This window comes from Paraburkholderia sartisoli (assembly GCF_900107685.1).
Lineage (GTDB): Bacteria > Pseudomonadota > Gammaproteobacteria > Burkholderiales > Burkholderiaceae > Paraburkholderia > Paraburkholderia sartisoli.
The window spans coordinates 1-57,671 of sequence record NZ_FNRQ01000006.1; the positions used below are offsets into that span (position 1 = coordinate 1).

At 64.8% G+C, this 57,671-nt stretch carries 42 protein-coding genes (1 of these 42 running past the window's edge); 22 read left to right on the forward strand and 20 right to left on the reverse strand.

The window, feature by feature from the left end:
* The 4 genes from BLV45_RS17910 to acnA form a co-directional block, all read left to right on the forward strand.
* A partial coding sequence (locus tag BLV45_RS17910) for a citrate/2-methylcitrate synthase (RefSeq protein ID WP_281246320.1) occupies positions 1 to 527 on the forward strand: 527 nt, incomplete at its 5' end.
* Positions 528 to 628: 101 nt separating this feature from the next.
* Positions 629 to 1,126, forward strand: coding sequence for a hypothetical protein (locus tag BLV45_RS17915; RefSeq protein ID WP_090535315.1), 498 nt, complete (start codon positions 629 to 631; stop codon positions 1,124 to 1,126).
* A 22-nt stretch (positions 1,127 to 1,148) separates the two neighbouring features.
* Entirely contained in the window at positions 1,149 to 2,600 is a 1,452-nt protein-coding gene (locus BLV45_RS17920; protein ID WP_090535316.1) for a bifunctional 2-methylcitrate dehydratase/aconitate hydratase, read from the forward strand.
* A 50-nt stretch (positions 2,601 to 2,650) separates the two neighbouring features.
* Positions 2,651 to 5,368: an aconitate hydratase AcnA gene (acnA, locus tag BLV45_RS17925; RefSeq protein ID WP_090535317.1), complete on the forward strand. Its 2,718-nt coding sequence runs from the start codon at positions 2,651 to 2,653 to the stop codon at positions 5,366 to 5,368.
* A 241-nt stretch (positions 5,369 to 5,609) separates the two neighbouring features.
* On the opposite strand, the gene BLV45_RS17930 is transcribed toward acnA, so the two are convergent.
* The 4 genes from BLV45_RS17930 to BLV45_RS17945 form a co-directional block, all read right to left on the reverse strand.
* Complete coding sequence (locus BLV45_RS17930; RefSeq protein WP_090535318.1) at positions 5,610 to 6,383, reverse strand: response regulator; 774 nt, start codon at positions 6,381 to 6,383, stop codon at positions 5,610 to 5,612.
* Positions 6,384 to 6,393: 10 nt separating this feature from the next.
* Positions 6,394 to 7,005, reverse strand: a complete 612-nt coding sequence (locus BLV45_RS17935) for a response regulator transcription factor (RefSeq protein ID WP_090535319.1) — start codon at positions 7,003 to 7,005, stop codon at positions 6,394 to 6,396.
* A 242-nt stretch (positions 7,006 to 7,247) separates the two neighbouring features.
* Positions 7,248 to 8,336: an OmpA family protein gene (locus tag BLV45_RS17940; RefSeq protein ID WP_090535320.1), complete on the reverse strand. Its 1,089-nt coding sequence runs from the start codon at positions 8,334 to 8,336 to the stop codon at positions 7,248 to 7,250.
* A 78-nt stretch (positions 8,337 to 8,414) separates the two neighbouring features.
* Positions 8,415 to 17,774 carry a YadA-like family protein gene (locus tag BLV45_RS17945; RefSeq protein ID WP_090535321.1) on the reverse strand — a complete coding sequence of 3,120 codons (9,360 nt, stop codon included), beginning with the start codon at positions 17,772 to 17,774 and terminating at the stop codon, positions 8,415 to 8,417.
* A gap of 529 nt (positions 17,775 to 18,303) precedes the next feature.
* Between BLV45_RS17945 and BLV45_RS17950 the strand changes: the two genes are divergently transcribed.
* The 13 genes from BLV45_RS17950 (at position 18,304) to BLV45_RS18010 (ending at position 30,084) form a co-directional block, all read left to right on the forward strand.
* The gene (locus BLV45_RS17950; protein WP_090535322.1) at positions 18,304 to 18,591 is read left to right on the forward strand and encodes a Flp family type IVb pilin; all 288 of its coding nucleotides are present in this window, start codon (positions 18,304 to 18,306) and stop codon (positions 18,589 to 18,591) included.
* A 13-nt stretch (positions 18,592 to 18,604) separates the two neighbouring features.
* Complete coding sequence (locus tag BLV45_RS17955) at positions 18,605 to 20,158, forward strand: pilus assembly protein TadG-related protein (RefSeq protein ID WP_090535323.1); 1,554 nt, start codon at positions 18,605 to 18,607, stop codon at positions 20,156 to 20,158.
* Positions 20,155 to 21,021, forward strand: coding sequence for a hypothetical protein (locus tag BLV45_RS17960; protein ID WP_090535324.1), 867 nt, complete (start codon positions 20,155 to 20,157; stop codon positions 21,019 to 21,021). Before BLV45_RS17955 ends, BLV45_RS17960 begins: the two co-directional genes overlap by 4 nt.
* Before the next feature lie 2 nt (positions 21,022 to 21,023).
* Complete coding sequence (locus BLV45_RS17965; protein WP_176954200.1) at positions 21,024 to 21,731, forward strand: hypothetical protein; 708 nt, start codon at positions 21,024 to 21,026, stop codon at positions 21,729 to 21,731.
* Position 21,732: 1 nt separating this feature from the next.
* Positions 21,733 to 21,921 carry a hypothetical protein gene (locus BLV45_RS17970; protein WP_090535326.1) on the forward strand — a complete coding sequence of 63 codons (189 nt, stop codon included), beginning with the start codon at positions 21,733 to 21,735 and terminating at the stop codon, positions 21,919 to 21,921.
* A gap of 23 nt (positions 21,922 to 21,944) precedes the next feature.
* Entirely contained in the window at positions 21,945 to 23,039 is a 1,095-nt protein-coding gene (gene cpaB / locus BLV45_RS17975; RefSeq protein WP_090535327.1) for a Flp pilus assembly protein CpaB, read from the forward strand.
* Between the two features lie 20 nt (positions 23,040 to 23,059).
* Complete coding sequence (locus BLV45_RS17980) at positions 23,060 to 24,610, forward strand: type II and III secretion system protein family protein (protein WP_090535328.1); 1,551 nt, start codon at positions 23,060 to 23,062, stop codon at positions 24,608 to 24,610.
* A gap of 23 nt (positions 24,611 to 24,633) precedes the next feature.
* Complete coding sequence (locus BLV45_RS17985; RefSeq protein WP_090535329.1) at positions 24,634 to 26,484, forward strand: ATPase, T2SS/T4P/T4SS family; 1,851 nt, start codon at positions 24,634 to 24,636, stop codon at positions 26,482 to 26,484.
* A 10-nt stretch (positions 26,485 to 26,494) separates the two neighbouring features.
* Positions 26,495 to 27,343, forward strand: a complete 849-nt coding sequence (locus tag BLV45_RS17990; protein WP_090535330.1) for a type II secretion system F family protein — start codon at positions 26,495 to 26,497, stop codon at positions 27,341 to 27,343.
* 2 nt (positions 27,344 to 27,345) lie between these two features.
* The gene (locus BLV45_RS17995) at positions 27,346 to 28,227 is read left to right on the forward strand and encodes a type II secretion system F family protein (protein ID WP_090535331.1); all 882 of its coding nucleotides are present in this window, start codon (positions 27,346 to 27,348) and stop codon (positions 28,225 to 28,227) included.
* Between the two features lie 32 nt (positions 28,228 to 28,259).
* On the forward strand, positions 28,260 to 28,574 hold the full coding sequence (locus BLV45_RS18000) for a DUF192 domain-containing protein (protein WP_245753405.1): 315 nt from the start codon (positions 28,260 to 28,262) through the stop codon (positions 28,572 to 28,574).
* A 47-nt stretch (positions 28,575 to 28,621) separates the two neighbouring features.
* Positions 28,622 to 29,392: a TadE/TadG family type IV pilus assembly protein gene (locus BLV45_RS18005; RefSeq protein ID WP_245753407.1), complete on the forward strand. Its 771-nt coding sequence runs from the start codon at positions 28,622 to 28,624 to the stop codon at positions 29,390 to 29,392.
* A 128-nt stretch (positions 29,393 to 29,520) separates the two neighbouring features.
* Positions 29,521 to 30,084, forward strand: a complete 564-nt coding sequence (locus tag BLV45_RS18010) for a lytic transglycosylase domain-containing protein (protein ID WP_245753378.1) — start codon at positions 29,521 to 29,523, stop codon at positions 30,082 to 30,084.
* Between the two features lie 12 nt (positions 30,085 to 30,096).
* Here BLV45_RS18010 and BLV45_RS18015 read toward each other — a convergent pair whose 3' ends face one another.
* The 7 genes from BLV45_RS18015 to BLV45_RS18045 all read right to left on the reverse strand — a co-directional run bounded on the left by BLV45_RS18015 (position 30,097) and on the right by BLV45_RS18045 (position 36,758).
* The gene (locus BLV45_RS18015; protein WP_090535333.1) at positions 30,097 to 30,453 is read right to left on the reverse strand and encodes an Hpt domain-containing protein; all 357 of its coding nucleotides are present in this window, start codon (positions 30,451 to 30,453) and stop codon (positions 30,097 to 30,099) included.
* Positions 30,454 to 30,457: 4 nt separating this feature from the next.
* The gene (locus BLV45_RS18020) at positions 30,458 to 31,087 is read right to left on the reverse strand and encodes a response regulator transcription factor (RefSeq protein ID WP_090535334.1); all 630 of its coding nucleotides are present in this window, start codon (positions 31,085 to 31,087) and stop codon (positions 30,458 to 30,460) included.
* A 110-nt stretch (positions 31,088 to 31,197) separates the two neighbouring features.
* Positions 31,198 to 31,956, reverse strand: a complete 759-nt coding sequence (locus tag BLV45_RS18025; protein WP_090535335.1) for a hypothetical protein — start codon at positions 31,954 to 31,956, stop codon at positions 31,198 to 31,200.
* 324 nt (positions 31,957 to 32,280) lie between these two features.
* A complete protein-coding gene (locus BLV45_RS18030) occupies positions 32,281 to 33,117 on the reverse strand; it encodes an ABC transporter permease (RefSeq protein WP_090535336.1) in 837 nt (278 codons plus the stop codon).
* A 19-nt stretch (positions 33,118 to 33,136) separates the two neighbouring features.
* Positions 33,137 to 34,408 carry an ABC transporter permease gene (locus BLV45_RS18035; RefSeq protein WP_090535337.1) on the reverse strand — a complete coding sequence of 424 codons (1,272 nt, stop codon included), beginning with the start codon at positions 34,406 to 34,408 and terminating at the stop codon, positions 33,137 to 33,139.
* A gap of 161 nt (positions 34,409 to 34,569) precedes the next feature.
* Complete coding sequence (locus BLV45_RS18040) at positions 34,570 to 35,619, reverse strand: ABC transporter substrate-binding protein (protein WP_090535338.1); 1,050 nt, start codon at positions 35,617 to 35,619, stop codon at positions 34,570 to 34,572.
* Positions 35,620 to 35,666: 47 nt separating this feature from the next.
* Positions 35,667 to 36,758, reverse strand: a complete 1,092-nt coding sequence (locus BLV45_RS18045) for an ABC transporter ATP-binding protein (protein WP_090535339.1) — start codon at positions 36,756 to 36,758, stop codon at positions 35,667 to 35,669.
* Positions 36,759 to 36,886: 128 nt separating this feature from the next.
* Here BLV45_RS18045 and pdxR point away from each other — a divergent pair, with 128 nt between their 5' ends.
* Positions 36,887 to 38,455 carry a MocR-like pyridoxine biosynthesis transcription factor PdxR gene (gene pdxR, locus BLV45_RS18050; RefSeq protein WP_090535340.1) on the forward strand — a complete coding sequence of 523 codons (1,569 nt, stop codon included), beginning with the start codon at positions 36,887 to 36,889 and terminating at the stop codon, positions 38,453 to 38,455.
* A gap of 58 nt (positions 38,456 to 38,513) precedes the next feature.
* On the opposite strand, the gene BLV45_RS18055 is transcribed toward pdxR, so the two are convergent.
* Both BLV45_RS18055 and BLV45_RS18060 read right to left on the reverse strand, forming a co-directional pair.
* Entirely contained in the window at positions 38,514 to 42,305 is a 3,792-nt protein-coding gene (locus BLV45_RS18055; protein ID WP_090535341.1) for a DUF748 domain-containing protein, read from the reverse strand.
* 231 nt (positions 42,306 to 42,536) lie between these two features.
* On the reverse strand, positions 42,537 to 43,958 hold the full coding sequence (locus BLV45_RS18060) for a DUF1254 domain-containing protein (protein WP_090535342.1): 1,422 nt from the start codon (positions 43,956 to 43,958) through the stop codon (positions 42,537 to 42,539).
* Positions 43,959 to 44,207: 249 nt separating this feature from the next.
* On the opposite strand from BLV45_RS18060, the gene BLV45_RS18065 reads away from it, so the two are divergent.
* The 3 genes from BLV45_RS18065 (at position 44,208) to BLV45_RS18075 (ending at position 49,637) form a co-directional block, all read left to right on the forward strand.
* Complete coding sequence (locus BLV45_RS18065) at positions 44,208 to 44,849, forward strand: FMN-binding negative transcriptional regulator (protein WP_090535343.1); 642 nt, start codon at positions 44,208 to 44,210, stop codon at positions 44,847 to 44,849.
* 225 nt (positions 44,850 to 45,074) lie between these two features.
* On the forward strand, positions 45,075 to 47,531 hold the full coding sequence (locus BLV45_RS18070) for a heavy metal translocating P-type ATPase (protein WP_090535344.1): 2,457 nt from the start codon (positions 45,075 to 45,077) through the stop codon (positions 47,529 to 47,531).
* Positions 47,532 to 47,669: 138 nt separating this feature from the next.
* Entirely contained in the window at positions 47,670 to 49,637 is a 1,968-nt protein-coding gene (locus BLV45_RS18075; RefSeq protein ID WP_090535345.1) for a methyl-accepting chemotaxis protein, read from the forward strand.
* Between the two features lie 138 nt (positions 49,638 to 49,775).
* On the opposite strand, the gene BLV45_RS18080 is transcribed toward BLV45_RS18075, so the two are convergent.
* The 6 genes from BLV45_RS18080 to BLV45_RS18100 form a co-directional block, all read right to left on the reverse strand.
* Positions 49,776 to 50,393 (reverse strand): flavin reductase family protein, encoded by a 618-nt coding sequence (locus BLV45_RS18080; RefSeq protein WP_090535346.1) that lies wholly within the window; start codon positions 50,391 to 50,393, stop codon positions 49,776 to 49,778.
* A gap of 35 nt (positions 50,394 to 50,428) precedes the next feature.
* On the reverse strand, positions 50,429 to 51,304 hold the full coding sequence (locus BLV45_RS18085) for a 3-hydroxyacyl-CoA dehydrogenase family protein (RefSeq protein WP_245753409.1): 876 nt from the start codon (positions 51,302 to 51,304) through the stop codon (positions 50,429 to 50,431).
* 217 nt (positions 51,305 to 51,521) lie between these two features.
* Complete coding sequence (locus tag BLV45_RS18090) at positions 51,522 to 51,824, reverse strand: hypothetical protein (RefSeq protein ID WP_090535348.1); 303 nt, start codon at positions 51,822 to 51,824, stop codon at positions 51,522 to 51,524.
* A gap of 492 nt (positions 51,825 to 52,316) precedes the next feature.
* Positions 52,317 to 52,475: a hypothetical protein gene (locus tag BLV45_RS27610; RefSeq protein ID WP_176954201.1), complete on the reverse strand. Its 159-nt coding sequence runs from the start codon at positions 52,473 to 52,475 to the stop codon at positions 52,317 to 52,319.
* Positions 52,476 to 52,642: 167 nt separating this feature from the next.
* Positions 52,643 to 54,067, reverse strand: a complete 1,425-nt coding sequence (locus BLV45_RS18095; protein WP_245753379.1) for a hypothetical protein — start codon at positions 54,065 to 54,067, stop codon at positions 52,643 to 52,645.
* 188 nt (positions 54,068 to 54,255) lie between these two features.
* Positions 54,256 to 54,939, reverse strand: coding sequence for an MgtC/SapB family protein (locus BLV45_RS18100; protein WP_090535350.1), 684 nt, complete (start codon positions 54,937 to 54,939; stop codon positions 54,256 to 54,258).
* Between the two features lie 174 nt (positions 54,940 to 55,113).
* On the opposite strand from BLV45_RS18100, the gene BLV45_RS18105 reads away from it, so the two are divergent.
* Positions 55,114 to 56,208, forward strand: coding sequence for an AGE family epimerase/isomerase (locus tag BLV45_RS18105; RefSeq protein ID WP_090535351.1), 1,095 nt, complete (start codon positions 55,114 to 55,116; stop codon positions 56,206 to 56,208).
* An 11-nt stretch (positions 56,209 to 56,219) separates the two neighbouring features.
* Here the strand turns inward: BLV45_RS18105 and BLV45_RS18110 are convergent, their stop codons facing one another.
* Positions 56,220 to 57,671: the 3' portion of a methyl-accepting chemotaxis protein gene (locus BLV45_RS18110; protein WP_090535672.1), read on the reverse strand. It continues 102 nt past the right edge of the window; the window shows 1,452 of its 1,554 coding nt (coding positions 103-1,554); its start codon lies off the right edge, out of view; it ends in the stop codon at positions 56,220 to 56,222.

Genomic DNA, 57,671 nt, shown 5'->3' on the forward strand with positions numbered 1-57,671 from the left:
CGGGATCGGACCTCTATTCGGCGATCACCGGCGCGATCGGCGCGCTGCGCGGACCGAAACACGGCGGCGCCAACGAGGTCGCGTTCGAGATCCAGTCGCGCTATCGGTCGCCCGATGAAGCGGAAGCCGACATCCGCCGGCGCGTGGAGAACAAGGAAGTCGTGATCGGTTTCGGCCATCCGGTGTACACGATCTCGGACCCGCGCAACAAGGTGATCAAGGACGTCGCGAAGAAGCTCTCGAAGGAAGCCGGGAACCTGAAGCTTTTCAGCATCGCCGAGCGGCTCGAAACGGTGATGGCCGATGCGAAGAAGATGTTCCCGAATCTCGACTGGTTCAGCGCCGTGTCGTATCACATGATGGGTGTGCCGACGGCGATGTTCACGCCGCTTTTCGTGATCGCGCGAACCGCAGGCTGGAGCGCGCACATCATCGAGCAGCGCATCGACAACAAGATCATTCGACCCAGTGCGAATTACACCGGTCCGGAGAATTTGCCGTTCGTGTCGCTAAATAAGCGAAAATAGCGTCCGCTGTGCGCTCCTGAAGCGCGTGCAGTTCAAACCTGGCGGTTGCGCGGTTCGCGCCGTCCACCGTTTAACTGATATTAGATAGAAAGGTTTCCCCGATGAAAAAGCTGCTGATCGCCACCATCGTTGGCGCACTCTCCACGACGTTGCTGGTCGCCACCCCCGCCGCTTTCGCGCAGACCGCGACGGGTGCCACGAAGGCCAAGCCGAAAGCACCGCAACCGAAACGCCTGATCAAGCGCAAACCGAAGGCCAGCGCAGTGGCAAAGGTCGACCCGGTACCGGAAGGTTCGGAAAAATGGTCGTGCAGCGAAGGGCTGTCGTTCGACATGAAGGGCGACATGAAGCGTGACCAGATCGTCACGGTTCACTGGGGCACGAGGAACTACAATCTGCCGCGTGAAACCACGACGACCGGCGCCGACCGCTTCCACGACGCCGCTACCGGCATGGATCTGGTCGTGATCCCGACCAAGGCCATGCTGTTCTCGGACAAGGACAGCTCGCGTCTCGCCGACGAATGCAAAACCGCTGCGATGCAGCAAGGCGCGCCGGCTCCGACGCAGTCGAACGAGCTGAACAAGAGCAGCAACTAATCCTCTTCACCAGGAAGCCTCGATGTCCGCACCGATCTCCAACATCCGGCCCGAACCGGATCAAGTTCTCGTCGATATCGTCGATTACGTGCTCAACTACACGATCGACAGCACGCTCGCGCTCGAAACGGCGCGTAACTGCCTGATCGACACGCTCGGCTGCGGACTCGAGGCGCTCACCTACCCGGCCTGCACGAAGCTGATGGGACCGATCGTGCCGGGCACGATCGTCCCGAACGGCGCGAAGGTGCCGGGCACCCAATTCCAGCTCGATCCGGTGCAGGCCGCGTTCAACATCGGCGCGATGATCCGCTGGCTCGACTTCAACGACACGTGGCTCGCCGCCGAATGGGGCCACCCGTCGGACAACCTCGGCGGCATTCTCGCGACCGCCGACTGGCTCTCGCGCAACGCCGTCGCCGCCGGCAAAAAGCCGCTGACGATGAAAGACGTGCTCGTCGGCATGATCAAGGCGCACGAAATCCAGGGCTGCATCGCGCTCGAAAACTCGTTCAACAAGGTCGGGCTCGATCACGTGCTGCTCGTGAAGCTGGCTTCGACCGCCGTGGTGGGCCAGCTGATCGGCCTCACGCGCGACGAGCTGATCAACGCGGTGTCGCTCGCGTTCGTCGACGGCCACTCGCTGCGCACCTACCGCCACGCGCCGAACACGGGCTCGCGCAAGTCGTGGGCCGCGGGCGACGCGACCTCGCGCGCCGTGCGTCTCGCGCTGATCGCGAAGACCGGCGAAATGGGCTACCCGTCCGTGCTGAGCGCTAAAACATGGGGCTTTTACGACGTGCTCTTCAAGGGCAACGCGTTCCAGTTCCAGCGTCCGTACGGTTCATACGTGATGGAGAACGTGCTCTTCAAGATCTCGTTTCCGGCTGAATTCCATTCGCAGACCGCCGTGGAAGCCGCGATGACCCTGCACGAACTGCTTCGTGCAAAGGGCAAAAAAATCGAGGACATCAGGAAGATCACGATCCGCACGCACGAAGCGGCGATCCGCATCATCGACAAAAAGGGTCCGCTGAACAATCCGGCCGACCGCGATCACTGCATCCAGTACATGATCGCCGTGCCGCTGATTCACGGCCGCCTGACCGCGGCGGATTACGAAGACTCGATCGCGCAGGACGCGCGCATCGACGCGCTGCGCGACAAGATGGAATGCGTCGAGGACGCGCAGTTCACGAAGGACTATCACGACCCGGAAAAGCGTTCGATCGCGAACGCGCTGACGGTCGAATTCAGTGACGGCTCTACCTTCGACGAAGTCGTCGTCGAATATCCGATCGGCCACAAGCGTCGCCGCACCGACGGCATTCCGCTGCTGGTCGAGAAGTTCAGAACCAACCTCGCCCGACGTTTCCCGGCGAAGCAGCAACAGGCGATTCTCGACGTGTCGCTGGATCAGGCAAGGCTCGAAGCCATGCCGGTCAATGAATACGTCGATCTGTATGTGATCTAGTTAGTAGAAACGTAGCAACGTCATTTCCTCGAAAACCCCAGGAAAAAACCATGGCCCATAATCTCCACAAAACGCTCAAGGAATTCGACAGCGGTTCCGGCAAAGCCAAGTTCTATTCGCTGCCGCAACTTGGTAAGGCACTCAACGTCAAGATCGACCGTCTGCCGGTTTCGATCCGCATCGTGCTGGAATCCGTGCTGCGTAACTACGACGGCAAGAAGATCGCCGAAGAACACATCCAGCAGCTGGTCAACTGGAAGCCGAACGCTGCACGCGTCGACGAAATTCCGTTCGTCGTGTCGCGCGTCGTACTGCAGGACTTTACCGGCGTGCCGCTACTCGCCGACATCGCTGCGATGCGCGGCGTCGCGAAGCGCGTCGGCAAGGATCCGAAGTCGATCGAACCGCTGGTCCCGGTCGATCTGGTTGTCGATCACTCGGTGCAGATCGATCACTTCCGCGAAAAGAACGCGCTCGACCTGAACATGAAACTGGAATTCCAGCGCAACAACGAGCGCTACCAGTTCATGAAGTGGGGCATGCAGGCATTCGACACATTCAAGGTCGTGCCGCCGGGCGTCGGCATCGTTCACCAGGTGAACCTCGAATACCTCGCACGCGGCGTACACAAGAAGACTGACGGCAGCGACACCGTGTATTACCCTGACTCGCTCGTCGGCACCGACAGCCACACCACGATGATCAACGGCATCGGCGTGGTCGGCTGGGGCGTGGGCGGCATCGAAGCGGAAGCCGGCATGCTCGGCCAGCCGGTGTACTTCCTGACGCCGGATGTGGTCGGCGTCGAACTGAAGGGCAAGTTGCGCGAAGGCGTGACGGCCACCGACCTGGTGCTGACCGTCACCGAACTGCTGCGCAAGGAAAAGGTCGTCGGCAAGTTCGTCGAGTTCTTCGGCGAAGGCACGAAGTCGCTGTCGCTGCCGGACCGCGCGACGATCGGCAACATGGCACCGGAATACGGCGCGACGATGGGCTTCTTCCCGGTCGACGAAAAGACGATCGACTACTTCAAGGGCACGGGCCGCACCGACGCCGAAATCTCCGCGTTCGAGAACTACTTCAAGGCGCAAGGCCTGTTCGGTATTCCGAAGGCTGGCCAGATCGACTACACGAAGATCGTCACGCTCGATCTCGGCACAGTTGCACCGTCGCTGGCCGGTCCGAAGCGTCCGCAGGACCGCATCGAAATCGGCAACGTGAAGTCGACGTTCGGCGACCTGTTCTCGAAGCCGGTCGGCGAAAACGGCTTTGCGAAGAAGGCCGCTGACCTCGACGCGCAATACACCACGTCGAACGGCGTGAACGTGAAGAACGGCGACATCCTGATCGCCGCGATCACGTCGTGTACGAACACGTCGAACCCGAGCGTGCTGCTGGCCGCTGGCCTGCTGGCGAAGAAGGCCGTCGAAGCCGGCCTGACCGTAGCGCCGCACATCAAGACGTCGCTGGCGCCGGGATCGCGGATCGTCACCGAATACCTGACGAAAACGGGCCTGCTGCCGTACCTCGACAAGCTGGGCTTCACGCTTGCCGCTTATGGCTGCACGACCTGTATCGGCAACGCGGGCGACCTCACGCCGGAACTGAACGAAGCGATCACGAAGAACGACATCGTCGCGGCGGCCGTGCTGTCCGGCAACCGTAACTTCGAAGCGCGTATTCACCCGAACATCCGCGCGAACTTCCTGGCTTCGCCGCCGCTCGTCGTCGCTTACGCGATCGCCGGCAACATCACGCGCGACCTGATGACGGAACCGGTTGGCAAGGGCAAGGGCGGCAAGGACATCTTCCTCGGCGACATCTGGCCGACGAGCGACGAAGTCAACGCACTGCTCAAGTTCGCACTGGACGCCGACGCGTTCCGCGCCAACTACGCCCATCTGACGAAGAAGGGCGACCTGTGGAGCAAGATCGAGGGCGAGGAAGGTCAGGTCTACGACTGGCCGAAGTCGACGTACATCGCTGAGCCGCCGTTCTTCGGCGACGACTTCTCGATGACGCCGGCGTTGAGCATCGCCGCGGTCAAGGGCGCGCGCGCGCTGGGCATCTTCGGCGACTCGGTCACGACCGACCACATCAGCCCGGCTGGCTCGATCAAGGAAGACTCGCCGGCAGGCACGTGGCTGAAGGCAAACGGCGTGCAGAAGGCCGACTTCAACAGCTACGGCTCGCGCCGTGGCAACCACGACGTGATGATGCGCGGCACGTTCGCGAACGTCCGGATCAAGAACCTGATGATCCCGGCGAAGGCAGACGGCACGCGCGTGGAAGGCGGCCTGACGATTCACCAGCCGTCCGGCGAACAGGCATTCATCTACGACGCCGCGATGAAGTACATCGCCGCCGATACGCCGACCGTGATCTTCGCAGGCGAAGAGTACGGCACGGGTTCGTCGCGTGACTGGGCAGCGAAGGGCACGCAACTGCTGGGCGTGAAGGTTGTGGTCGCGCGCAGCTTCGAGCGGATCCACCGTTCGAACCTGGTCGGCATGGGCGTGCTGCCGTTGCAGTTCAAGGGCTCGGACAGCGTGCAGTCGCTTGGCATCACCGGCGAGGAAACGTACGACATCGAAGGCCTCGGCAGCGACTTCAAGCCGCAACAGGAAGTGACGCTCGTGATCCATCGCAAGGACGGCAAGTCGCAACGCGTGCAGGTTCTGCTGCGTATCGACACGCCGATCGAAGTCGACTACTACAAGCACGGCGGCATTCTGCCGTTCGTTCTGCGCTCGCTGCTCGCAGCGTAAGCGTTGCATTAGCGGAAAGCTTTTGCAGGTGCCGCGGCCCTTCGGGGTTGCGGCAATTTATGAAGCCCGACCTGGTCGGGCTTTTTTTTGACTCTGCGCGAGGGTATGCCCCGCTCTCAACACGGACGCAAAACTGAACGGCGCGCGCGTACTTCTTCGTCCCTGCGGTCTGCTGCGGGTACCCTCAAGCCAGTTCGAACGAACGTTCCCTGAAGCGTCCGAACCCGAGGCGCGTTCAAATTCAACGCCCCTCATCACACCACGCATCGATCTGCGTCTCCATCGCCCTGACCTGCGCGACGATGCCGTCCAGCGCCTGCATCATGAACGCCGGCGAAGCCGCGCCCGCGTTTTCGAGCAGCGCCATTACACCTCGCGCCTTGAACACGCTCGCGGCGTTACCGATGCGATGCAACAGCTTGCGCACCGTTTCCGCATCGTCACACGTCCGCGCGGTGACGAGACGCGTCATATCCTCGTCGAGCACGCGACGCCAGTCACGCACGAGCGCCGGCACGTCGACGCCACGGCTCGCGAGCGCGTCGAGTTCGCTGAAGTCGAAGGTCGATACGGGATCGTCGTCGTGCATGCGCTCAGGTAGCGGCACGGACGGCCCGCGCGCCGCGCGCGGCAGCAATTGCCACAGGCACGCATGGAGCGCATCGAACCGGCTCTCCTTGATGAGCACCGCATCGAACGGGGAAGCAGCGGTTGCCGACGCGTGACGCATGTCCTCGCGCCCCGTCAGCAGCACGAGCGGTATCGACGACACGTTGCGCACGCGTTCGGCCAGTTGCGTGCCACTCATCCCGGGAAGATGCAGGTCGGTCATCAACAGATCGAAATGTTGACGTTGCAGCACACCCAGCGCCTCTTCGGCGCTGGCAACCGCCACGCACGACACACCCCACCGGCCCAGCTGCACCTCGATCGCACGGCGATTGAACGCGTGATCCTCGACAACCAGCACGCGGCCGGAAAGCATTCCGGCCGGCGCCGCGCGGTTCGCGGTCATGCGCGCCTGCTCAGTCGATCAGCTTGTGGAGCGCGGCGAACTCGATCAGCCCCGCGAGCGACGACAATCCGAGTTTTTCCTGCAGACGCGTCTTATATGTACTGACGGTTTTGTCGCTCACGCACAGGCGGTTGGATATTTCCTTATTGCTGATGCCGCGCGCGAGATACTGAAGCACCTCGACTTCACGCGGCGACAGGCTGTCGAGTCCGCTGCCGCCACGCGACGAGCCGCTGGCGTCGGCCGGAAAGCAGTCATAGCCGAACAGCACGGTCTTGACCGCGGTCATCAGTTCGCCGATCTCGCGGCCCTTGCTCACGTAGCCGTTCGCGCCGGCAACGCGCGTGTGAGTGGCCATGACCTGCTCCGGCTTCGCCGACAGCACCAGAATGCGGACTTTCCCGTCCTGCATGCGAATGCGGCGAATCAGCGAAAGCCCGTCGAGCCGCGGCAGATCGAGATCGAGAATCGCCAGATCAGGCGCTTCTTCGAGAATCAGCTTGAGCCCCTCTTCACCGTCGCCCGCTTCGCCCACCAGCTCCAGCTCGCCATCCTCGCGAAGCACGCGGGCCAGTGTCCCCCGAATGATCGGATGGTCGTCAATCACAGCGATTCTTTTCATGGATCTATCTATTTATTTGACTGGCTGCCGTCGGACGTCTCTCACCGTCCTGATCGTGCGTATAACTGAAGATGTAACGCAATCTTAGCGGTCACCCGATTAAGAAATTTCCCAATCGATGTCGGATCATTCTGTTTGCGCGTCCGATTTGCCCTTCATCCGGGTCAGAATCGCGCGAAAACAGGACGCAACCGGATGCGATCGCCGGGCACGACGTGTGTCGGGCGATCGCATGTTCCGGCCTAGTCCTGGGAAACCGGCGCGACCTGCGCAGCCGGTCGGGTGCCGTTGCTGCTGCGCATGAAGTCCAGCTCGACGCGCCGGTTCGGCGCAAGACACGCGATCAGCGCCTGATGATTGCGGTCGTGACAGTCCGCGACCGGATCGTCCTTGCCGAGACCGTGAGCCGTCATCGGCACGGTCACGCCGCCGGTCTGCAGATACTGCTGCACCGTCCGCGCGCGCTTCGTCGACAGCGTGCGGTTGTACGCGTCGCTGCCGAGGCGGTCCGTGTAACCCACGATGTTGATGCCCGTCACGTCACCGGCGAGCTTCAGGTCCTTGACCAGCTGGTCAAGCTTCGCCTTCCCGGCAGGCGACATCCCGGCCAGATCGCTGCGGTCGAAGTTGAACGTCGCGTCGGCCTGCAGCGTCATCTTCTCGGGAATCCGCGCGACAGGCGGAGGCGGCGGTGGCGTGCAGGACTTCAGCGCGGCGACGATGTCCGGCGCCCCTTTCACGACACCATCCGCGAGCCGCTGGCTTTCCTGGAAGTTGCGCGTCCACGCTTCGTGGCCCGCGTGAATCAGCTCGACTTCCGAGCACGCGGTGAGCCGTTGCGCCTCGACACACGACGCAAAATCCGGCGATGCCTTCGCGCCGAGCACCAGCCGCCACAGATCGGGGCGCACCACGGCCGAGGTCCGCAGATCCGGGTTCTCGACCGTGAGGCCGTTGCCCGTTTCCAGCGCCGCCGTCATGCGGCTGGCTTCGTGCAACGCTTCCTCGACGAAGCCCCAGCCGTCATGCTGCCTGCGCTCGTCGAGCGCGGCGTTCAGCCAGCACTGGGCCTTGTAGCCGAAGTAGTTTTCCTTGCGCGCGCCGAGTGCGTTCAGCCGTTTCTGGACGTCGCGCATCATCGGTCCGGCATCGATGCTGCTGTACGTCCCGATCCATTGCGGCGTGACCGCGCCCGAGGCCCGGTCCTGCCCTGCACTGAAGCCGTTCTGCAGAACCGTGGGGTTCTGTATCTGCAGGCTGTCGCGCGTCGCGGACGACGAACAGCCGGCAACCATCGCGGCCAGCGCGATGGCGGTGATTGAATACTTCATGATTGTTTTCCATCAGAGATGGGCCGCACGGAATTGCTCCGTGCGGCCCGTTCCAGCCCGTGTCCTGAACGACTGCGTTCAGTTGCCGAGCACGATGCCGACACCGGCGCGGACGATGGTGCTATTGCCGCCGGCGGTCGATACGCCGAGGTTATAGTTGACCGTCCCCTTCTCGTTCCAGCGCGACACGCCGAGACCCAGCGCCGCCTGGCCACGGTAGCCGGCGACACCGGCATTCAGCGTCGTGCGACCCGGCAGGTACGGCGTGACGATGTTCAGCGCGGAGGCCGATGCAATGCCTCGACGGTTGTCACGATCCATATCCTGCATGGACTTGTAGACGCCGTTCACCGCGGAGTTCATCTGGTCGACGTTGACTGCGTCGGTCGGCGCCGTACCGGCCGCCACGTTGGTGATCTGACGCTCCGCGCCGGCGGAACCCACCGACACCGAGTTGGCCCGATCCGCCACCGAGTTCGCGCCGAGCGCCACCGCGTTGGATGCCGATGCCGTCGAACCCACGCCCAGCGCCACGGACGAATCGCCCGTCGTGCTGGTGTGCGCGCCGATTGCAATCGCCGATGCACCCGATGCCGACGCGCCGTTGCCGATCGCGATCGAATCCGTGCCGGTGGCACTCGCCGGCGTGCCGCCCGACGCATCCCCGCCGCCGTCGATGTTGATGTACGTGTTGCCGCCATCGCCGCCCGACATGTTCGCCACCTTGTTTTCGAGGCTGGAGAACTGCGAGTAGTTGACCGCATCCGTCGCATCCGTGCCGGCCGCGATGTTCGTCAGCTTGACCGGGTCGTGACCCACGCCGCCCAGCGTGACGACGTTCCTGCTGCTGTCGTCGTAGGCCACGGCATTGGCGGTACCGCCGCCACCGCCGCTGTAGTTCGCGACGTACGTCTGCATCTGGCCGAGGTTGACCGCGTCGGTCTGGTCGACACCCGCCGCGATGTTCTTCAGCAGCGTCGCCTTGCCGCCGCTGTTGAACGTGACCACCTGCTTCGACTGATCGTCATACGCGACGAACGCGTTGGTCACGCCACCCGTCGACGGATCGACGACGATGCCGGCTTCCTTCAACTGCCTGAGGTTGACCGCATCGGTATCGGCCGTCGCGTTGGCGACGTTCGTCAGCACCACTTCGCTGTTGCCGCCCATGCCGAGGGTGACCTTGTCGTGGGCGGACGTGTCGTACTTCACGCCATCGGTCGAACCGGTGGCCACCTTCGCGTTCACCGCCTCGATCGCCTGGCCGACGTCGTTGTACGTCGTGCCGTCCAGCGTGTAGCCCGGCTTCGAGACCTTGCCGTCCGCGCCAACCGTCGCGCTGCCGCCGAGCGCGGCCGCCACGCTGCTGGCCGTACCGTAGAGCTGCGCACCGTTGATCGCATCCGTGCTCGACGACGCCACCTTGCCTGCCGCGAGGTTGGTCAGCGCGACGGGAGCCGCCGAACTGCCGCCCAGCGTCAGCCTGTCGTGCGCCGACGTGTCGTACACCACCGCATCCGGCGAACCGCTGCCGCCGGTCGCTGCCGCCGCCTCGATTGCCTTGCCGATGTCGGTGTAGTTCGTGCCGTCGATCGTGTACGTCGGGTTCTTGATCGTGCCGTCCGGGTTGACGGTCGCGCCGCCGCCCATTGCCGCCGTCACACCCTTCAGCTGCGCGACGTTGACCGCATCGGTATCGCTCGTACCCGCTGCCATGTTGACCAGCTGACGCTGTGCCGTGCTGCTGCCGATCGACACCACGTTCGCGCGGTCCGCGACCGAGTTGGCACCGAGCGCAACCGAACCGGCCTGCGTCGCCGACGAATACGCGCCGAGCGCGAGCGCCTGCGTGGCGTCGTCCGACGTGAACGCGTTGTCGCCCATCGCGACGGAGCTGTTGCCGCGCGCCGAAACGTTGGTGCCGAGCGCGAGTGCTTCCGCGCCATAGACCGCGGCCAGGTGGCCGATCGCCACGCCGTCCACCGCGTCCGAGCCCGTCGAGGCGGTATTGCCGACCACCGTCGAGTTCTCCGCGATGGCGGCCGCGCTTGCGCCGACCGCCGTTGCGTTGTCGCGGGCGGCGAACGAACCTGCGCCGACTGCGAGCGACTCCGCACCGATCGCGCTCGACATCGGGCCGACCGCCATGGCGTCGATCTTCGTCGCATCGACGTGCGTGCCCTGGCCGCCTTGCGTGACGATCGGGCTCACGGCGATGTAGTCCGTGACCGGCGTGGTCGTCGCGCCGAGCAGCATCGTCGACTTGACGTTGCTGACCTGGTTCGTCAACTGTTGCTGAAGCGCGCTCAACTGGCCGTAGGTGGCCGCGTCGCTCGCGCTGGTGCCCGAGGCGACGTTGGTAATACGGCGTTCGGCGCCGATGTCGCCGACCGAAACCGTATTCGCCTGGGTTGCCCGCGAATTCGCGCCGAGTGCGAGCGAGTTCATCCCCATGGCCATCGCGCCCGCGCCGATCGCAACCGCCTTGTTGCTGCCGGCGAACGCGCCGCCGCCAATCGCGATCGTGTCAGGCAGCGATGCCTGCGCTTCCGACGCCGTCGACGTCACCTTGATGTACTTCGTCGCCATCGAGATGTCGGTGTTGATCGAGTCGACCGAACCGGACACCGCGCTGATCGCGGAACCCACATCGCTGTAGGTCTTGCCGTCGACGGTGTAGGTCGGCGCCGTCACCGTGCCGTCCGCGCCGACCGACGCCTCGCCGCCCAGCGCCCTGGCCACGCTGTTCGCGGTGTTGAAGAGTTGCGTGCCGTTGATCGCGTCGCGACTGGACGCGTTCACGGCGCCCGCTGCGAGGTTGGTCAGCGTGACCGCCGGTGCGCCCGTGCCCGCGCCGCCCAGCGTCACGAGGTCGTGCGTCGTCGAGTCGTACTTGACGGCGTCAGCGGTGGCGGCTGCCGAGCCGGCCTGCACGGCCGTCTGCAACTGGCTGACGTTCACTGCGTCGGTGAGCGCCGAGCCCGCGGCGACGTTCGTCACGCGACGTTCCGCCCCCGCCGAGCCGACCGACACTTCGCCCACCGGCGTCGCGCCCGCGATCGTACCCGTGCCCGGGTTATAGGCGGCAGCGGAAAGATTCGCGGTGGTCGTCGCGTTCGCGCCGAGCGCGATCGAGTTGTTCGCGGTGGCTTTGGCGTTGCCGCCAATCGCCACGGCGTTCGTGCCCGTCGCCGACGAATCGGCCAGCGTCGAGTTCACGTGGAAGTACTTCACGCCACCGCCGTCGGTGATGTTGTTCACCGTATTGGAGATGTTCGTGACGTTGCCCGCCACGTTCGCCACGTTCTGGTTCGTCGCGAAGAGCTGCGAACCGTTGACCGCGTCCGAACTCGTCGCGCTCAGCGAACCCGCCGACAGACCCGTGATCTTCGTACCTGTCGCGCCCTTCAGCGTGATCGTGCCCAGTGTCGAGTCGTCGTACGAGACGAAGCTGCCCTTCACCTTGCCGTTGCCGTCGATGATCGCGCCCATGTCCTTCAGCTGCGCGACGTTCACCGCGTCCGTGTTGTTGACGCCCGCTGCCAGGTTCGTCAGCGTGACGGCCGGCGCGCTCGAGCCGCCGAGCGTGACCTGCGTATGCGCCGACGTGTCGTACTTCACGGCATCGGCCGCGGCCGCGCCCGAACCCGCCGTCACAGCTGCCTGCAACTGGCTGACGTTGACCGCATCGGTTGCCGCCGAGCCGGCTGCGAGGTTCGTGATGCGGCGCTCCGCGCCCGACGAACCCAGCGACACCTCGCCCGTGGCGGTCGTGCCGGCCAGCGTGCCCGTGCCCGGGTTGTAGGCCGCAGCGGAGAGATTCGCGGTGGTCGTCGCGTTCGCGCCGAGCGCGATCGAGTTGTTCGCGGTGGCCTTCGCGTTGCCGCCGATCGCCACGGCGTTCGTGCCGGTCGCCGACGAATCGGCCAGCGTCGAATTCACGTGGAAATACTTGACGCCCGTGGTGCCGTTCGTGATGTTGTTGACCACGTTGGTCAGGTTCGTCACGTTGCCGGCGACGTTCGCGACGTTCTGGTTCGTGGCAAAGAGCTGCGAACCGTTGACCGCGTCCGTGCTGTTCGCCGCCAGTGTGCCCGCCGCAAGGTTCGTGATCTTCGTGCCGGACGCGCCACCCAGCGTGATACGGTCTTTGGCCGAAGTGTCGTACGCGACGAATGCGTTCGTCACGTTGCCGCCGCCGTCGATCGAAGCGCCCATGTCTTTCAGTTGCTTCACGTTCACCGCGTCGGAGTCCGCCGCACCGGTCGCGACGTTCGTCAGCGTGACGGGCGTGGCCGAACCCTTGCCGCCGAGCGTGACGCTGGTGTGCGACGTGGTGTCGTACGAAACCGCATCGGGCGAGCCGGCGCCTGCCGCGGCGACGAGCGCCGAGCCGACGTCGTTGTACGTCTTGCCGCCGATCGTGTAGCTCGGTTTGAGGATCGAGCCGTCCGTATTGACACCCGCGCCGCCGCCCATCGCGGACGTGACGCCCTTCAGCTGGCTGATGTTGACCGCGTCGGTGTCTTTCGTACCGGCCGCCATGTTGACGACCTGACGTTGCGCCGTGCTGCTGCCGACCGAAATCGTATTGGCGCGATCGGCCACGGAGTTCGCGCCGATCGCGACCGCGTTCGCCACGGAGACGGACGAACCTGCGCCGAGCGCCATCGACTGGGCCGCGCTGCTCGACGTGAACGCGTTACTGCCGATCGACACGGAGCTGTCGCCGAGCGTATTGGCGTTCGAACCGATCGACACGGCGTTGGCCGCCGCCGCGCGGGCCAGCACGCCGATAGCCACGCCGTTGTTGGCGTCGTTCGTGGTCGATGCCTGCGCGCCGATCACGGTGGCGTTCACCGCGCCCGCAGCCGCGATGTAACCGACGGCCGTCGCGCCGTCCTGCGCGGCGAACGAACCTGCGCCGACCGCCAGCGACTCGTTGCCGATCGCGCTCGACACCGGGCCGATCGCCATCGCATCCTGCTTGGTGGTGTCGACGTGCGTGCCGTCACCGCCTGTCGTGACGATCGGGCTGACCGCGATGTAGTCCGTCACCGGCGTGCTGGTCGCGCCGAGCAGCGTCGACGAGCGCAGCAACGTCGACTGCTTCGTGAGCTGCTGTTGCAGCGCGCTCAGCTGGCCGTACGTGGCGGCGTCGCTCGAGGACGTACCGGCCGCGACGTTCGTGATGCGGCGCTCCGCGCCCGCGCTGCCGACCGACAGCGTGTTCGCCTGATTGGCCATCGAATTGGCGCCCAGTGCGACCGAGTTCGCCGCCATGGCGGTTGCCCCGCCGCCGATGGCGACCGCGCCCGACGTACCGGCGAAGGTACCGCCGCCGATGGCGATGGTATTCGCCCCGGATGCCTGCGCCTGTGACGCCGTTGCGGTCACCTTGATGTACTTCGTGGTGTTGGTGATGTCGTCGTTGATCGTGTCGACGGTTGCGCTCATGGCATCGAGTGCGGAGCCGACATCGTGATAGGTCGTCGTGCCGATCGTATAGGCCGGAGCCGAGAGCTTGCCATCCGCGCCTACGGCTGTCGTGCCGCCCAATGCGTCCGCAACGCTGCTTGCCGTGCCATACAGTTGCGCGCCGTTGATCGCGTCCTTGCTGGTTGCCGTGACCTGACCTGATGCGAGGTTGGTCAGCGTGACCGGCGTGGTTGCGCCGGTGCCGCCGAACGTCACCTTGTCATGCGCGGAGGTGTCGTATTTGACGCCGTCTGCCGAACCCGTGGAGGCCTTCGCGTCCACTGCGGAGATCGCCGCACCGACGTCGTTGTATGTGCTGCCGTCGACCGTGTAGGCCGGCTTGCTCAGCTTGCCATCGGCGCCTACGGTGGTCGAACCACCCAGCGCATCCGCAACGCTGTTCGCCGTGCCGTACAGTTGCGCGCCATTGATCGCGTCCTTGCTGCTTGCCGTAACCTGGCCTGCCGCGACGTTGGTCAACATCACGGGTGTGGCTGCGCCCACACCACCGAACGTCACCTTGTCGTGCGCGGAGGTGTCGTATTTGACGCCGTCGGCCGAACCTGTCGATGCCTTGGCGTCGACTGCGGAGATCGCCGCGCCGACGTCGTTGTACGTGCTGCCGTCGACTGTGTAGGCTGGTTTGCTCAGCTTGCCATCGGCGCCTACCGTGGTCGAACCACCAAGCGCATCCGCGACGCTGTTCGCCGTGCCATACAGTTGCGCGCCGTTGATCGCGTCCTTGCTGCTTGCCGTAACCTGACCCGCTGCGAGGTTGGTCAACATCACGGGCGTGGTTGCGCCCACACCACCGAACGTTACCTTGTCGTGTGCCGAGGTGTCGTATTTGACGCCGTCTGCCGAGCCCGTGGAGGCCTTGGCGTCCACTGCGGAAATCGCTGCGCCCACGTCGTTGTACGTGCTGCCGTCGACCGTGTAGGCCGGCTTGCTCAGCTTGCCGTCAGTGCCTACGGTGGTCAAACCACCAAGCGCGTCCGCAACGCTGTTCGCTGTGCCGTACAGTTGCGCGCCGTTGATCGCGTCACGGCTGGACGCGTTCACAGCGCCCGCTGCGAGATTGGCCAACATCACAGGCGTGGTTGCGCCCACGCCGCCGAACGTTACCTTGTCATGCGCCGACGTGTCGTATTTAACGCCGTCTGCAGAGCCCGTGGAGGCCTTGGCGTCGACTGCGGAAATCGCTGCTCCGACGTCGTTGTACGTGCTGCCGTCGACCGTGTAGGCCGGCTTGCTCAGCTTGCCGTCAGTGCCTACCGTGGTCGAACCACCAAGCGCGTCGGCAACGCTGTTCGCCGTACCGTACAGTTGCGCGCCGTTGATCGCGTCACGGCTGGACGCGTTCACAGCGCCCGCTGCGAGATTGGCCAACATCACAGGCGTGGTTGCGCCCACGCCGCCGAACGTTACCTTGTCATGCGCCGACGTATCGTATTTAACGCCGTCTGCCGAACCCGTCGACGCTTTCGCGTCCACTGCCGACAACGCTGTGCCCACGTCGTTGTACGTGTTGCCATCGAGTGTGTAAGCCGGTTTGCTCAGCTTGCCGTCAGCGCCCACCGTGATCGAACCACCAAGCGCATCCGCAACGCTGTTCGCCGCCCCATACAGTTGCGCGCCGTTGATCGCATCCTTGCTGCTTGCCGTAACCTGACCCGCTGCGAGATTGGTCAGCATCACAGGCGTGGTCGAACCCACACCACCAAACGTCACCTTGTCATGTGCGGAGGTGTCGTATTTAACGCCGTCCGCCGAACCCGTCGACGCTTTCGCGTCCACTGCCGACAACGCTGCGCCCACGTCGTTATACGTGTTGCCGTCGAGTGTGTAGGCCGGCTTGCTCAGCTTGCCGTCGGCGCCTACGGTAGTCGTGCCACCCAGCGCGCTCGCGACACTGCTGGCCGTGCCGTACAGTTGCGCACCGTTGATCGCGTCCTTGCTACTTGCCGCGACCTGACCTGCTGCAACGTTGGTCAACATCACGGGCGCGGTCGAACCGACACCGCCGAACGTCACCTTGTCATGCGCCGAGGTGTCGTATTTGACACCATCCACCGGACCCGCCGCAGCCCTCGCATCGACGGCGGTAATCGCCGCGCCGACATCGTTATACGTGCTCCCATCAACCGTATACGACGGTTTCGAAATCTTCCCATCGCTACCGACAGTTGAATTGCCGCCCAGCGCGCTCGCGACGCTGTTCGCCGTGCCGTACAGTTGCGCGCCGTTGATCGCATCCTTGCTGCTTGCCGTGACCTGACCCGCTGCGACGTTGGTCAACATCACAGGCGTGGCCGCACTCACTCCGCCGAAGGTTACCTTGTCGTGCGCGGAGGTGTCGTATTTGACGCCGTCTGCCGAGCCCGTGGAGGCCTTCGCATCCACTGCCGACAACGCTGCGCCCACGTCGTTGTACGTGTTGCCATCGAGTGTGTAGGCCGGTTTGCTCAGCTTGCCGTCAGCGCCTACGGTAGTCGCGCCGCCAAGCGCGCTCGCGACGCTGTTCGCCGTGCCATACAGTTGCGCGCCATTGACCGCATCCTTGCTGCCTGCCGTAACCTGACCCGCTGCGAGATTGGTCAGCATCACAGGCGTGGTTGAACCCACACCACCAAACGTCACCTTGTCATGCGCCGACGTGTCATAACGCACGCCGTCCACCGGACCCGCCGCAGCCTTCGCATCGACTGCGGTGATCGCCGATCCAACATCGTTATACGTGCTACCGCTAACCATATACGACGGCTTCGAAACCTTCCCATCGGTACCGACGGTCGAATTGCCGCCCAGCGCGCTCGCAACGCTGCTGGCCGTGCCGTACAGTTGCGCGCCGTTGACCGCATCCTTGCTGCCCGTCGCGACCTGACCCGCCGCGAGGTTGGTCATCATCACCGGCGCGCCTGAACCCGCGCCGCCCAGCGTGACATGATCGTGTGTCGTCGAATCGTATGTCACGGCATCGGGCGAGCCTCCACCGGACGACCCCGCGATCGCCGCATTCATCTGGTCCAGATTGACCGCGTCCGTGCCGGCCGTGCCCTTCGCCAGGTTGATGATCTGACGCTGCACCGTGCTCGAACCCACCGATACCGCGTTGCCCCGGCTTGCCACCGAACCCGCACCGAGCGCAACCGAGCCGGCACCCACCGCGTTCGCACCCGAACCAAGCGCGACCGACTGATCCAGCACCGCGTTCGAATTCGCGCCCAGCGCAACCGAACCCGCACCCATCGCGCCGGCCCCGCGGCCGACCGCCGTCGAGGTCGCGCCACTCGCGAGCGCCCACGGCCCGGCTGCGACGGAATCGTTGCCCGTCGCGCTGGCATCGCTTTCCGGCGCGTCAGAGATTGAATTTGCCTTGAAGTAGCGCGTGTGTTCGTTCAACTGGCCGTAGTTGACGGCATCCTTTGTGTCGGTGCCATCGGCGACGTCGACGATTTTCGTGCCGCTCATGTCCGCGCCGCCCTGGAATGTGGCGCTACCGGTGGTGGTCGTGTCGCCCCGCAACGTAATGCCGCCCGGCCCGTACAGCGTGATCGCGCCCGCTCCGTTGTAGGCCGTCTGCCCCACGGTGATGTAGGCGGTCGATCCATTTACACCGCCGTTCCCTGAGTTGTATTCGCCGACGACAACACCCGAGCCACCGTCGCACTCACCTTCGCCCTTCAAACCGATCGCGCCGCCCCATGCCTCGCCGTTCCACGCGGAGCCATCCGCCGCGTTCATCCACTGGCTGCTCGCCGCATTCGTTCCATCGCCCGCGCAGTTGACTATCGCCCCGGCAAACGCGGCCGGTGCGGCCGACACCGCGCCCGCACCCAGCACGACCGCCGCAACCCGCGCACGCCGCGAGGACCCCTTCTTCTTCGCCGTGCTCAGTTCGGACGCGGCGACCCACGCGCCGACCGACTCATTCCAGACAGACTTATGTACCTTGTTCATCGCCTATTACAACCTCAAAAATTGCCAATGGATTCTTTTAACTTTTGCAATGCCTGACTCACTTTGCAAAAGCCCTCTTCGGGAACCGGATATGACGATTGTCTAAACGGCTTCTCGCCGCACACAGGGTGGCAATCCTGTTTATCGCGCTGCAACTTTATCGATTGAGTCCATTGGGTTATATCGGGCGGCACTGAATCGATGTAGGAATTTTCGTCAATACAGGTGAATTGAGAAGACAGCGGAACCGGAAACGGGGAAGCGTTTCCGGGCGCGACTCAGAATTGGTAACGCCCGCTCGGGGCGGTGATCAGCCCATATCGCAGGGAATAAAACGGAAGACGGATCCAGCAGAAGATGGGGAAATTTCCGCAACAGGACATCACGCGGGTTTTCTATAATTTCAGCCCGATTCGATTAAATTGGATCGCGGCGGCAAATTAATTATCTGGATTTATTTATTTGCGCCCAACAGTTTTTTAAAGCAGCGACGCATCTTTCCCTAACGTTAATACCCGACATATAAATCATGCAAATTTCCCAGCTTCGCATTAAAAGCCGTCAACGCGGCCAGGGCATGACCGAATACATCATCATCGTCGCGCTGATCGCGGTTTCGGCAATCGGTGTCTATTCGCTTTTCGGCCAGACGATCCGTAACCAGACGTCAGGCCTCGCGCAGGAAATGTCGGGCGGGAATGCGAAGGGCGATATCAGTAACGCCCAGACGAATGCTGGTAACGCCACGACCAACGGCAACAAGAAGAAGGACATGGGCACCTACAACGACAACAACAACGGGGCAATGCAACAGTAAGTTCATAACCACCATGAACCGCTCTGCCCGCCCGGGCAGAGCCAGGGTCGCCGGCGCCAGCGGGCAGGCGCTGGTCTCTGCCCTGATTTTTCTTCTGGTCGGCGGCATTGGCCTCTTTGTCGCCTTCAATTCCTTTCAGATGACAAGCGCCCGCATCAAGCTGCAGAACACCGCCGACGCCGCTGCATACAGCGCCGCCGTGCTGCAGGCGCGCGACTACAACTTCGCCGCGTACACGAATCGCGCGATGGTGGCCAACCAGGTCACCGCCGCCCAGGCCGGCGCGCTGAAATCATGGATCGACGACCTCGAAGCGACATACGGCCCCTCGGGGGTCGACCAGACGATCGAGGCCTACGCCGATCATTCAGTGCTGTGGCAAACGCCCAAGCAGGCTGGCCACGCCGAGATCGCGCCAGTGCGCGCGACGCTCGACGCGCTGCTGCCCGCCGTGGCAAGCGGCATTGGCCGCATCACGCGCGCGCTCAGCGACGCGCAGCTCAACTATCACGCCGCCACGCTCGTCACCGCGCCGCAAACCGCGGACGCCGTCGCGCAGCAGAACCAGCCCGACACGCACGTGACGGCGGGCTACTTCACGAGTGCGCGCAACGCGACGCAACTCGCCGCGTGGACGAACTACACGCAGATCGTGACGCCCGCGGGCGCGTCGGGCGCGGATCATTTCGCCGATGTCGTGACCGATGCCACCACGCTCGACGCCTTCCTGAAGGACCGTTCGGCGACGCGCAGCACAGGCCCGCGATATCAGGAACTCGACGACTCGGGGGCCACGAAATGCCGCTTCAGCCCCAGTACCGCGGTGGTGAGCGTGCGTGCGTATCACAACGGCGGCACGCAGTTGCGTCAGGACAAGAAAGGCTGGGAGGCGATCGATGCGACGATGGCCTCCGTCTACGTCAGCTGCTTCGACATGACGTTTCCCGTTATCGCGGGAACCGGCGGCAGCGTGAACGGCGATGTGCGGGTGCAGGGTGTCGAGAGCTACCTGAAGTCGCCGCCGTTCGTCGCATGGTCCGACTGGCAGGGCTATGGCGGCTACTACAACTTCGGCGACCACACGACGGGCACGCCGGGCCTCGGCGTATCCGACGGCCTCGCGCAAAAAATCGGCGAAGGCCCCGGCACGTCGCTCGATCTTTCGAACGGCGGCCTGCTGGCGTACCAGGACATCAACGGCGCGCCGGTGACGAGCGCGGCGCCGCGCATCACGATCGAAGTCGAGCGCGCAAGCGAGACGCGCGTCAAAACGCAGGGCCTGCAAGGCGGCGGACGGATGGCCGTGACGCCAGCCGACGCGGGCGGCGTGATGCGCGCGCTCGCCAGCGCAAACGCGTATTTCGTGCGCCCCAACCCGGGCGCGCTGAATGCCACGATCAGCGGCGCGCTGCTTCACGCGAAGGACTGGCTGCGCGCGGACGGCAAGACCGAATTCCCCGACACGTTCAGCCCCTACTGGCAAGCCACGCTCGCGCCCACCAGCGACACCGAACGGAACACCGCACGCGCCGCGCAGATTCCGGCGAGCGAGGCGGTGCAGCCATGAAGCGCATGCCCTTTCGAAAACCGTCGCAGCACGGCCAGGCGATGACCGAGTTTCTGGTCGCCACCGCGCTCGTGATGGGCGTGCTGCTTTTCGCCGTCGCGACGCTCGGCAAGTTCAACGACGTGCGCAACAAGACGCTGATGGGCGCACGTTATATCGCGTGGGAGCGCACGGTCTGGGGCAACGGCGCGACGATGGATACCTCGCCGGCAGCATCCGGCGACAACGACTGGTACACCCAGTACGGCTCCGGCACACAGCAACCCGCCAAGAGCGACACCGAACTGCAACGCGAAGTGGTCCAGCGCATGCTCGCGCGAAACGGCGCGCCGATCGCGGGCGGTGACAGGTTGAACAACCGGCTGCCCGCCGTTGCGTCGGCGATGTGGGAAGACCACGGCGGCCACGCGTTTCTCGGCGCGACGGGTGACGTCGTCGTCAGCAGCAGCCGTGACGAGAGCCCCGCGGCGAATCTCGCGCAGTACAGCGCGGACCCGTTCGGCTCGATGTCGACGTCGGACAGCGGCACGTTCAAGGCATCGATGAATCTGGCGACGCGCAATCTGCAGACAGGCACGCTCAGCGTATCGGTCGCGAAAGATAGCGATACGCTCAAGAACATCTGGCCGGGATTCAGCGGCCTGACGTTCAGCGATACGAACGTGGTGCTCGCCAACACGTGGCTCTCCGAAGGCGCGGCGAAGGGCGAGCGTCTCTTCACGGCGGCCACGCCCGCGGCGAACGCGAGCCTCGTCAATCCATCGCTGTACATGGGCCTCAAAAAGTACGCGCCCGAAATCGACACGCTCCAGTTCGGCCGTATCGAACGCGACGTGGTACCTGCCAACCGCCTCTCGCCATGACGATGACCCATCCCGTTCCTCGCGCCGCGGCCCTGGCCTGCGCAGCGCTGCTGGTGCATGCAGGCAGTGCGCGCGCTGCCTGCGACAAACAGCCCGTCAAGGCGGAACGCGTCCAGGCGGTCGGCCTCGACATGCTCGTCAACGGCGTGCCGACCTCGGTTCGCGCGCTGGACTTCGCTGGCTCCGCTGACGATGTGTCGAGCGCATTCCGCGAATTCTGGACGCAGGAGGACGTGCCCGCAAAAGGCGTGCGCGGGCCGAACGGACTCGTGCTGAGCGCGCTCGACGGCGCGTGCCTGTACGTGCTCACGATCCCCGCCACGCAGGATCGCGCGCCCACCAAAGGCGTGCTGAGCGTCGCGCAGATCGGCGAGCGGCAAGCATCGCACGCGATTGACGGTTCAGCGATCCCGTTGCCGGAAGGCACGACGGTGAGCGACATCGAAAGCCGCGATCCTGGCCAGGCTGGACGGACCTGGCTCATCCAGATGTCCGGCAACGCCAGCGACAACGCACGCCGCTACGCGAGCCAGCTCGCTCAGCGAGGCTGGTCGACGGTGGCACAGGCGCCCGCGTTCCAGCTCGACGGATCAAAACGCGTGCTGGGTAGCGCACTCGCGATGCAGCGCGGCAACGACCGGCTCGATGTGGTTTTCACCGCGCGCAACGGACAAACCGAAGCCGTCATCAACGCAACAAGGAATCGCTGACATGAAACACCCCGCGCATCCAGCCCGCTATCAGCGCGGCCAGGCGAGCGTCGAATACGTCGTCGTCACGGCATGCATCGTGTCGGCGCTGCTCGTCGCGGGCGATCTGCCCCTGTCGCCTGTCGACACCCTCACCGCGGCATTCAGGTCGCTGTTCAGCGCCTACAGCTTCGCCCTCTCGCTCCCCTGAACGTCAGGGTTCATTCATTCGCCATGCTCAAAAGAATCAAGATTCGCTCGCTCCTCGGTAACGCGTGGGTGCTTTTTTTCTGTGCCGTGCTGGTCGCGGGCGGCCTCACGTTCGTGCTCTATCGCTATCTGAGCGAGCGCGAAATGCGCATCAAGGCGGAAGCCGCGGGGCATCAGCAGCGCGCCGGCGTCGAAGTCGTCGTGCCGAGCCGCGACGTGCCGGCCGGCACGCCGCTCTCGAGCGGCGATTTCGTCGCGCGTGAAGTCGCAGGGGACCTCGTCTACGACGACATGGTCCGCGTCGAGGACTTCGACACGTACCGGACCTCGCATCTGGTGAAAGCCGTGCGACGCGGACGTCCGCTGCGCGCCGGCGATATCGACGTGCTGCGCGGCCGCGATTTCGCCGACATCCTGCCCGCCGGCCAGCGCGCGTTGACACTCGAGATCGACACGGTGAACTCCACCGCGACGATGATGAGACCCGGCAATCGCGTCGACCTGTACTGGGTCGGCAAGAATCCGGACCCGCAACCCGTCGCCGTTCAATCGGGCCCGTCCGGCACGTCCGGCCAATCCGGCGACGGCAAGGCGATTCGCCTCTTGATGCCGAACGTGCTGATTCTCGCGACCGGTCAGGACATCCGTCCGCGTGACGCGGGCGAAGCGATGGAACGCGCGGGTGATCCGCAGGCCGCCGACAACTACAGCACGGTCACCGTGCAGGTGCCCATCGCGGACGCGCCGCGTATCGTGCTCGCGCAAAAGGTCGGATCGTTGCGCCTGATCCTGAAGAACGCCGACGACGCCACGCCGGACGTCCCCCAGAAGCTCACGGAAGACAAGCTCTTTGCGAATGCCGGCGGTAGCGGCGGTAACGCAGCGCTCGTCGAAATCATCACGGGCGGCGGATCGACCGCGACGACGCTGGTGCCCGGCGGCCCATCGGACGCTACGCCGGCCGCAACGGGCGCATCGCCGCGGGCCCGCGCGCCGGTTGCACCGGCTTCGAACAACGCGCTTTCAGGCACACCTCGACCGGGCGCCTACGAACAGGCGAACGCGATCGCTCAACAACTCCAGAAACTCGATACGCGCACGACGTCGGATCGCAACTGAACGTACACAGCAGGCTCAGAATGAAAGTCCCCCATCGTTCGACGATGTTCCGTCGCCGCGTTATCCCCGCGCTGATTGCCGGCGTCCTCCTGTGCGAAACGGCACCGGTCGCGCTCGCACAGCGCGTCGATACGTCGCCCAGCGGCGACGCGACCCGCGAGAGCGGCGGCACAAGCGTGCTCGAACTCTTTCGCGGTGAAGTACACGTGATGCGCCTGCCCGGCACGATCAAACGCATCGCGATCGGCAACGGCAAGATCGTGAGCGCGAGCGTCGTCGATGGACGGCTCATGCTGCTCGCCGAAGGCGCCGGCGTGACGTCGCTCGTCGTGTGGAATGACAAGGGCATCGCGCTGCAAACCATGGTGCGCGTCGGCAAGGGCGAAGTGAACGCGTCCGTCGAGCAGTTGCGTCGCGTGCTGCAATCTGTTTCCGGCCTGCGCATTCAGGCTGTCGGACCGAACATCGTGCTTTCGGGTGTCGTGCATCGCGACATGGTGCCGGTGATCGGGTCCGCGACCGCCGACCTCAGCAATGTCATCAACACGACCACGGTCGATGAAGGCGACGCGCTGAAAAAGACGATCCACTTCAAGGTGCAGATCATGGAAATGACGCGCACCGGCCAGGAAAGCCTCGGCATCGCGTGGGACAGCCAGTTCAACGGACCGCAGGTGGGCGGTCAGGCGATGTTCGGCACAGGCGGCGCGGCTGCGGCGGCAACGGGCGCGACGAACTTCTTTCTTGCGGGCATCGCGTCGAACATCACGTCGAAGATCAACTTCGCGGTCAACAACGGCGACGCCTACATTCTCGCCGCGCCCGAGCTGAACACGAAAAGCGGCGGCGTCGCGACGTTTCTCGCCGGCGGCGAAGTGCCCGTGCCGAAGGCCGGCGCGCTCGGCACAACCGATGTCGACTACAAGCCGTACGGTATCAAGCTGAACATCAAGCCGGTGGTGGACGCGAACAACATCATTTCAGCGAGCCTCGAAACCGAAATCAGCCAGATCGATCCTTCGGTTTCGTACGGCGGCTTTCCAGGTTTCCTCACGCGCAAGACGACCTCCGACATCTCGCTGCGTGCCGGCGAAACGCTCGCGATCTCCGGGCTCGTCAGCTCGGATGGGCTCGATTCGACGGACGGCATGCCGTTTCTCGGCCAGTTGCCGATCATCGGCAGACTGTTCCGCTCAGACGCCTTCCGTTCGAAGAAGAGCGATCTGGTGATCTTCGTGACGCCGCTGATTTCCGATCCGTCGCTGTCGCCGAATACGGACCTGCTCGCGCGCGCTGATCGCTTCGATCAGCGCTTCCGCGATCGCTACGGCGATCCGAGTCCGCTTGTGCCCGCTCCGGCGGAGGGTGCGCCTCCAGCGGCAAGACAACCGGTTGTGTCTACCCCCGCACTGCCGCCTGCGCCCGTGCGCAGCGTGCCACGACAGGTAGCGCCGCAGGCTTCAACGCCAGCGCCGGTGCCCAACCTCCCGGTCGCCTCGAATCCGGTCGGGCTCGCCGAAGCTATCCGCATGCTCGACGCGCCGCCGGTATCCCAAAGCGCGACGCACTGACCCCTTCACGGACGACGCATCTCATGATTCATCTTCACGTGCAGCCGCGTAACGCACCGGCACAAACTTTTCAGACCGACAGCGGCTGCTCGATCGGCAAGGACCCGGCGTGCGACATCGTCCTCAAGGGCATGCTCGTCGGCAAGCTGCACGCACGCGTGATCAGGGAACACAACGCGTGGTATATCGAGGACCAGGGTGGCATTCTCGCGACGCTCGTCAACGGATCACCCGTCACGCGCTACGGCCCGCTGCTGGATACCGACCAGATCGAAATCGGCACGACGGTGCTTCGAATCGTCACGGCACCCGCTGTATCGTCGGGCGGTCATGTTGCCGTGGCGCCTTCGCCGCTTGCCGCCGCTGCGTTCGAAGAAGCAACGCCACCGCCCTTCGTCGCGCGAACGGAAAACACGGCACCCGTACACGCTATTTACGCCACGCCGGCGGCGACGCCAGCGCATGCCGAACCGTCAACGCGCGTTACCGAACCGCCACGCGCATTCATTTCGCCAGCCAGACCGCAGGAACCTCCGCGCACCCAGTTTTCGCGCACGAAAAAATCCGCCGCACCGCCGCTCGAAGTCTCGCCGATCAACAGCCCGAACGGCATCGAACTGCGAAAGCGCGCGCATATGAAGGTCATCGCGACGCTCGATCTGCGCCGCCTGAACGTCTCGCGCATGGAAGAGGACGAACTGCGCCGCACGGTCAACGCCGCGCTCGACGACATCCTCAGTCACGATACCAGCCTGCGCTCGCCGGACATTCCGCTTGAGGTGCTGAAGAAAAGCGTGTTCGACGAAATCATCGGGCTCGGTCCGCTCGAGGCACTGCTTGCGGACGCAAGCGTTTCGGAAATCATGGTCAACTGCCATGACGAGGTATTCGTCGAGCAGCACGGGCGTCTCACGCGCTCGCCGGTCGTCTTCACCGACGATCGCGCGGTGATCGGCGCCATCGAACGGATCGTCGCGCCGATTGGCCGGCGTATCGACGAAAGCTCGCCGATGGTCGACGCGCGCCTGCCCGACGGCTCGCGCGTGAACGCGGTCATTCCGCCGCTTTCGCTGAAGGGCCCGAGCATCACGATCCGTAAATTCTCGAAGCGCAAGCTCGCCGGCGAGGACCTGATCGAGTACGGCTCGATGTCGCCGGACATGCTGGAGTTTCTGCGGACCGCGGTCGAGCAGCGCGCGAACATCGTGATTTCGGGCGGCACGGGTTCCGGCAAGACGACGCTGCTCAACGTGCTGTCGGGCTACATCCCCGACGACGAACGCATCGTCACCGTCGAAGACGCCGCCGAGCTGCAACTCTCGCAGCCGAATCTCGTGTCGCTCGAAGCACGGCCCGCGAACATGGAAGGCAAAGGCGCGATACCGATTCGCGATCTCGTTAAGAACTGCTTGCGCATGCGTCCCGACCGGATCGTGGTGGGCGAATGCCGTGGCGGCGAGGCGCTCGACATGCTGCAGGCGATGAACACGGGCCACGACGGCTCGCTCACCACGACGCACGCGAACGCGCCGCGCGACTGCATCGCGCGTCTCGAAGTGATGACCCTGATGGCGGGCCTCGACCTGCCTGTGCAGGCGATCCGCGAACAGATCTGCTCGGCCGTCGACATCATCGTCCAGCAAAGCCGCTTTTCGTGCGGCTCGCGGCGCGTCACGCACGTGACCGAGGTGAACGGCATGGAATCCGGCGTGATCCAGCTGCAGGACGTGTTCGTCTTCAAGGAAGAAGGTTTCGGCATCGATGGGCGCATCCAGGGCGAGTTCGTTCCGACCGCCTATATTCCCGACTTCTATCAGGACCTGATTCGCCGCCGCATCCCTGTGAACACCGACATTTTCACGCGCGCTGACTAGCTTTCCGATCATGACCCTCGCACTCATTCTCGCGCTCGTCTTCACCGGCATCCTGGGCGTGATCTGGCTGATCGCGCGCAGCGGTAAAACCGCGCTCGCCGCGCGCTCCCAGCACATGGCGGGCGAACTGGAACAGCAGCTGGCCGATGCGTTCGTGTTCGTGAACCGGCAGAAAGTCGCGACGTGGACCATGGTCGCCATGGTCGCGCTGCCTGTCGTCGCGTTTCTGCTAAGCGGCAACCTGCTGGTCGGCATCGTCACGTTGCCGCTTGCGCTGACGCTGCCGAAAAAGGTCATGGCACGCATGCGCGCAAAGCGCATCGTCGCGCTCGAAAAGCAGTTGCCCGATGCGCTCCTGATGCTGGCGGGCGCGTTGCGCGCCGGCGCGAGTTTTCCGATTGCACTCGAAAGTGTGGTGCATGAATCGACGCCGCCCATCTCCGAGGAATTCGACCTGCTGATGCGCGAAATCCGCCTTGGCATCGATCTCGACGTGGCGATGCACAACGTCGAAAAGCGCATCCCGATTCCCGACTTCATGATGGTGACGGCGGCCATCACGATCGCGCGCGAAGTGGGCGGCAATCTCGCGGAGGCGCTCGAATCGGTCGCGCGCACGCTGCGCGAAAAACTGCAGATGGAAGGCAAGATCCGCGCCCTGACTGCACAGGGGCGCATGCAGGGCATCGTCATGACGTGTCTGCCGCTGCTGCTGATGCTCGTGCTGCGCTTCATGGAGCCCACGGCGATGGCGCCGCTCTTTGGCGAGCCCGTCGGCTGGGCCACGCTCGGCGCGATCGCCGTGATGGAGTTTCTCGGCTACAAGTCCATTTCAGCCATCACCCGTATCGACGTCTAACCATGCTGCTCTTCATTGCATTTCTCGTCAGTTGCGGCGCGGTGATCTTTGCATTCCTCGCCTTTCGTTCTGTATCGGGTCTCACCCAGGTCGTACCCGACGAAGACCGTACATGGCTCGACCCGTTGCCCAGGCCGCTCCGGTTGTTGTGGCCCGTCGTCAATTTTGTCGACCATCACTTCGGCGCATTCTTTAGTGAACGGCACGTCGCAAGAATCGAAGCGCAACTGCGAATTTCATCGCTGCTGTTTCTGATGAGTGCGCGCCAGTTTCTTGCGTTGTCGCTGCTTTCCTCGGTGCTCGCCACGCTGGCCGCACTGCTGTTGATGCTGGCGCTGCACGCGTTTTCGGTCTGGGCGGTGGCGGGGATCGCGGTGCTCGCCTTTTTCTACCCACGCGTATGGATCAAGGACCTGCGCAAACGCCGCGTCTCGCAGATCCTGCGACATCTGCCGATCTATCTCGACTTCCTGACCCTCGCCGTCGAAGCGGGCCTGAATGTGAGTGGTGCGATCCAGAAGGCCGTCGAGAAAGGTCCCGACGGCCCGCTGCGCCGCGAATTCGAACATGTGCTGCGCGATCTCAAGTCCGGGCTGAGCCGTACCGAGGCGCTGCGGCGTTTCGAAGACCGGCAGCGCATCAAGGAAGTGTCGAACCTCGTCGGCGCCATCGTGCAGGCCGAGCGCATGGGTTCCGGTCTTGCGAAGACATTGCGCTTCCAGTCTGAACAGCGCCGCTCCGAGCGTTTTCAGCGCGCCGAAAAGCAGGCAATGGAAGCGCCCGTGAAGCTGATATTTCCGCTGCTCTTCTTCATTTTCCCCGTCACGTTCATCGTACTTGGATTTCCGATCGTCATGAAGTTCGTCCAGGCAGGCATGTTGTGAAGAAGGCTCGACTGACGAGAGACGGTGTGGACATGGGCATCCGCGTGTCGACTGCGGACACCGCGGTGGAACGCATGCGCGGCCTGCTGGGTCGCGACGACCTCGCGAGCGACGAAGCGTTGCTGCTGCGTCCGTGCCGCTCGATACACACGTTCGGCATGCGCTTTGCAATCGACGTGCTGTTTCTCGACCGCCACGGCCGGCTTGTGGCGCTCCATGCCGACACGCCGGCGCGGCGCCTGCTTTTTAATTTCCGCGCGACGCAGACGCTCGAAATGCCAGCGGGCACCGTGCGCAGGCAATCGATCAAGACCGGCGACGTGTTTGCTTTCGAGGCGATCCCTTGACCCAGCTTTCCTTCTCGCGGCGTACACGCGCGATTCACGTGCGCCTGATGCGCCGGCAGCGCGGCCAGTCGATGACCGAGTTTCTCGTCATCGCGCCATTGCTGCTGTTTTTCTGCCTCGCGACCGTGCAGTTCGTCCTGCTGTATCAGGCAAAATCCACGCTCGATGTCGCGACGCTCGAAGCCGCCCGTGAAGGCGCCGTCACGCACGGTTCGATGACGGCGATGCAGGATGGCCTCGCGCGCGGCCTCGCGCCGCTGTACGCGCGCCACGCCAGCGCCGACGGCGCGCGGGCTGCGCTCCTGAACGCGCAAACCGATGTGATGACGGCAAGCCACATCACGATCGTCAGCCCGACTGCGGACATGGTTAGCGATTTCGCGCCGGCGGGCTCATTTGCCACGCAGGGCACGGCCGTCGCGGAAATTCCGAACGACACGCTGATCTATCGCAATACCGTGACCGGGCCGCGCTCGGGCGTGAACATTCAGGACGCCAACCTGCTGAAGATCCGCGTTCACTATTGCTACGACATGTACATACCGCTCGTGAACAAGGTCCTGTATTACGCTGTGAACGTGATCGGCAACGTCGGCCCAGATGGCATTCTGCCGCGCGAACCGGCGGATGCCGGCGAAGACCCGTACGGCGATCCGCAACAGCCGGACACGTGGTGCAGGACAAAACTCGCGGACGGTATCGCGACGGGGAAATGGCCGCTCGCGCTGGAATCCGAGGCGCTCGTGCGGATGCAGTCCAGCTATCGCCCCTCCGCTGCAAACGATGCAGCCGTGACGCGCAGCGCGCCCCGACGATGAAAACGTCGCCGTCGACGTGCAACACCCGCATGCGTCGTGCTCGTAGTGGATTAGTCGCACTCGCGTGCGTCGTGTTCGTTGCGGGCGCAACCGGCATGCCGTGTTCCGCGCAGGCTTCGGGAGTGGTCATGATCGTAGGCGGCTTGGGCCACGACGATGGCCGTGCTCCAGCGGGAGGCCCGCTGGCCGTTGTCGTCGAGCCCGCGAACCGGAAGTTGCCCGCCATCGCGACGCGGGATGCACGCATCATGGCGCTCGCGCCACTGATCGACGAAGCGGCTTACACCACCGGCATTGATCCTGCATTGCTGATGGCGGTGATCGATGTCGAATCCGGCGGCAACGCGCAGGCGGTTTCGCCGAAAGGTGCGAGCGGATTGATGCAGCTGATGCCTTCGACCGCTGCGCGACACGGCGCGCTGAACGTCTTCGATCCGAAGCAGAACATTGCCGCTGGCGCGCGCTATCTGTCCCGGCTATTACAGCAGTTCCACGATCTACCGCTGGCGCTGGCAGCGTACAACGCGGGTGAAGCTGCCGTGCGGAAATACGGCGACCAGATTCCACCCTTCGCGGAAACGCTTGCTTATGTACCGCGTGTCATCGATCGATACCAGCGATACCGGAGCGTCGATGAACGACAAGGCCGCTTTTTGCTGGTGCGGCGTGACGGCGTCCAGCAGGGCAATTGATGCGACAGGTTTTCAGTCTCGCGGGCCATCCGCACTGTGCAGATTCGCAAGCCACGTATCGAGTCTTTCGACATCAGCTTCCACGCTCGCAATGAGCGCGGCTGCACGCGTCGCATCGCCCGCGGCGGCGGCGGATTCCATCTGCGCCGTCTGCCCGACGAGTCTCCTGAAACCGATCAGCCGTGCGGAACCGTTGATCCGGTGTGCGGCGCTTGCCGCCTCGCTCCACGAACCGGCATGCAACGCTTCGCGCAACGTCGCGAGCGTCGTGCGATTCGTGTCGGTCAGAATGCGAATGAACTCGCGGGCAACCGCGACGTCGCCCGCGGCCAGTTCATGGACTTTCCTTGCGAGCGCGTGTTGATCCATGTCGTCACGCAATGCGGCAACGCCGCGCGAAATCGACCAGATCGACGAGCGTCCGGACGCCGGCTTTCTTCATGATGCGAACCTTGTGGCTGCTGACTGTCTTGTTGCTGATGAACAGCACCTCGCCGATGGTCTTGTTCGACAGACCTCGCGCGAGCATCCGCAGGATCGCGAGTTCCTTGTCGGATAGCAGCGCAAGGCGTTCTTCATCGGTCATCGTCTGGGCGTCTGTCCGCGCGCTGGCGTGACGCAGCGCGGGGAATGCGGTGTAGCCTCCGAGCACCGATTCGATATGACGTCCAATGCCGTTCAGGTCCAGCGACTTGCTGACGAAGCCGCGTGCGCCGGCGCGCATCACGCGCGGCGCGAACGTCTCGGGATCTCCACCGGACAGCACGAGCACACGAATCCCCGGGCGAATGTGCTGCAACCTCGACACGACATCGAGACCGCTGATGCGCGGAATGTCGAGATCGAGCACGACGAGATCGGGGGCGTGTCGTCGGACCATGTCGATGGCGTCCTGTCCGTTGTCCGCTTCGATCACGTCGGCGACACCGAGAAGTTGCATCGCATGAGTCTTGATCACGAACCGGAACGCAGGATGATCGTCGACGATCAGGATAGTAGCCAACCGTAATTCCCTCGATGAGCGCGGTGTAATCCAGCGCCGGTACAGCAAGCATGAAGTCCGGACTGCATCCGCTTGAAAAAAGCCGCGCGATGGTACAACAGCGGGTTCATTTATCCTCCTGAAAAACCTGACCTGCTCTGTGTGCGGCGCGCGGCAACCGGAGCGGCCGGGCGTTTGACAGATTCAGCATCGGCAACGTCTGACGCCTGCGTCGCCCGCGTGCTGCTGTGTTGTGTCGAGCACGCGAGCGTCGTCCCAGCCGATGCGCGCAACAGGTTCTGCGCAGTCGCCACGCGCGCCTCGGCCTTGCCGAAACTGCGGCGCCATGCGTCATGACCCGCCTGCATCAACCCGACTTCCGCACACGCGAGCGGCGCGGCAGCATCCGGGCACGACGCAAACGCCGGATCGTGCCGCACGACGTCGACGATCGCCCACAAATCCGGACGCACCGTGACGACCGTTCGCATCACGGGCCGCGTGGCCGGCATCGCGGTGCCCCGCTCCATGCTCACGGACAGGACGGCTGCGACGCCGATCGCTTCTTCGACAAAGCCCCATTGATCGCCTGCTTCCAGCGCGTCACGGCCAGCGTCGATCCAGCATTGCGCCTTCGCGTGAAAGTAGTCGTCGCCGGGGATGCTGTCGAGCTTGTGCTGCACGCTGGCGAGCGCCGCACGACGATTCGTGACTGGCGCGTATGTGTCGATCCACTGACGGTCGGGCGCACCCGCGGCGGCGTCCTGTGTCGCGCCGAAGCCGGTTAGCGTGACGGCGGAATCCTGAATGCCGAGTCGCGCACGCGCAGCCGGATCGGCGCATCCAGCAAGCAGCCATGCGCACGCAAGCACCGTACACGGGAGTTTCATGACGAACCGCAATGAGGGAGATGTTTGAAGTAGAACCGCAGGAGAATAGACGGGAAGGTCCGCGCAAGGATGCGGAATTTTCCGCACCCGTCGGCGGATGATTCCGCAAATGACATTCGCCGGAAGCGAAACAGGCAGGGGGTGTCGCGAGTTTGAAGCGCCAGTTCAGATCAGCGCGTCAAATCCGCGATTTCAGATCCGGTCCCGCGCGGCCGATCGTCGGAATGCAGCATACGAACGAACGTTGCGCCCGGACGGGCGCTCGTGGCCGCGCCACATTGCACGACGACACGCGCCGCCTGACGTGAGACGACGCGTTCCGCGTCAGGCGATGGCGCGCGCCGCGTTGCGGCCGCGCAGCCATTCGAGCGTGAGCAGCAGACAGGTCGAGAAAACGATGAGGATCGTCGCGAGCGCGGCGATCGTCGGGCTGATGTTTTCGCGGATGCCGGTGAACATCTGGCGCGGCAGCGTGGTCTGGTCCGCGCCGGCAAGGAACAGCGTGACGACCACTTCATCGAACGATGTCGCGAACGCGAACAGCGCGCCCGAGATCACGCCCGGCGCGATGACGGGCAACGTGATGCGAAAGAACGTCTTCACCGGGTTCGCGCCGAGCGACAGGCTCGCGCGCACGAGGTTGTAGTTGAAGCCCTGCAACGTCGCGACCACCGTCGTCACGACGAACGGCACGCCGAGCGACGCGTGCGCCATGATCAGCCCGATATACGTGTTGGCGAGCCCGAGCGGCGCGAAGAACAGGTACATGCCGACACCGACCACCACGACCGGCACGATCATCGGCGAAATCAGGATCGCCATCAGCAGCGCCTTGCCGCGGAAGTTGGCCTTCGTCAAGCCAATCGCGGCGACGGTGCCGAGGACCGTCGCGAGAACCGTCGCCGAAGGCGCGACGATAAAGCTGTTTTTCGCGGCCATGCGCCATTCGTCGGATGCGATCAGGTTCTGGTACCAGCGCAGCGACCAGCCCGGAATCGGATACACGAGGAACGTGCTCGACGAGAACGACAGCGGCACGATGGCCAGCACGGGCAGGATCAGATACAGCAGCGTCAGCACGGCAAGGCCGCGCAACGTGAAGTACCACATGCGCTCGACCAGCGACGTATGGGGTGCAAAGAGCGGTTTCGCGAGTTTCATCATGAGTTTCCGTCCACGCTCAACCGAGGCTCAACGAGGAACGCGTGAGGCGTCCATAGATCACGTACAGCACGAGCGTCGCGGCGAGCAGCAGGCCGCCGAGCGCACACGCCATGCCCCAGTTGATCGTCACGTTCGTGAAGTACGCAACGTAGTAGCTGACCATCTGGTCGTTCGGGCCGCCGAGCAGCGCGGGGGTGATGTAGTAGCCGATCGCGAGAATGAACACGAGCAGCGCGCCCGCGCCGATGCCCGGATACGTCTGCGGCACGTACACGCGCCAGAACGCGGCGAACGGATGACTGCCGAGCGAAATCGCCGCGCGCTGGTACGTCGGCGGAATTGACTTCATCACGCTGTAAAGCGGCAGGATCATGAACGGCAGCAGGATGTGCGTCATCGAAATGTAGACGCCCGTGCGGTTGAACAGCAGCGCGAGCGGCGCATGGATCAGGCCGGTGCCGAGCAGCGCCTTGTTCATGAGCCCCTCGCTTTGCAGGATCACGATCCATGCGGCCACGCGCACGAGGATCGAGGTCCAGAACGGGATCAGCACGAGGATCATCACGAGATTCGCGCGACGCTCGGAAAGCGTGGAAATCCAGTACGCCAGCGGATAGCCGAGCAGCAACGTGAAGACCGTCACAATCGCGCCGATCACGAACGTGCGGTTGAACACGGCAAGGTAGATCCGCTGGTCAGGATCGGTCTGCTCGATGTGACCGAACGCATCCTGTTTGTGGTCGAGCGAGGCCAGCACGTAAAACGGCGAATACTGGCTGCCATTTTTGGCGATCGCCTGCCAGTACGCGACATCGTTCCAGCGTCCGTCGATCTCGACGAGCTTTGCGTGAACCTGGGCGGGCGCGAGCGCGTGGCCGGCGTCGTCGTTGAGCGGCATCGCGCGCGCGGTCTTCGCGACCATCGAGCGGTAGCCGGGAATCTCCGTGTTCAGACGGCGCGCGAGCGCACCCATCGATTCGCCGTCGGCGATCACGGTGAGGTCGGTGGCGAGCGCGGCGTATGCGGCGTCCGGCGGCACCGACTTGCGATCCCAGTCATGCAGTGCGCTCACGGTGTGCGGCAGTGCGTTCGCGATTTCCGGGTTCTGTACCGCGCGTGTCAACAGCGCGCCAATCGGCACGACGAAGATCAGCAGCAGAAAAATGGCCAGCGGCGCGATCAGCAGCAACGCCATCGCGCGCTTTTTCGCTTCCGCGGCTCTCAGCTCGCGCTTCAGTCTGTTCGACGATTCGGGCGTGGAATCGGCGGCGATCGTCATGGTGGTCACACCTGTCTCCATGCAAGATTTTGCTGCTCTACCTGCATCGTCGGAACGCGCGTCATGCTGCTTCACACAACGTCACGACCGCACGATCCAACTTTCGATTTGGCTCCGCTTCGCACAGCGAAGCGGAGCCATCGCGGTTTTGCCGCACTGCAACTACCCGCTTACCTCGCGGCCCACGAAGCGAAGCGTTGCTCCAGTTCGTCACCGTGGTCGGTCCAGAAACCCGCATCCTGCAACACGGCGTTCTTGCCGTTAGCCGGCGAGTTCGGCAGGTTCGCGAGCGTCTTCGCGTCGAGTGCCTTGATCGCGGCGTCGTTCACCGGGCCGTACGCGATGTGCTTCGCGTATTCCTGCTGCGGCTTCGACGACACCGTGTACGCGATGTACTTCTCGGCCAGATCCTTGTTCGGCGAGCCCTTCGGAATCGCCCAGTAGTCGAGGTCATAGATGCTGCCGTTCCACACGACCTTCAGGTTCTTGCCCTCGCGCTGCGCGGCGTCGATCCGGCCGTTGTAGGCCGTCGTCATCACCACGTCGCCAGCGACGAGAAACTGCGGCGGCTGTGCGCCCGCTTCCCACCACTGGATGTTCGGCTTCAGCTCGTCGAGCTTCTTGAACGCGCGGTCCTGGCCCGCCTTCGTGCCGAGCACCTTGTAGACGTCCTTCGGCGCGACGCCGTCAGCCATCAGCGCGAATTCGAGGTTGTAGCGCGCGCCCTTGCGCATGCCGCGCTTGCCCGGAAACTTCTGCACGTTCCAGAAATCCGCCCAGCTTGCCGGGGCCGTCTTCAGCTTGTCGGCGTTGTACGCCATCGCCGTCGACCACACGAAAAAGCCCACACCGCACGTTTGCGGCGATTCCGGCACGAGGTCCGACTTCTTCGCGATCTTCGACCAGTCGAGCTTTTCGTACATGCCCTCGTCGCAGGCACGGCCGAGGTCGCCCGATTCCACCTCGACGACGTCCCAGTTCACGTGCTTCGCTTCGACCATCGCCTTCACCTTGGCCTGCTCGCCGTTGTACTCGACGGCCGTGACCTTCGTGCCGGTGGACGCTTCGAACGGCGCGTTGAACGCGACTTTCTGCGCGTCGCCATTCGCGCCGCCGAAGTTGACGACCGTCAGCTCAGCCGCCATGACCTGCGCGGAACCGAGTGCCAGTGCAAACGCACCGGCGGCGACAGCACAGCGTGATTTCCCGAACTTCAACATGATGTGTCCTCTCTCTTTCTGGTGGTCTGTCAGGGTTGTTGTCGTACTCAGGCGAACACGCGCAGATGCTCCGGCGCGAATTCAAGTGCGACCGGTACACCGGGCGCGAACGTGTCGAGCATTTCAGTGCCGAGCGGCACCTTGACGAAACACTCGTCCTGTTGAGGCAACCCGCAGCGCATGCGCACGTGGTCGCCAAAATAGATGAGGCCGCGCGCTTCGCCCGCGAGCGCGTTCGAACCGTTGCGCCCGGCGCCGCCCGCGAGCTTCATGCGTTCGGGGCGAATGCACGCAATGGCCGGCGTGCCCGCTTTCGCGCCGCCGATATTGCGGCCCTTGAGACGCGTGCCGTCGGCGAGATGGAAATCGCAGAACTCGCCGTCGACGTTCGCGATCGTGCCGCGCAACTTGTTCGAATCGCCGATGAAGTTCGCGACGAACTCGTTGCACGGCGATTCATACAGACGGTCGACGGTGTCGAGCTGCTGCACGATGCCCTTGTCGAACACCGCGACGCGATCGGACATCGTCAGCGCCTCGCCCTGATCGTGCGTCACATAGACGAACGTCACGCCGAGCTTTTCGTGCAGCGACTTGAGTTCGTATTGCATGTGTTCGCGCAGCTGCTTGTCGAGCGCGCCGAGCGGCTCGTCCATCAGCACGAGCTTCGGTTCGAACACGAGCGCGCGGGCCAGCGCGATACGCTGCTGCTGGCCGCCCGACAGCTGTGCCGGATAGCGCTTCGCGAAGCTCTCCATGCGGACCATCTTCAGTGCGTTGTCGACCTTGTGTGCGCGTTCTTCGGCGGAGAGCCTGCGCACCGTCAGCGGATACGCGACGTTCTGTTCGACCGTCAGATGCGGGAACAGCGCGTAGTTCTGAAACACCATGCCGATGTTGCGCTTGTGCGGCGGCACGGTGTTGAGCAGCGTGCCGTCGAGCCAGATCTCGCCGCCGGTCGGAAATTCGAAACCGGCAAGCATCATCAGGCAGGTTGTCTTGCCGGAACCGGACGGCCCGAGCAGCGTCAGGAATTCGCCCTGGTAAATGTCGAGATCGAGCTGTTTGACGACGAGCGTCTCACCGTCGTACGTCTTGCGCACGCCTCGAAAGCTGACGATCACTTCTTCGGTTGTCATCGTCTATGTCTCCTTCTCCATCCACGCTGGTTCCCTCGAAAGGGGCCATCGCATTTAATCGCGTGGTCCACTATAGCCCGTTCCGGTTCTACAATATGGAACCATTTCATTATTCCGGATAGAACCACTTGGACACCGTCATTCTGTCGGACTGGCTTGCCGCGCGGCTCGACCGGGCGGCTGCCGAACCCGTCTACCGGCAGGTGCTGCGGCTGATGCAGCAGGCCATCCTGACCGCCCAGCTTCCGCCCGGCGCCAAGCTGCCGAGCTCGCGCACGCTCGCGGGCGACCTCGGTATCGCGCGCAACACGGTGCTGCACGTGTACGACCAGCTGACCGCCGAAGGCTACGTCATCTCGACGACCGGAAGTGGCACCTATGTCGCCGATACGCGGCCCGACAGCGCCGCGGTCAGCGCGCGGCGCCCCGCGCCAGCGGTTGCCGGTGCGATCGGCGCAATCGGCGCCACGGCCACTTCAGACGCAGGCGAAGCCGCCGCATCGCGCACGGCATCCGGGCAGCGCGACCTTTCTTCGCGCGGCAGCCGGCTGATCGACAAGGCGGGCGTGTCGCTCAAGCAATGGGGCGCGTTCATGCCGGGCGTGCCGGACGTCGCCGAGTTTCCGGCGCGCACGTGGAGCCGCCTGCAGGCGCGTCTGTGGAAGGAGGCGAACCCGGACCTGCTGACGTATGCGCCGGGCGGCGGCTACCGTCCGCTGCGCCGCGCGCTGTCGGACTATCTGCGGGTTGCGCGTTCAGTCAACTGTACGCCCGACCAGATCATCATCACTACGGGTATTCACCAGTCGATCGACCTCGCGGTGCGCCTGCTGACGGACGTCGGCGATCGCGCGTGGGTCGAGGAGCCGTGTTACTGGGGGGCGCGCAGCGTGCTGGAGTCGTCGGGGCTCAAGCTCTCGCCGGTGCCCGTCGACGACGAAGGCCTGAACCCGCGCGAACAGGATTTGCAGAATCCGCCGCGCCTTGCGCTCGTCACGCCGTCGCACCAGTATCCGCTCGGGATGGTGATGAGCCTCGCGCGCCGCCGCACGCTGCTCGAATACGCGCGGCAGCACGGCGTGTGGATCATCGAGGACGACTACGACAGCGAGTTCCGCTACGGCAGCCGGCCGCTCGCGTCGCTTCAGGGGCTCGACGAAGCGGGCCAGGTGATCTACGTCGGCAGTCTCGGCAAAATGCTGTTTCCGGGCCTGCGAATCGGCTACATGATCGCGCCGGAGCATCTCGTCGACACGTTCCGCAAGGGTGTCGCGGAGCTGTATCGCGAGGGACAGCTGATGCAGCAGGCGGTGTTGACCGAGTTCATCATGGACGGCCACCTGACCTCGCACGTGCGGCGCATGCGTGCGCTCTACGGCGAGCGGCGGCAGATCCTGATCGACGCGATCACCACGCATTTCGGCGACACGCTGCCCGTCATGGGCGACGAAGCGGGCCTGCACCTCGTGCTCGGCCTGCCGGACCACGCGAACGACCGCGAAGTGGTCGCGGCCGCGTACGACGCCGGCGTGATCGTGCGTCCGCTCACGTCGTACTACAGCGGCGAAGGCGCGGTGCGACGCGGGTTGCTGCTCGGTTACGCATGCGTGCCGAACGCAAGGATCGGCCCGGCGTTCGCCACGCTCGCGCGCATCATCGAGCAGACGGCGTTACGCAAGCCCACGCGCGCCGCCTGATTCCGGCGCGCGCCGACGCTGGCGGACAGGCCGCGCAAAGAGCGTCTTCTATCAGCGTCTATTTGAGGCCGAAATCGACCCGCGACGCCGTGCCCTTGTCCTTGATGCCGTCGGCGGTCAGCTTCGGCGCGACGATGAAGACCCGGCTGCTGTCCACCTTGCCGTCGAAGTACTGCTGCACGGTCTGCGCGCGCCGCTGCGCGAGATCGCGCAGGGCGGCGTCGTCGATGGGCGCATGTTCGGCGATCGCGCTCTTCATCTCGTCGTCGGGCATCGACTTCGTCAGGCCGATGAAGTTGCGCGGCTTCTTGAAGTCCGCGTCCTTGTACGCTTTGGTCAGATACTTGTCGTACTCTTTCGGGTCGACCGTGATCGACGACGTATCCACGCTCTCGCCGTTACCCACCGTGTCCTTGATCTTCTGCGCCTTCACCAGCCGGTCGACGTACCGCGTGCGCAAGGCGGGCACGTCCGTCGCGGGATCGACGCGGCCGGTCAGGTCGATGCGAATCGAGGGTTTGTCCTCGAGCGCCTTCGTGATCGTGTCGAGCTTCGCGGTGGACGCGTCCGTGAGTTTCGCCGAGCCCGGATCGAATTCGACGTAACCCAGCTCCTCGCCATTCCCGCCGAACGCGTTCGCAAGCAGCGAGAACGGCGCGGTCACGGCCTTCTCGACCAGGTTCACGATCGCGCTCCAGATCAGGCTGCCGATGCTGAACTCCGGATTCGCCAGCGAGCCGGACACCGGAATGTTCACGTCGATCTCGCCGCGCCGGTTTTTCAACAGCGAGATCGCGAGGCGCACGGGCAGCTTCGTCGCGGTGTCGTTGTCGACGTGGTCGCCAAACGTGAGCTGATCGATAAACAGATGGTTGTTCGCGCTCAGCTGGTCGTTGTCGAGCTTGTAGTGCAGATCGACATTGAGTTTGCCCTTCGTGATCGGATAGCCGGCGTACTTCGCCGAATACGGCGTGAGGTTCGTCAGTTCGATGTCGTGCGCGCTCGCGGTCAGATCGAGCGCGGGCTTGGCGATCAGCGGATTGACCGTGCCACGAATCGAAAGCGGTCCGTTCGCCGCGAGCTTCGCGGCGACGTCGACGGGCGCGGCCGTGGTCGACTGCGTGCCGAACGCGCCGATCGTCCCCTGTATCGCGACGAGATTCGCCGTGAAGTTCGGCTTGATGAAGTTGTCGGTGTACGTCACGCGGCCGTTTTGCAGCACGAGCTGGCCGAAGCGCAATTTCACCGGGCTCGTGGGCGCGGTGGCCGCGGTAACGGTCGCGGTCGTCGAAGCGGGTGCGGGCGCCGAAGCGATCGCGACCTCGGACGCCGGTTGCGGCGTCAGCGGAATCGGCTCCTTGCCGCCCTTGTCGTTCTTGTCGCGTGTCAGCGATTTCGCGGCGCCCGACTGCTGCGCGACCACGTCTCTCAGGTTCAGCCTGCCTTGCGCATCGAGCAGCACGCGGCCGTAGAAGCCGTTGAACGTCACCTTGCCGGCGTCGACGTCGGTGCCGTGCGCGTCGTAGTTCGCCTTCAGTTTCGTGAGCGCGAGCGAGCGCCAGCCGGCGAACGGATCGGACGTCGCCTTGTCGAGCATGCGCACGTCGACGAGCGCCACGTCGCCCTTGTATGACGCGCTCAGCGCTTTGTCCGCCTTGCCCGACTGGCTCAACGCCAGGTCGCCCGATGCGTTCAGCAGCGCGCTCGCAATCGTCGCGTTCAGCTTGTTGCCGAAATACGGTTCGAAGGCGGCGGCGTCGAGCCGGTCGGCATTCACTTTCAACGCGAGCTTGAGCGGCGTCGCGGTGACGTCGCCATTCACGCCGAGCGTGCCCTTGCGGTTCAATGTCGCCTGCAGGTCGACGGGCAGCGGTTTGGAGAGGTCGTCGCTGATCTGCCGCACTTTCAGCTGCAACGGCGCGACGTTGAGCTTGACGGGGTGTTCGGTCGAGTTGTCGGTGAAACTGGCCGTGCTGTCCTTCAGGTTCAGTTCGCCGATCTGGTAATGCCAGGCCGGCCCCTGTTCCTGCACCTTCTGAACCTTGCGCACGGCCGTCTGTTCCGCGAGCGTTTCGTGCGGACCGGCGAGCGCGGCGAGGTCGATGCTGCCGTCCTTCAGGCGCTGCGCCGTGATGTTCAGGCCGGTCAGGTCGACGCCCGTGATATCGGCCGTGCGCCTGGACACGTCGACAGCCTTCACCAGCACGCGCCCCTGCGCGAGCGCGACAACCGGCTCCTTCGCGCCATGCGCCGCGAGCTTCAGCGACTGCAGGTCCAGTTCGGATTCGCCGACCTGCACGGCCGCCGGCGATTTCTCCCAGTTCGCGCCGACGTTCGCGTTCAGGCTGAGCGCGCCGTCGACGACCTGCGCGGCCGTCACGCCATCGATATAAGGCTGGAGAAGCGGCAGATGCGCCGACTTGAGATCGATCTTCGAATCGGCGGTTTTCGCGGCAAGGCCGAACGTGCCGGCCGCGCTCAGCGAACCGCCATCGACGAACGTCGTGTCGAACGTGTATTTCGCGGGCGGCTTGCCGAGCGTCGTGAAATCCGCAAGTGAAACGTGGATGCCCTTGAACCCCAGCGTGACAGGTCTGGACACGGCCTGATCCTGGAACTGCACCTCGCCGTCGTTCAGCGCGAACGTCCTGATCGACAGATCGAGCGGCGGCGCGGCCTTTTCCTTGTCCTGCGCGGACGTGGACGCGGTTGCCGAACCCGACGCAGCGGACGCAGCGGCGGCGGCGGCGGCCGCCTCTTTTTCCGCCGATGCCTGGGCGGGCGCCGCCGTGAACATCTTCTGCACGCTCAACATGCCAGATTTATCGCGCGACAGATGCACGTTCGGCCCGTCGAGCCGGATGTCGTCGAAGCGGAACACGCTTTTGAGCGGCTCCAGCGAGGCCGCGGCGACATGCAGCGCGCGCGCCGCGAAGAACGGCGCCCTGTTTTCATCGACGACGTCGACATCGGTGAGATCGGCGGTGCCGGTGATGCTCAACGTGGGCGCATCGTTGGACATCACGAAATGCAGTTTCAGGTCGGTCGACAGCTTGCCGGCCTGCACGATCACCGGCAGCTTCGCCGGTACGTAGGACAGCATGCGCGGCACGTCGAGCCCGTCGAGGCGCAGCGCCACTTCCGATTCGCGCGACGCCGCGAACGGCTTGGTGCGGCCGTCGATGGCGAGCGGACTGCCGTCGATGCGCGCGCGCAGCATCGGCTCGACGAAGATGTTGGTCTTCGACGGCAACGTCGCGATAAACGGAATGCCGATCGACAGGCGGTCGACCAGATGCTGCACGCCGAGCAGTTTGTCGTCGAACTCGATGCGGCCGTTCTCGATGCGGATATTCGAAATCGAGAAGAGCGTCGGCTTGCTGTTGGGCTTTGCCGGCTGCTTCGCGAATTTCTCGATCAGATCGGTGAAGTTGAACCGTTGCGCATCGTAGCGAACGATATGAAAGCGCGGCGAATCGACCTGTACTTCGTCGACGACCGGCGCGCCGCGAAAGATCGACGACCACGACGGCTGCAGGATCAGCCGCTCGATATCGATGAAGTTTCCCGCGCCGCCCCGCTCGCCGATATGCACGCGATCGGCTTCGAAATTGAGCGTATATGGATTGAGCGCGATGCGGCCGATGGTCGACGGCCGGTCGAGCTGTTTGCTCAGTTGCTGCTCGGCGATGTGCCGGATCAGCGGCGGCGCGGCAAAAAAGCCGGCCAGACCGAACAGCACCAGAAAGATCAGCAGGCCGATGACGACCCGCCGGGTGCGGCGGCCGTTCGCGACGTCGCGCACGGCCTGCAGGGAAGAAGCGAGGGATGCTTTGTTGAGGCTTGCCATGCTCGGTCGCAGGTGATGCGGCGGTGGCCCACCGCGATAACGAAAATCAGACTGCGGAAAGTATATGTCCTCGATCCGATGTGCGGAACAAACCTCGCGAAACGCTTGACGCCCGCACGCGGCCTGTTGACACGATGCATTCAATACGCATCAGGTGCGGCCGGGCTGGATTCCGGCCGACATCGTCATTGCGATCACCGCGATCGCCACCATCGCCGCCGGCAGGCGCGCTTATTGACGCACGACTTCCGGCGGCTGCCAGGAACCGTCGGCGGCCTGCGGCTTTGGCGCATACAGGCGCATCACGAGCTGAAAATCGCCGCGCGGCGCCGGCAACCAGTTCGCGGCCCTCACGCGGACAGCCGAAACCGTCACGTCCAGCGAGCCGTCGCGGTTGCGCTTCACGCCGTTGCGATCGCCGACCGACACGCGCGGCGGCTTCGTGTCACCGAGCGCGCCGTCCGCCGTGTAGGCCGTGACCGACCAGAAGCCGCGCACCGGCGGCACCTGGTTCGGCGCGAAGTGGATCACGTAACGGTTCGCGCCGTTCAGCGCCTGACCGTCGCTGTCCTGCGCGACGGTGGCGCGGATTTCGTCGTCCTTCGTGCCGATGCCCGGCTGCGTGTACGCCACGTAGGCGCGCAACGTGTAATCCGGCCCGTAGTTGCCGACGCCGTCGCCGAACCAGCGCCAGCCGTTGGCGCTCAGCACGTTTGTCGGCGCGCTCGCCACGCGATCGCGTCCATCCGCGAGACCGGCGGCAATGGCGGCGCTGTCGCGGGTGGGCAACTGGACCGGCGCGCCCGGCGTCACGCCAAGATCGGCGAGCATTTTCAGCGCGTGCGGATCGTCGGGCGCGGGCGGATTGTCCGCCAGCGCCTGCGCGAGCCGGCCGAAAAAGCCCGCGGCATCGAACGCGGCGACCTTCGCGGGCGAACCGCTCGCCACGCTCGTCTCGGACGGCATCGTGCGCGTCACGACGGTGGCCGCGCGCGTGTCGCCGTTAAAGACGCTGAGCGGCGCCACGCGGATGCCGCGCTGAAGCTTGCGCACCGCCGTGATGTCGCGCGAGCCGTTCGTCTGGATGCGCGCGGTGAACCATACGTAACGCGTCGAAACCTCGACGCGTTTCACGCCCGCCGGCAGATCGCCCTGCCAGCCCTTCTGCACGAACGCGATGGTCTGCTTCCTGATGCCTGCCACGCGGGCGCTGGCCGGCGCGCTTGACAAGGCAGTCGACCAGACCACGTTCGTCCACATGTCGAGCGCGCGGGCGTCGAGATAGCGGCCATGCGAATCGGGTAACACGACAATGATGGGTTCTTCGCTGACGTCGAGCCAGCCGCTCGAATCGAGCGTATCGAGACTCGGCGTGGTCGGACGGCCCGCGCCGACCGGTGGCAAGGCCTGCGCGTGGCGCAGCGTGTTGACGGGCGCCTGGCCCGGGTCGGTGCCCGTGGCCGCCTCGCGCGCGACGTCCATCAGCACGAGCGGATAGCCGAACACGTAGGAATCCGCGACTTCGTCCTTGATCCAGCCGGTGGCTTTCGGCGAGGACACCGGCGTCGCAGCGCAACCGGCGAGGAACGCAAGGCCTGCAAGCGACGCGCAGGTCCAATGAAAAGAAAACAGCTCTCGTCGATTTTTTATCATTCGTGGGTCTTGCGGAACAGGCGGTCCATTGGGTGCCGACGATCATGCGACCCTGTTCACAGACACCCCCCGGGTCACCTGTGAAGCCGCGCGAATCTGATCCCGACAACGGGTTGTATCGTATCCTTGACAGCCAGGCAAGCGCAAAGGCAAACGGTGACGCGTTCTATATACGCCAGGCCGGTTTTCGCGCCCCGTCTGGCGCCTTTCGCTCATTCAAAAAACATCACTATCCGCCCGGAGCGTTGCATGTATATCCCCGTCCATTTCGAAGAAAACCGCCCCGAGGTGCTGCATGGCCTGATCGAACGGCATCCGCTGGGCGCGCTTGTCACAAACGGTCCGGACGGGCTCGATGCCAATCACGTGCCGTTCGAGTTCGATCCCGCGCGCGGGCCGCTCGGGACGTTGCGGGCGCACGTGGCGCGCGCGAATCCGGTGTGGAGCGAAGTGGCCGGCAACCCCGACGCACTGGTGATCTTCCAGGGTGCGACGGCGTACATCTCGCCCTCGTGGTATCCGAGCAAGCACGAGACGCACCGCCAGGTGCCGACGTGGAACTACATGGTGGTGCATGCGCACGGCCGGATCGTCGTCCACGACGACGAAGCCTTCGTGCGCGGCCTCGTTGCCAGGCTCACGCGCAAGATGGAAGCCAGCGAGACGAAGCCGTGGAAAATGGGCGACGCGCCGCCGGATTTCATCGCGCAGATGGTCGGTGCGATTGTCGGCATCGAAATCGAGGTCGCGAAGCTCACCGGCAAGTGGAAACTGGGCCAGAACAAGGAATCCGCCGACCGTGTGGGCGCCGCCGATGCGCTGCGCGCGCATGGCAGCGACGCGCAGCGGGATGTGGCCGACTCGATGCTGAACGCGCCGCCGGCGATTTGATCTGATCGGGCCGGGCCAGGCCAGGCCGGGCGAGCGCCGGTACCGGTGCCGTTGCCGGCGTGGGTTCCCGGCAAGCGCCCAACCGGCACACGGGCGCTTCGCAGCGGACTTCGCGCCTGTGTGGCAGGATAGGCGCAATCCGTCCTTGACCTTCCCATCATGGGAATGTCGATACTGGGTTGATCGGGCAGCACCCTTGCGCCCATCGAATCCGGACTCAACCCCATGACTGATCTTTCCACTCCAGCGCGCATCGCGCCTGCCAGCATCGAACTCGACATCGGCGGGATGACGTGCGCATCCTGCGCGAACCGCGTCGAGAAGGCGCTCGCGAAGGTGCCGGGCGTCAATCGTGCATCCGTCAATCTGGCGACCGAAAAAGCCACCATCGAAGCCGCGCCGGCCGTAGCGGCCGAAGCGCTCGTCGCCGCGGTGACCAAAGCGGGCTACGAGGCGACGCCGGTCGCGCACGAAGTCGCCGAACTCGCGATTGGCGGCATGACGTGCGCTTCGTGTTCGGCGCGCGTCGAGAAGGCGCTCGCGAAGGTGCCAGGCGTTGCCGGCGTGTCGGTCAACCTGGCAACCGAAAAGGCGACCGTTTCACTGCGCGAAGCCGTGAGTACGGACCAACTGGTCGCGGCCGTCAAAAAGGCGGGCTACGAAGCGACACCGGTTATCGAAGAAACCACTGCACTCGATGAAGCCGCTGGTTCCGGTTCAGCCGGGCGCAGCCGCGATGCGACGCGTCGCGAGCTTTACGCCGTGCTGCTTTCCGCGTTGCTGACGTTGCCGCTCATCGCGCCGATGGTCGGCGAATGGTTCGGCGCGCACGCGATGCTGCCCGCCACGCTGCAGCTGGTGCTCGCGAGCGTCGTGCAGTTTGTGTTCGGCGCCCGTTTCTACCGCGCCGCGTACCGGGCGGTGCGCGCCGGCGCCGGCAACATGGACCTGCTGGTGGCGCTCGGCACGTCGGCGGCCTGGGGGATCAGCGTCTATCAGTTGATGACGAACAGCGGCGACGCCGCGCACCTGTATTTCGAGGCGTCGGCCGTGGTGATCACGCTGGTCCGCTTCGGCAAGTGGCTCGAAGCCCGCGCCAAGCGTCAGACCACCGACGCCATCCGCGCGCTGAACGCGCTGCGCCCCGATCGGGCGCGGGTGCGCGTCGGCGCTGAAGAGCGCGAAGTGCCGCTCGCGCAGGTGCGGGTCGGCACCCTCGTCATCGTGCGGCCGGGCGAGCGCGTGCCGGTCGACGGCACGGTACACGAAGGCCGCACGCATATCGACGAATCGCTGATTACCGGCGAAAGCCTGCCCGTCGCGAAGCAACCGGACGACGCCGTCACCGCCGGTTCGATCAACGGCGAAGGCGTGATCGCCGTCATGACGGGCGCGATCGGGGCGGAAACCACGCTCGCCCGGATCATCCGCCTCGTCGAATCGGCGCAGGCGGAGAAGGCGCCGATCCAGCGGCTCGTCGATCGCGTGAGCGCGATCTTCGTGCCGGTGATCCTCGTGATCGGCGTGCTCACGGCGGGCGGCTGGCTGCTCGCGGGCGCGGGCTTCGAAACGGCGATCCTGAACGCCGTCGCCGTGCTGGTGATCGCGTGCCCGTGCGCGCTCGGGCTCGCGACGCCCGCCGCGATCATGGCCGGCACCGGCGTCGCCGCACGCCACGGCGTGCTGATCAAGGACGCCGAAGCACTCGAAACGGCGCATCGCGTGAACATCGTCGCGTTCGACAAGACCGGCACGTTGACCGTCGGCCAGCCCTCGGTGAACGCATTCGAAGCGATCGACCTCCCGCACGACGAGGCGCTGGCGCTCGCCGCCGCCGTGCAGCGCCACAGCGACCATCCGCTCGCGCGGGCCGTCATGAACGCATACGGACAACGGCCAGCCGGCGCGCGGGAAGTCGCGTCCAGCGGCGCCCGCGCCGTGCCGGGCCACGGCGTCGAAGCGGAAGTGGACGGTCGCAGGCTTGCGATCGGCAGCGCCCGCTGGCTCGCGGAACTCGTCATCGCCGTGCCGGACGCGTTCACGCAGCGCGCGCGGCAACTCGAAGCCGAAGGCAACACGGTGTCCTGGCTGATGAGCGTCGACGCGCCCGCCACGGCGCTCGCCCTGATTGCATTCGGCGACACGGTGAAGCCCACTGCGAAGGAAGCCATCGCGCGCCTCAGGCAAATGGGTATCCGCAGCGTGCTCGTGACGGGCGACAACCGCGGCAGCGCGGCCGCCGTCGCCGCCGCGCTCGGCATCGACGAATTTCATGCCGAGGTCCTGCCGGACGACAAGGCCCGCGTGATCCGCGATCTCAAGATCCGCACGGCCGGCATCGTCGCGATGGCCGGCGACGGCATCAACGACGCGCCCGCGCTCGCCGCCGCCGACATCGGCATCGCGATGGCGACAGGCACCGACGTCGCGATGCAGGCGGCCGGCATCACGCTGATGCGCGGCGACCCGGCGCTGGTGGCCGCCGCGATCGATATTTCGCGCCGCACGTGGCGCAAGATCCAGCAAAACCTGTTCTGGGCGTTCTTCTACAACCTGATCGGCATTCCGCTCGCCGCGTTCGGCCTGCTCAATCCGATGCTGGCGGGCGCGGCGATGGCGTTCTCGAGTGTCAGCGTGGTGACAAACGCGCTGTTACTGCGCACCTGGCGCAGTAACAACTGAAGAAACCGCCACCAGGCACGTTGATTGTTACGGGGAATTAAAGAATTCCGGTCGATGGCCGATAAGCGGGAATAGCTGTAATGCCGTTGCGCGTGCCGCGCAGCCAACGGCATCCTGTCCCCCTAACGCCAATCATCCATGGAAATTCTCTCTCTTCGTCGCGCGAGCGTCGGCGCCAGGCTTGCCATGCTCTCGTGTGTGCTCGTGGCGCTCATTTTCGCGGCGTTCACGTGGGCCCTCACCCGTTCGGCCGGCAATCAGATCAGCGAACAGGTGGTCGCCCGCATCGGCGAAAAAGACCGTTCGGTCGCCTCGATGATCGCGCTCTTCGACAGCAGCCTCAACGCCGAGGTCGGCCGCTCGATGAACCTCTTCGCCAGTTTCCTGCCCGCCAGCTATTCGGTCGACGAATCCCAGAAGGTGGACATCAACGGCGTCGCCACGCCGACCATGAAAGCCGGCGACAAGCCGCTCAACCTCGACTTTTCGATTCCCGACCAGTTTCTGGAGCGCAGCGGCGCGATCGCGTCCGTGTTCGCGCGCACCGGCGACGACTTCGTGCGCGTCACGACGTCGCTGAAAAAGCAGGACGGCTCGCGCGCCATCGGCACGCTGCTCGACCGCAAGGGCCCGGCGTACGCGCTGGTGCTGGCCGGCAAGACGTACACCGGTCTTGCCCCGCTTTTTGGCAAACGTTACATCACGCAGTACCGGCCCGTCACCGACGCGAGCGGCCGCGTGATCGGCGCGCTTTTCGTCGGCGTCGACGTGGAGCCGCAGATCAAGTCGATTGAAGACGGCATCCGTGCGCTGAAGATCGGCGACAGCGGCTACTACTTTGTCCTGAACACGTCGAGCGGACCGGATCACGGCAAGTTCGTCGTCCATCCGGCCGCCGCCGGCCACGCCGCCGACGACGCCAACGCGCCGTACAAACAGATGCTCGACGCGAAGGAAGGCCAGCTCGCGTACACGTCGGCGGATACGACGCTCGGCGAAACGCATGCGCGCGAGAAGTACGTTTCGTTCATCAGCGTGCCGGAATGGCAATGGCTGGTGGGCGGCGTCGCGCCGCGCGACGAGGTGATGGCGGAAGTCGCCGCCACCCGCAACCGCTTCCTCGTGATTGGCTTCGTGCTGGTCGCGGCGTTCGCGGCGATCTTCCTGTTCGCCGTGCGCCGGATGGTCAGCCGCCCGCTCGACGAGGCGGCGAAAGCATCGGAGCGGCTCGCTTCGGGCGACCTGAGCGTGCGCGTCGCGAACGGCCGCGCGGACGAAATCGGCCGCCTGCTGACGGCCATCGACGGCATCGGCGAAGGACTCGCGCGCATCGTCACGCAGGTGCGCGGCGCGTCGTCGAACATGACGCGCGGCACGGCGGAAATCGCCACCGGCAGCGGCGACATCGCGGCGCGTATCGCGACGCAGGCGAGCAGTCTCGAGGAAACCGCGGCGAGCATGGAACAGATCACCTCGACCGTGCAGCAGAACGCCGCGCACGCGGCGCAGGCGAACACGCTCGTCACGAGCGCCTCGGACGCGGCGCTCGACGGCGGCCGCGCGGTGCAGCGCGTTGTCGCGACGATGGGCGACATCAGCCGCTCGTCGCAGAAAATCGCCGACATCACGACGGTCATCGAGGGCATCGCGTTCCAGACCAACATCCTCGCGCTCAACGCGGCGGTCGAAGCGGCGCGCGCGGGCGAACACGGCAAGGGCTTCGCGGTGGTCGCCTCCGAGGTGCGCGCGCTCGCGCAGCGCAGCGCGGCGGCGGTCAAGGAAATCGAGGCGCTGATCGGCGAATCGACGGCGCGCGTCGAGTCCGGCTACAGGATCGCGGAAGAAGCCAGCACGACGATGAACGGCATCGTCGACCAGGTGGAACGCGTGCGCGCGATCATGAGCGAGATCAGCGTCGCTTCGAGCGAGCAGTCGGGCGGCATCGAGCAGGTGAACCTCGCCGTCACGCAGATCGGCGAGGCGACGCAGCAGAACGCGACGATCGTCGGCGTGGCCGAACACGCCGCCGCCGACCTGCGCGATCAGGCGGAACGGCTCGCGCAGGTGGTGAGCGTGTTCAAGCTGGAGACATCCGCGCGGCGATGACGGGCGACGGCCCGCGCGAGTGCGCGCGGACGGCTGATGCTGGATGCTGGCCTGTGCTGACCGCGCGCGGCTGGGTTCACCGGAACGGCGAACACACGCACGCGCGAACAGTGCGAACTATCCGCGCAGACAGCCTCGCTACGCCGTCGGCCGGAACATCTGGAACATCTCGCCGATCTGCGCGTAATCGGCGCGATAACCGGCGCGCATGATGGGCTGCGCGGCGTGCGTGTCGAACAGGCCGTCCTTCAGGAACGCCTTCTGGATATGCACGCCGACCACCTGACCGAGCGCCAGATAGTTGTCCATCGGCGTGCCGTCGAGCGCATGCAGCCGGACGATCTGCAACAGCCTGCATTCGAGCGCGGCCGGCGCCTGCGCGACATGCGGCACGCCGATGTTGCGCCCCGCCGCGGGCGTGAGTCCGGACAGTTCGAACTCGTCGACTTCCGGCCCCACCGGCGCGGACGACTGGTTCATCTGCTCCGCGAGGGGCCGCGTCGCGAGATTCCACGCGAATTCGCCGGTCGCCTCGATGTTGCGGATGCTGTCCTTGTAGCCCTCGCTGCTGAAGCCGATGATCGACGGAAACGTCGCGAATGCACCGAAGAAACTGTACGGCGCGAGGTTCAGGCGGCCTTCGGGCGAACGCGTCGAGATCCAGCCGATCAGGCGCGGCGCGACGATCGCCTTGAATGGATCGTGCCGCAGGCCGTGGCCTTCGGCGGGGTCGTAGAAATGGACGTCGGGGTTCATGGTCGGCTGCCTTCGGGGTTTGGGTTCACTGGGGTTCAACCGCGGCAGATCACGCGCCTGCGCCCTTCCTTCACCTGCGCCACGTGCGCGTCGTCCCAGTCGTAAAACCCGGCGCCGCTTCGCACGCCGACGCGCCCCGCGCTCACCTGCGCGCGCAGCAGGTCGATGACGTCTTCGTCTTTCGCGAGTTCCGGCATCAGGTGCGAAGCGATGTCGACGAACGTATCGAGGCCGCCCATGTCCGCGCTTTCGAACGGACCGACGATGCCCCAGCGGCGCCCAAGCGACGCCTTCATCACACGGTCGACCTCTTCCGGCGTGGCCGCGCCCGAGCGCACGATATTGAGCGCCTCGCGCAGCACGGCGAACTGCAGCCGGTTGCCGACAAAGCCCGGAATCGCCTTCGCCAGCTGCACCGGCTCCATGCCGATCGCCGACATCAGCTCGACGGTCTTCGCCGTCACTTCCGGCGTGGTTTCGCTGCCGGGCACCACTTCGACGAGCGGGATCATATGCGGCGGATTCCAGAAGTGCGCGATCACGAATCGCTCCCTGGCGCGCAACGGAGCGGTCAGCGCATCCGGCGGAAAACCGCTCGTGTTGCTGGCAAGAATGGCGTCGGGGGCGAGCAGCGGATCGAGCGCTTCGTACAGACGATGCTTGAGCGCCAGCACCTCGGGAATCGCTTCGATGATGAACCGCGCCGAAGCCATGACATCGAGCGAACCGTGCGTTTCGATGCGGGCGAGCGCCGCCGTTTTAGCCGCGCGGTCGATGCGGTCGGCGTCGATCAGTTCGTCGAGCACGGCTTCGGCCTTGGGCGCGACGCTCGCGAGACGCGCCGCGTCGACGTCATGGACGATCGTCCGGTATCCGTGCAACGCGGACTGCGTCGCGATCCCGACGCCCATCAAACCCGTTCCGACTACACCCACCACTGCCTTGTCATTGTTCAAGCCGTTCTCCTGCGCCATCGATGAAAGCGTTCAAGCATAGCGCAGTGTGCTTTTTCGCGGCGGGACGCCCGCATGCGACAAAGGCCGGTCTCTCTTGCGAGAGAACCGGCCTCTGTTCGCATGACGCCGTTGCGGGCGTCATGCGGTTCGCGCACCCGGCGCGCTATCGATATCAATAGTGCTGGGGCGGGCGATGCTCGTCGTGATGGCGCGGATCGGGGTCGTGCGGATGATGGCGCATCCACTCGTCGTGCTGCCAGTAACGATGGCCATCGTAGTAACGGTCGCCGTGCCAGCCGACGTTGATGCTGACGCCAACCGGGATCATGTGCGGCTGGCCATAAGCGGCGGCCGGCGGCGCATCGCGCATCATCATCGGATCGTGTTGGGCGAAAGCGGAACCTGCGGTGAGCAGGGCGCCACCGGCAAGCAGGGTGGCGATGACAGTGCGGGTCGTGCGGTTCAGGTTTTTCATGGTGGACCTCCGTTTTCAGGTTCAACGCGTGCCGGCCTCAACAATCCGCTGCGCTATTGCTGCGAATGTCGAACCGCGTGTTGCGCTTGAGACCCACTTTAGCGACGCGAACCGCTCACAACCGTGAGCACTTGTAAGCAGGCGTTTCAGTTCTTCGTTGCCGGATGTCGTGGTACGGCGGGAAAAATGTTCAACAGGATCAGGCGTTATGTCGACCTTCGAACGGGAGTCGCCGGCCGGTCGCGTCAATTGCCGTTACATTCCTTCGGTTTGAGAAATATTGCGGTATCGACAATATTACGGAAAGAATGGAAATTGAAAGAAAATCAAAAGGTTAGAGCGGAGTGGCGGGAGCCGTCCGGGCAGGAAATGTGATGGGATTTGCGAAGCGTCGACATATCCGCGATCCGGTTTGCGGGGACAAAAAAGCCCGATGTGGACATTCCACATCGGGCTTTTTGATTCTTGAGTCTCGGCGCGGGCGCGGGCTGATCAGCCGTGCAGGAAGCCGAAAATTGCGATGCGCTGCGACTTGCGAACGCGTTCGGCTTCGCGATAACGCGCTTCGTGCGAATAGTCGGAATCCAGCGGAAGGAACGGCGACGCAAAGAGGTCGCTAACCTTTTGAAGCATTGCAAAGATCAAGCTCATGGCGACTCCCGGTTGAATGATTGCTCAGGGTTTTCCCTCATCTCGAATTATAGGGTTAATACCTGGTCAAATCTAGTGCAATGCAGCAATTCGTCCTCTGGACGTCGTACCGCACCGCCTCACACGGGTTTGGTGCGTTGCATCATTACAACAGGACCGGGGTCAGCTCAGCGCGCGGGCTTCGTTTTCGCCTTGTGGGCATGCCGGGTTACGGCTGGGTGCTTCGTCGCGGCATCCGGGGCGGGTGCTGCCGGCGCCACCGGGACAATGGCCGGCGCGCTGACCGTTGCCGAATCGGTGTCGAGCAGCGTCGATAGCGTCGCCTGCTGGTTCAGCATCATCTGTTCGATGCGCTGTTGCTGCGCGGTCGAATCGCGCGTGAGACGCATCAGGAGCAGCGTCTGCGTGATGCCGATCGCGACCGTCACGAGCAGCGCGGCAACCACGATCGAGAGCATCCACTTCATCCGTCGCGAATGATCGGTTGCGGCGCGGCGTTGATCGGCGATCACGCCGTAGAGCGCATCGACGGTATCCGCGAAGGCAGTCGCCCGCGCGCGGTCGAGCTCAGGCGCAGCGGTGTTCGTCGCGGATGACGTTTGCGGCGTACCGAAAGACCTCGATGCGGCGCCAGCCGGCGTCGGTCGCGCCGGCGCGCCGAAGCCGGGCGATGAGGTGCGCGGTGCGCCGGCCGTCGAGGTAGCGACATCGCTGGAGGCTGCGTTTTCGCCTGACGTGTTGGCATCGCGCGGCGCGCTCGCCACTTTCGCAACCGTCGATGCAACGCGCGGCGACGATGCGCCCGGCTGGCTCGCCGATGCCGTTTCATTCGCGCGGGCCGCCACGGCCTGACGCAGCCCCGCCGACGAGGCCGAAGGCGCAGCCGGAATAACCGGCGCGGTCACGCGGGCTTCAGCCGGCTGACCGGAGACTGCCGGCGTGGCCGCCGCGGATTTCGCGGCGGCGGCGGCATCCGCACTGCCGCCCGTCCGTTTCGCCGATGCGTTATGCGTCGGGTTCGCGGCTTCGGCGGGCACACTCGTCTGACTGTCCGCATCCGCGCTGGTCGTGAGCGCAGCGACCTCGGCCACCGCCGACGCCCCCGCGTGCGATCCAGCGTGAACGCCCTGCGCAGAGGCAACGATCCCACTCGCCGGCGCGGTCGTCTCTACCGCCGCGTCGCCAGTCGACGGCTCCACGCGTTCGTCCAGCACGCTTGCCTGCTTCGACAGCGACGCCGCCTCGTCGATCTTCGCCGCGCGTGTCACGCGACGCGTCGGCTTCGACTCGCCCGCCAGTGCGTCGCCGTCGTCCGTGATGCCCACGGCCGCCTGCACCTCGGCGGGCAGCTCGAAACCGGTGAGCGTGCCCTGTCGCACGTCGATGGTCATCGCTTCGAGCGTGGCCCGCGTCGGATCGTCGGGGAACAGGTCGAACGTGCTGTCGTCGCGCGGGACGTCGCTCAGTTGCGCGAGCCGCTGCGCGGAGCGCGCGGCGCGGGCCAGCTTGTTTTCGGTTTCAGTGGAGACGGTTGTCTCGCGCCGCTGTGCGGAACCGGCGCGACGTGTACGGGAATTCGGGGATGCTGCCAAATCTGCGGAATCTGCCATGAGGGAAGGAGCGGTCGTTTTAGTCGTCAGCCGGCGCGCGCCGGTCGCGGTTCGCCACTGCAAGATGCCATCTTCGTTTTTCGAGACCGCATTGTCGCACGGCCGCACGCCCGGTTTGGTTCACAGCGGGCAAATCGTCGCCGAACTTCGTCGCCCGATGACCCGCCCGGCTACGACGTCGCATCTTCCCGAAACTCCCTCACGCCCGGCAACGCGCGAAGCTGGGCGCAAATGGCGGAATACTCGGTCGCCGACACGCGATGCAGCGTGATGGAGATCACGTCCAGGTCGGGTACGTCGTCGCTCTGCTGCATGATGAACTGCTTCACGCGCGGGCTGGCCGTCCCCAGCGCGTCGTGCAGCGTATGGAACGTCAGCGTGCCGCGCTCGACCTGCATCGTGATCTGGCGCCGCTGCCTGACCGTGATGAAGCGGCGCTCGATCGGCTTGATGCCCGCGAGGATGATCAGGATGATGACGGTCGCGGCAATCGCGGCCGTGTACAGGCCGCCGCCCACCGCAAGGCCGATCGCCGCAACCGACCACAGGCTCGCCGCCGTCGTGAGGCCGCGCACGATCTCGCCGCGCAGCAGGATCGAGCCCGCGCCGAGAAAGCCGATGCCGGAGACCACCTGCGCGGCTATCCGCGACGGATCGAGCACGACGTGATCGCCGCCGAGCGCGTCGGCGAAACCGAACGCCGAAACGATCATGATGAGCGCCGAGCCGACGCAGACCAGCATGTGCGTGCGCAATCCCGCCGCCCACGAAAGCCGTTCGCGCTCGAATCCGATCACGCTGCCGAGCAAGGCGGCGAACACGAGCCGTGAGACAAGTTCGACGTTTCCGGGCATGGTGCTTTCTCCGTTTTTTGAGTCGGGGCGGTCACCGCGCGACACGCGGCCTGACGCGCCGCGCCACCCCTTCTGGTTTATCCTTGCGCACAACCGGTCTGACGGCGCCCGATGAAACTGCGCCGAAACGTGACCCCTACGCCCGTTTCCCCCAGCACGACACATACCCGCCGCATGACATCATCCGCTTCCACTGCCGCGCTCGCCGCCCTGCTACGCACTCATTTCACGCAGGTGGTTTTGCCGATATGGCGCGGGCCTGGCTTCAATGCCGCGCTCGGGCTGCCCTGTGAAGCGGTCGGCCACGACCATCGGCCACTGCCTGCCATACGTTATCGCGCTATGGCGTGTGCGCGCCAGCTGTTCGTTTTCTCGCAGGCCGGCGACCTTGCCCACGCCGACATCCTGTTCGACGCGCTGCGCCGCTATTTTCATGACACGCAGCGTGGCGGATGGTTCTATAGCGTCGATGGCGCCGGCGCGCCGCTCGACACGACGAAGGATCTGTACACGCACGCGTTCGTCGTGTTCGCCTGCGCGGAATATCTTGCCCGCTCCGGCAACCGGGACGCGCTCGACGTGATGAACGAAACGTCCGCGCTGATCGTCGATCGCTTCGCCGCACACGACGGCTTGCTCAACGCCGCGCTCGACGCGGGCTTTTCCACCGTCACCGGCACGCCGGTGCAAAACCCGTTGATGCACCTGACCGAAGCGTGGCTCGCCGCGCATGACGCAACCCGGGATGCGGCGTTCGCCACGTCGCTCACGCGTCTTGTCGAGGCCATCGCGCACACGTTCGTGCATCGGCCGACGGGCTGCATCGCTGAATTGCCTTCAGGCTCCGTCGACAATCGCCTTGAACCCGGCCATCAATTCGAATGGTTCTATCTCGTGCGACGCGCCGCCGGTCTTCTCGGGCAATCGGATCTCGACGCCGCGCTCACGCGCGCGTTCGATTTCGCCGAAGCGCACGGCATCGATCATGCGACGGGCGGCGTGTACGCGTCGCTCGACGAAGCGGGCGCGATCACGGACAGCGTGCAGCGCATCTGGGCCCAGACCGAATATCTGCGCGCGCTCGCGACGAAAGGCGACGCTGCGGCAAACGCCCGCTTGCCGCAGCAGATCGAACGCTTTCGCGAACGCTTCCTGCGCAGCAACGGCTGGATCGAAAGCATGACGGCAGAAGGCGAGATCGTGCGCAACGAGATGCCATCGACCACGCCCTATCATCTGGCGACGTCGTACGCATCCCTGCCGGTTTAAGGTTTAAGGCTTCACGTCACCGCGTCCGGAATCTCGAACACCGCTACCGCATGCTTCAGTTGCTGCGTCTGCTGATGCAGCGAAGCCGCGGCCGCAGCCGCTTCTTCGACGAGCGCCGCGTTCTGTTGCGTCATGCCGTCCATCTGCACGACGGCCTGATTGATCTGCTCGATGCCCGTGCTCTGCTCCGATGAAGACGCGCTGATCTCCGCCATCATCTGCGTCACGCGCGAAATCGACGTTGACACGTTTCGCATCGCGTCACCCGCACGCTCGACAAGCGCCGAGCCGCCCTGAATTTCCGCGACCGATTCGCTGATCAGCGTCTTGATCTCCTTCGCCGACTGCGCGCTGCGTTGCGCGAGTCCGCGCACCTCGCCCGCAACCACGGCGAAGCCGCGGCCCTGCTCGCCCGCGCGCGCCGCCTCGACGGCCGCGTTGAGCGCGAGGATGTTCGTCTGGAACGCAATGCCGTCGATCACGCTGATAATTTCCGCGATCCTGTCCGAGCTTTGCGCAATGCCGCGCATCTTGTCGACCACTTCGTGTACGACGTCGCTGCCGCGCGACGTTGCGTCCAGCGCGCTTTCCGCGAGCGTGCTGGCTTCGCGCGCGTGGCTTGCGGTCTGGCGCACGGCGGCGGTCAGTTCCTCCATGCTCGCTGCGGTTTCTTCGAGCGAAGCGGCCTGGTTCTCCGTACGCGCCGACAGATCCGCGTTACCGGTTGCGATTTCGTTCGCGCCCAGGTGAATCGAATCGGCCGAATCGCGCACGGTCTTCACGGTACGTGCGACGCTCGCCTGCATGAGCGCGAGGCCCGAATACAGACGGCCGATTTCGTTCGTGCCGCGCGACGCGACCGGCTGGTCGAGTCGCCCCTGCGCGATGCGCTCGAAGTGACGGCCCGCTTCTTCGAGCGGCGCCACGACACCATGCTTGAGCAGAAGAAACACCGCCGTCGTGCCGGCCAGCAGCAACACGAGAATCACCGCGCCAACCGCGCGAAAGAGCGCGAGCCGGCCGTCGATCGAATCGAGCGACGAGCGGCTCGCCGAACTGGCGAACTGCGCGAAGGTGTGCTGCTCGGCGAGATACGCGTCCTGGAACGATTGGGTCGGCTGATCGAGAAACGCCTGGATATTGTTCGTGTCGAGAAACTGCGCAAGCTCGTTCAACGCCGCGTGCAGTTTCGTATAGCGTTCGGCAAGCGCGGCCGCGCGGGCGCTGTTTTCGTCGTTTATCTTCGGCGCGCTGTTGAACGCGCCGAACGAACGCTCGGCGTCCTTCAACTGTTCACGCGCGTGCTGGACGATTTCGATCGGCTCGGTGCCGCCGCGAACCATGCGCGTGCCGGCGCGCGACAGATTGATACGTGCGTCCATCAAATGCTGCGTTGTTTCGCTGACCGCGTTCATCTGCTGGAGCGTGACGTTCGACAGATCGCCGACGTCATCGTGCGTGCG

Coding starts and splice junctions, on each gene's coding strand:
- BLV45_RS17915 (WP_090535315.1), top strand. CDS start 629: ATGAAAAAGCTGCTGATCGCCACCATCGTTGGCGCACTCTCCACGACG.
- BLV45_RS17920 (WP_090535316.1), top strand. CDS start 1,149: ATGTCCGCACCGATCTCCAACATCCGGCCCGAACCGGATCAAGTTCTC.
- acnA (WP_090535317.1), top strand. CDS start 2,651: ATGGCCCATAATCTCCACAAAACGCTCAAGGAATTCGACAGCGGTTCC.
- BLV45_RS17930 (WP_090535318.1), bottom strand. CDS start 6,383: ATGACCGCGAACCGCGCGGCGCCGGCCGGAATGCTTTCCGGCCGCGTG.
- BLV45_RS17935 (WP_090535319.1), bottom strand. CDS start 7,005: ATGAAAAGAATCGCTGTGATTGACGACCATCCGATCATTCGGGGGACA.
- BLV45_RS17940 (WP_090535320.1), bottom strand. CDS start 8,336: ATGAAGTATTCAATCACCGCCATCGCGCTGGCCGCGATGGTTGCCGGC.
- BLV45_RS17945 (WP_090535321.1), bottom strand. CDS start 17,774: ATGAACAAGGTACATAAGTCTGTCTGGAATGAGTCGGTCGGCGCGTGG.
- BLV45_RS17950 (WP_090535322.1), top strand. CDS start 18,304: ATGCAAATTTCCCAGCTTCGCATTAAAAGCCGTCAACGCGGCCAGGGC.
- BLV45_RS17955 (WP_090535323.1), top strand. CDS start 18,605: ATGAACCGCTCTGCCCGCCCGGGCAGAGCCAGGGTCGCCGGCGCCAGC.
- BLV45_RS17960 (WP_090535324.1), top strand. CDS start 20,155: ATGAAGCGCATGCCCTTTCGAAAACCGTCGCAGCACGGCCAGGCGATG.
- BLV45_RS17965 (WP_176954200.1), top strand. CDS start 21,024: ATGACCCATCCCGTTCCTCGCGCCGCGGCCCTGGCCTGCGCAGCGCTG.
- BLV45_RS17970 (WP_090535326.1), top strand. CDS start 21,733: ATGAAACACCCCGCGCATCCAGCCCGCTATCAGCGCGGCCAGGCGAGC.
- cpaB (WP_090535327.1), top strand. CDS start 21,945: ATGCTCAAAAGAATCAAGATTCGCTCGCTCCTCGGTAACGCGTGGGTG.
- BLV45_RS17980 (WP_090535328.1), top strand. CDS start 23,060: ATGAAAGTCCCCCATCGTTCGACGATGTTCCGTCGCCGCGTTATCCCC.
- BLV45_RS17985 (WP_090535329.1), top strand. CDS start 24,634: ATGATTCATCTTCACGTGCAGCCGCGTAACGCACCGGCACAAACTTTT.
- BLV45_RS17990 (WP_090535330.1), top strand. CDS start 26,495: ATGACCCTCGCACTCATTCTCGCGCTCGTCTTCACCGGCATCCTGGGC.
- BLV45_RS17995 (WP_090535331.1), top strand. CDS start 27,346: ATGCTGCTCTTCATTGCATTTCTCGTCAGTTGCGGCGCGGTGATCTTT.
- BLV45_RS18000 (WP_245753405.1), top strand. CDS start 28,260: ATGGGCATCCGCGTGTCGACTGCGGACACCGCGGTGGAACGCATGCGC.
- BLV45_RS18005 (WP_245753407.1), top strand. CDS start 28,622: ATGCGCCGGCAGCGCGGCCAGTCGATGACCGAGTTTCTCGTCATCGCG.
- BLV45_RS18010 (WP_245753378.1), top strand. CDS start 29,521: ATGATCGTAGGCGGCTTGGGCCACGACGATGGCCGTGCTCCAGCGGGA.
- BLV45_RS18015 (WP_090535333.1), bottom strand. CDS start 30,453: ATGGATCAACACGCGCTCGCAAGGAAAGTCCATGAACTGGCCGCGGGC.
- BLV45_RS18025 (WP_090535335.1), bottom strand. CDS start 31,956: ATGAAACTCCCGTGTACGGTGCTTGCGTGCGCATGGCTGCTTGCTGGA.
- BLV45_RS18030 (WP_090535336.1), bottom strand. CDS start 33,117: ATGAAACTCGCGAAACCGCTCTTTGCACCCCATACGTCGCTGGTCGAG.
- BLV45_RS18040 (WP_090535338.1), bottom strand. CDS start 35,619: ATGTTGAAGTTCGGGAAATCACGCTGTGCTGTCGCCGCCGGTGCGTTT.
- BLV45_RS18045 (WP_090535339.1), bottom strand. CDS start 36,758: ATGACAACCGAAGAAGTGATCGTCAGCTTTCGAGGCGTGCGCAAGACG.
- BLV45_RS18055 (WP_090535341.1), bottom strand. CDS start 42,305: ATGGCAAGCCTCAACAAAGCATCCCTCGCTTCTTCCCTGCAGGCCGTG.
- BLV45_RS18060 (WP_090535342.1), bottom strand. CDS start 43,958: ATGATAAAAAATCGACGAGAGCTGTTTTCTTTTCATTGGACCTGCGCG.
- BLV45_RS18065 (WP_090535343.1), top strand. CDS start 44,208: ATGTATATCCCCGTCCATTTCGAAGAAAACCGCCCCGAGGTGCTGCAT.
- BLV45_RS18070 (WP_090535344.1), top strand. CDS start 45,075: ATGACTGATCTTTCCACTCCAGCGCGCATCGCGCCTGCCAGCATCGAA.
- BLV45_RS18075 (WP_090535345.1), top strand. CDS start 47,670: ATGGAAATTCTCTCTCTTCGTCGCGCGAGCGTCGGCGCCAGGCTTGCC.
- BLV45_RS18080 (WP_090535346.1), bottom strand. CDS start 50,393: ATGAACCCCGACGTCCATTTCTACGACCCCGCCGAAGGCCACGGCCTG.
- BLV45_RS18085 (WP_245753409.1), bottom strand. CDS start 51,304: ATGGGCGTCGGGATCGCGACGCAGTCCGCGTTGCACGGATACCGGACG.
- BLV45_RS18090 (WP_090535348.1), bottom strand. CDS start 51,824: ATGAAAAACCTGAACCGCACGACCCGCACTGTCATCGCCACCCTGCTT.
- BLV45_RS27610 (WP_176954201.1), bottom strand. CDS start 52,475: ATGAGCTTGATCTTTGCAATGCTTCAAAAGGTTAGCGACCTCTTTGCG.
- BLV45_RS18100 (WP_090535350.1), bottom strand. CDS start 54,939: ATGCCCGGAAACGTCGAACTTGTCTCACGGCTCGTGTTCGCCGCCTTG.
- BLV45_RS18105 (WP_090535351.1), top strand. CDS start 55,114: ATGACATCATCCGCTTCCACTGCCGCGCTCGCCGCCCTGCTACGCACT.